Annotated in this window: 58 protein-coding genes and 1 tRNA gene; 18 read left to right on the forward strand and 41 right to left on the reverse strand. The window is 65.6% G+C overall.

Annotation, left to right across the window (positions count from 1 at the left end):
• On the forward strand, window positions 1-408 hold a 408-nt coding region (locus tag GU920_RS19625), incomplete at its 5' end, for a hypothetical protein (RefSeq protein WP_235933406.1).
• A 195-nt stretch (window positions 409-603) separates the two neighbouring features.
• On the opposite strand, the gene GU920_RS18185 is transcribed toward GU920_RS19625, so the two are convergent.
• Together GU920_RS18185 and GU920_RS18190 are read right to left on the reverse strand one after the other, a co-directional pair.
• Window positions 604-2265 (reverse strand): amidohydrolase, encoded by a 1662-nt coding sequence (locus GU920_RS18185; RefSeq protein WP_161768532.1) that lies wholly within the window; start codon window positions 2263-2265, stop codon window positions 604-606.
• A gap of 110 nt (window positions 2266-2375) precedes the next feature.
• Complete coding sequence (locus tag GU920_RS18190) at window positions 2376-3347, reverse strand: agmatinase (RefSeq protein WP_161768581.1); 972 nt, start codon at window positions 3345-3347, stop codon at window positions 2376-2378.
• A 209-nt stretch (window positions 3348-3556) separates the two neighbouring features.
• On the opposite strand from GU920_RS18190, the gene GU920_RS18195 reads away from it, so the two are divergent.
• Window positions 3557-3931: a bactofilin family protein gene (locus GU920_RS18195; RefSeq protein ID WP_161768533.1), complete on the forward strand. Its 375-nt coding sequence runs from the start codon at window positions 3557-3559 to the stop codon at window positions 3929-3931.
• An 87-nt stretch (window positions 3932-4018) separates the two neighbouring features.
• On the opposite strand, the gene GU920_RS18200 is transcribed toward GU920_RS18195, so the two are convergent.
• Both GU920_RS18200 and GU920_RS18205 read right to left on the reverse strand, forming a co-directional pair.
• Window positions 4019-4624, reverse strand: coding sequence for a DUF1349 domain-containing protein (locus tag GU920_RS18200; RefSeq protein WP_161768534.1), 606 nt, complete (start codon window positions 4622-4624; stop codon window positions 4019-4021).
• A 39-nt stretch (window positions 4625-4663) separates the two neighbouring features.
• Complete coding sequence (locus GU920_RS18205; protein WP_161768535.1) at window positions 4664-5098, reverse strand: PaaI family thioesterase; 435 nt, start codon at window positions 5096-5098, stop codon at window positions 4664-4666.
• A 58-nt stretch (window positions 5099-5156) separates the two neighbouring features.
• Between GU920_RS18205 and GU920_RS18210 the strand changes: the two genes are divergently transcribed.
• On the forward strand, window positions 5157-5945 hold the full coding sequence (locus tag GU920_RS18210) for an enoyl-CoA hydratase (protein ID WP_161768536.1): 789 nt from the start codon (window positions 5157-5159) through the stop codon (window positions 5943-5945).
• A gap of 195 nt (window positions 5946-6140) precedes the next feature.
• On the opposite strand, the gene GU920_RS19770 is transcribed toward GU920_RS18210, so the two are convergent.
• From GU920_RS19770 to GU920_RS18230, 4 genes are all read right to left on the reverse strand, one after another.
• A complete protein-coding gene (locus tag GU920_RS19770; protein WP_161768537.1) occupies window positions 6141-7313 on the reverse strand; it encodes an MFS transporter in 1173 nt (390 codons plus the stop codon).
• Complete coding sequence (locus GU920_RS18220) at window positions 7303-8775, reverse strand: carboxypeptidase M32 (RefSeq protein ID WP_161768538.1); 1473 nt, start codon at window positions 8773-8775, stop codon at window positions 7303-7305. Before GU920_RS18220 ends, GU920_RS19770 begins: the two co-directional genes overlap by 11 nt.
• On the reverse strand, window positions 8772-9941 hold the full coding sequence (gene ctaA / locus GU920_RS18225) for a heme A synthase (protein ID WP_161768539.1): 1170 nt from the start codon (window positions 9939-9941) through the stop codon (window positions 8772-8774). The genes GU920_RS18220 and ctaA overlap by 4 nt, the downstream gene beginning before the upstream one ends.
• A gap of 198 nt (window positions 9942-10139) precedes the next feature.
• Window positions 10140-10886 (reverse strand): RNA methyltransferase, encoded by a 747-nt coding sequence (locus tag GU920_RS18230; RefSeq protein WP_328799319.1) that lies wholly within the window; start codon window positions 10884-10886, stop codon window positions 10140-10142.
• A gap of 126 nt (window positions 10887-11012) precedes the next feature.
• Here GU920_RS18230 and GU920_RS18235 point away from each other — a divergent pair, with 126 nt between their 5' ends.
• Entirely contained in the window at window positions 11013-11630 is a 618-nt protein-coding gene (locus tag GU920_RS18235; RefSeq protein WP_161768540.1) for a thiamine phosphate synthase, read from the forward strand.
• A gap of 38 nt (window positions 11631-11668) precedes the next feature.
• On the opposite strand, the gene GU920_RS18240 is transcribed toward GU920_RS18235, so the two are convergent.
• The 3 genes from GU920_RS18240 to GU920_RS18250 all read right to left on the reverse strand — a co-directional run bounded on the left by GU920_RS18240 (window position 11669) and on the right by GU920_RS18250 (window position 13603).
• Window positions 11669-12463 (reverse strand): lysophospholipid acyltransferase family protein, encoded by a 795-nt coding sequence (locus GU920_RS18240; protein WP_161768583.1) that lies wholly within the window; start codon window positions 12461-12463, stop codon window positions 11669-11671.
• 32 nt (window positions 12464-12495) lie between these two features.
• Complete coding sequence (locus tag GU920_RS18245) at window positions 12496-13272, reverse strand: GNAT family N-acetyltransferase (RefSeq protein ID WP_161768541.1); 777 nt, start codon at window positions 13270-13272, stop codon at window positions 12496-12498.
• Between the two features lie 142 nt (window positions 13273-13414).
• A complete protein-coding gene (locus GU920_RS18250) occupies window positions 13415-13603 on the reverse strand; it encodes a DUF3553 domain-containing protein (RefSeq protein ID WP_161768542.1) in 189 nt (62 codons plus the stop codon).
• A 32-nt stretch (window positions 13604-13635) separates the two neighbouring features.
• Here GU920_RS18250 and GU920_RS18255 point away from each other — a divergent pair, with 32 nt between their 5' ends.
• Window positions 13636-14238 carry a histidine phosphotransferase family protein gene (locus GU920_RS18255; RefSeq protein WP_161768543.1) on the forward strand — a complete coding sequence of 201 codons (603 nt, stop codon included), beginning with the start codon at window positions 13636-13638 and terminating at the stop codon, window positions 14236-14238.
• On the opposite strand, the gene GU920_RS18260 is transcribed toward GU920_RS18255, so the two are convergent.
• The 8 genes from GU920_RS18260 to GU920_RS18295 all read right to left on the reverse strand — a co-directional run bounded on the left by GU920_RS18260 (window position 14228) and on the right by GU920_RS18295 (window position 21150).
• On the reverse strand, window positions 14228-15532 hold the full coding sequence (locus GU920_RS18260) for a glutamate-5-semialdehyde dehydrogenase (protein WP_161768584.1): 1305 nt from the start codon (window positions 15530-15532) through the stop codon (window positions 14228-14230). The genes GU920_RS18255 and GU920_RS18260 overlap by 11 nt on opposite strands.
• A gap of 31 nt (window positions 15533-15563) precedes the next feature.
• Window positions 15564-16088 (reverse strand): antibiotic biosynthesis monooxygenase family protein, encoded by a 525-nt coding sequence (locus tag GU920_RS18265; protein WP_161768544.1) that lies wholly within the window; start codon window positions 16086-16088, stop codon window positions 15564-15566.
• A 1-nt stretch (window position 16089) separates the two neighbouring features.
• Window positions 16090-17193, reverse strand: a complete 1104-nt coding sequence (proB, locus tag GU920_RS18270; RefSeq protein WP_328799320.1) for a glutamate 5-kinase — start codon at window positions 17191-17193, stop codon at window positions 16090-16092.
• A gap of 17 nt (window positions 17194-17210) precedes the next feature.
• Window positions 17211-18233, reverse strand: coding sequence for a GTPase ObgE (gene obgE / locus GU920_RS18275; RefSeq protein ID WP_161768545.1), 1023 nt, complete (start codon window positions 18231-18233; stop codon window positions 17211-17213).
• A 196-nt stretch (window positions 18234-18429) separates the two neighbouring features.
• The gene (locus tag GU920_RS18280) at window positions 18430-18990 is read right to left on the reverse strand and encodes a GNAT family N-acetyltransferase (protein WP_161768546.1); all 561 of its coding nucleotides are present in this window, start codon (window positions 18988-18990) and stop codon (window positions 18430-18432) included.
• A gap of 243 nt (window positions 18991-19233) precedes the next feature.
• Window positions 19234-19503: a 50S ribosomal protein L27 gene (rpmA, locus tag GU920_RS18285; protein WP_161768547.1), complete on the reverse strand. Its 270-nt coding sequence runs from the start codon at window positions 19501-19503 to the stop codon at window positions 19234-19236.
• Window positions 19504-19516: 13 nt separating this feature from the next.
• Entirely contained in the window at window positions 19517-19972 is a 456-nt protein-coding gene (rplU, locus tag GU920_RS18290; protein WP_161768548.1) for a 50S ribosomal protein L21, read from the reverse strand.
• A gap of 200 nt (window positions 19973-20172) precedes the next feature.
• The gene (locus GU920_RS18295; protein ID WP_161768549.1) at window positions 20173-21150 is read right to left on the reverse strand and encodes a DUF2059 domain-containing protein; all 978 of its coding nucleotides are present in this window, start codon (window positions 21148-21150) and stop codon (window positions 20173-20175) included.
• Between the two features lie 250 nt (window positions 21151-21400).
• Between GU920_RS18295 and GU920_RS18300 the strand changes: the two genes are divergently transcribed.
• A tRNA-Ser gene (locus GU920_RS18300) sits at window positions 21401-21490 on the forward strand.
• A gap of 514 nt (window positions 21491-22004) precedes the next feature.
• On the opposite strand, the gene GU920_RS18305 is transcribed toward GU920_RS18300, so the two are convergent.
• The 11 genes from GU920_RS18305 to GU920_RS18355 form a co-directional block, all read right to left on the reverse strand.
• Window positions 22005-22808, reverse strand: a complete 804-nt coding sequence (locus tag GU920_RS18305) for a 3-methyl-2-oxobutanoate hydroxymethyltransferase (protein ID WP_161768550.1) — start codon at window positions 22806-22808, stop codon at window positions 22005-22007.
• Entirely contained in the window at window positions 22805-23128 is a 324-nt protein-coding gene (locus GU920_RS18310; RefSeq protein ID WP_161768551.1) for a MocE family 2Fe-2S type ferredoxin, read from the reverse strand. The genes GU920_RS18305 and GU920_RS18310 overlap by 4 nt, the downstream gene beginning before the upstream one ends.
• 3 nt (window positions 23129-23131) lie before the next feature.
• Window positions 23132-24232: a fatty acid desaturase family protein gene (locus GU920_RS18315; protein WP_161768552.1), complete on the reverse strand. Its 1101-nt coding sequence runs from the start codon at window positions 24230-24232 to the stop codon at window positions 23132-23134.
• On the reverse strand, window positions 24229-25431 hold the full coding sequence (locus tag GU920_RS18320) for an aldose 1-epimerase family protein (protein WP_161768553.1): 1203 nt from the start codon (window positions 25429-25431) through the stop codon (window positions 24229-24231). The genes GU920_RS18315 and GU920_RS18320 overlap by 4 nt, the downstream gene beginning before the upstream one ends.
• A 61-nt stretch (window positions 25432-25492) precedes the next feature.
• Complete coding sequence (locus GU920_RS18325; RefSeq protein ID WP_161768554.1) at window positions 25493-26407, reverse strand: sugar phosphate isomerase/epimerase family protein; 915 nt, start codon at window positions 26405-26407, stop codon at window positions 25493-25495.
• 20 nt (window positions 26408-26427) lie between these two features.
• The gene (locus tag GU920_RS18330) at window positions 26428-27516 is read right to left on the reverse strand and encodes a Gfo/Idh/MocA family protein (protein WP_161768555.1); all 1089 of its coding nucleotides are present in this window, start codon (window positions 27514-27516) and stop codon (window positions 26428-26430) included.
• 21 nt (window positions 27517-27537) lie between these two features.
• Window positions 27538-28581, reverse strand: coding sequence for an ABC transporter ATP-binding protein (locus GU920_RS18335; RefSeq protein ID WP_161768556.1), 1044 nt, complete (start codon window positions 28579-28581; stop codon window positions 27538-27540).
• A 1-nt stretch (window position 28582) separates the two neighbouring features.
• Complete coding sequence (locus GU920_RS18340; RefSeq protein WP_161768557.1) at window positions 28583-29674, reverse strand: ABC transporter ATP-binding protein; 1092 nt, start codon at window positions 29672-29674, stop codon at window positions 28583-28585.
• Window positions 29671-30615, reverse strand: a complete 945-nt coding sequence (locus GU920_RS18345; RefSeq protein WP_161768558.1) for a carbohydrate ABC transporter permease — start codon at window positions 30613-30615, stop codon at window positions 29671-29673. The genes GU920_RS18340 and GU920_RS18345 overlap by 4 nt, the downstream gene beginning before the upstream one ends.
• Entirely contained in the window at window positions 30612-31472 is an 861-nt protein-coding gene (locus GU920_RS18350; RefSeq protein WP_161768559.1) for a carbohydrate ABC transporter permease, read from the reverse strand. Before GU920_RS18350 ends, GU920_RS18345 begins: the two co-directional genes overlap by 4 nt.
• Before the next feature lie 62 nt (window positions 31473-31534).
• Window positions 31535-33145: an extracellular solute-binding protein gene (locus tag GU920_RS18355; RefSeq protein WP_161768560.1), complete on the reverse strand. Its 1611-nt coding sequence runs from the start codon at window positions 33143-33145 to the stop codon at window positions 31535-31537.
• Window positions 33146-33459: 314 nt separating this feature from the next.
• On the opposite strand from GU920_RS18355, the gene GU920_RS18360 reads away from it, so the two are divergent.
• The 5 genes from GU920_RS18360 (at window position 33460) to GU920_RS18380 (ending at window position 38669) form a co-directional block, all read left to right on the forward strand.
• A complete protein-coding gene (locus GU920_RS18360; RefSeq protein ID WP_161768561.1) occupies window positions 33460-34491 on the forward strand; it encodes a LacI family DNA-binding transcriptional regulator in 1032 nt (343 codons plus the stop codon).
• A 714-nt stretch (window positions 34492-35205) separates the two neighbouring features.
• Window positions 35206-35532, forward strand: a complete 327-nt coding sequence (locus GU920_RS18365) for a hypothetical protein (RefSeq protein WP_161768562.1) — start codon at window positions 35206-35208, stop codon at window positions 35530-35532.
• A complete protein-coding gene (locus GU920_RS18370; protein WP_161768563.1) occupies window positions 35532-36422 on the forward strand; it encodes a 3-hydroxyacyl-CoA dehydrogenase NAD-binding domain-containing protein in 891 nt (296 codons plus the stop codon). Before GU920_RS18365 ends, GU920_RS18370 begins: the two co-directional genes overlap by 1 nt.
• Before the next feature lie 11 nt (window positions 36423-36433).
• Window positions 36434-37375 (forward strand): BKACE family enzyme, encoded by a 942-nt coding sequence (locus GU920_RS18375; RefSeq protein ID WP_161768564.1) that lies wholly within the window; start codon window positions 36434-36436, stop codon window positions 37373-37375.
• A gap of 523 nt (window positions 37376-37898) precedes the next feature.
• A complete protein-coding gene (locus tag GU920_RS18380; RefSeq protein WP_161768565.1) occupies window positions 37899-38669 on the forward strand; it encodes a GntR family transcriptional regulator in 771 nt (256 codons plus the stop codon).
• Window positions 38670-38749: 80 nt separating this feature from the next.
• Here the strand turns inward: GU920_RS18380 and GU920_RS19775 are convergent, their stop codons facing one another.
• Entirely contained in the window at window positions 38750-38881 is a 132-nt protein-coding gene (locus GU920_RS19775; RefSeq protein WP_268894696.1) for a hypothetical protein, read from the reverse strand.
• 115 nt (window positions 38882-38996) lie between these two features.
• Between GU920_RS19775 and GU920_RS18385 the strand changes: the two genes are divergently transcribed.
• On the forward strand, window positions 38997-39986 hold the full coding sequence (locus tag GU920_RS18385) for a LacI family DNA-binding transcriptional regulator (RefSeq protein ID WP_161768566.1): 990 nt from the start codon (window positions 38997-38999) through the stop codon (window positions 39984-39986).
• Here the strand turns inward: GU920_RS18385 and GU920_RS18390 are convergent.
• From GU920_RS18390 to GU920_RS18400, 3 genes are read right to left on the reverse strand one after another with little or no spacing between them, the layout of a single operon-like run.
• Entirely contained in the window at window positions 39983-41116 is a 1134-nt protein-coding gene (locus tag GU920_RS18390; protein ID WP_161768567.1) for a Gfo/Idh/MocA family protein, read from the reverse strand. The genes GU920_RS18385 and GU920_RS18390 overlap by 4 nt on opposite strands.
• A gap of 12 nt (window positions 41117-41128) precedes the next feature.
• On the reverse strand, window positions 41129-42019 hold the full coding sequence (locus GU920_RS18395) for a sugar phosphate isomerase/epimerase family protein (protein WP_161768568.1): 891 nt from the start codon (window positions 42017-42019) through the stop codon (window positions 41129-41131).
• 7 nt (window positions 42020-42026) lie between these two features.
• The gene (locus tag GU920_RS18400) at window positions 42027-43142 is read right to left on the reverse strand and encodes a Gfo/Idh/MocA family protein (RefSeq protein ID WP_161768569.1); all 1116 of its coding nucleotides are present in this window, start codon (window positions 43140-43142) and stop codon (window positions 42027-42029) included.
• A gap of 212 nt (window positions 43143-43354) precedes the next feature.
• Here GU920_RS18400 and iolC point away from each other — a divergent pair, with 212 nt between their 5' ends.
• Genes iolC through GU920_RS18415 form a run of 3 tightly spaced genes read left to right on the forward strand, consistent with a single transcriptional unit; the run spans window position 43355 to window position 46069 of the window.
• Window positions 43355-44365, forward strand: a complete 1011-nt coding sequence (gene iolC, locus GU920_RS18405) for a 5-dehydro-2-deoxygluconokinase (protein WP_161768586.1) — start codon at window positions 43355-43357, stop codon at window positions 44363-44365.
• The gene (locus GU920_RS18410) at window positions 44346-45203 is read left to right on the forward strand and encodes a 5-deoxy-glucuronate isomerase (RefSeq protein ID WP_161768570.1); all 858 of its coding nucleotides are present in this window, start codon (window positions 44346-44348) and stop codon (window positions 45201-45203) included. Before iolC ends, GU920_RS18410 begins: the two co-directional genes overlap by 20 nt.
• Window positions 45200-46069 (forward strand): class II fructose-bisphosphate aldolase, encoded by an 870-nt coding sequence (locus tag GU920_RS18415; protein ID WP_161768571.1) that lies wholly within the window; start codon window positions 45200-45202, stop codon window positions 46067-46069. Before GU920_RS18410 ends, GU920_RS18415 begins: the two co-directional genes overlap by 4 nt.
• Window positions 46070-46462: 393 nt before the next feature.
• Here GU920_RS18415 and GU920_RS18420 read toward each other — a convergent pair whose 3' ends face one another.
• From GU920_RS18420 to GU920_RS18450, 7 genes are all read right to left on the reverse strand, one after another.
• Window positions 46463-46981: a hypothetical protein gene (locus tag GU920_RS18420; RefSeq protein WP_235933408.1), complete on the reverse strand. Its 519-nt coding sequence runs from the start codon at window positions 46979-46981 to the stop codon at window positions 46463-46465.
• Window positions 46981-47367 carry a response regulator gene (locus GU920_RS18425; protein ID WP_161768573.1) on the reverse strand — a complete coding sequence of 129 codons (387 nt, stop codon included), beginning with the start codon at window positions 47365-47367 and terminating at the stop codon, window positions 46981-46983. Before GU920_RS18425 ends, GU920_RS18420 begins: the two co-directional genes overlap by 1 nt.
• Before the next feature lie 12 nt (window positions 47368-47379).
• The gene (locus tag GU920_RS18430) at window positions 47380-48231 is read right to left on the reverse strand and encodes a CheR family methyltransferase (protein WP_201744249.1); all 852 of its coding nucleotides are present in this window, start codon (window positions 48229-48231) and stop codon (window positions 47380-47382) included.
• 103 nt (window positions 48232-48334) lie between these two features.
• Window positions 48335-48805, reverse strand: coding sequence for a chemotaxis protein CheW (locus GU920_RS18435; protein WP_161768575.1), 471 nt, complete (start codon window positions 48803-48805; stop codon window positions 48335-48337).
• A 3-nt stretch (window positions 48806-48808) separates the two neighbouring features.
• The gene (locus GU920_RS18440) at window positions 48809-50938 is read right to left on the reverse strand and encodes a chemotaxis protein CheA (protein ID WP_161768576.1); all 2130 of its coding nucleotides are present in this window, start codon (window positions 50936-50938) and stop codon (window positions 48809-48811) included.
• 1 nt (window position 50939) lies between these two features.
• Window positions 50940-51308 carry a response regulator gene (locus GU920_RS18445; protein WP_161768577.1) on the reverse strand — a complete coding sequence of 123 codons (369 nt, stop codon included), beginning with the start codon at window positions 51306-51308 and terminating at the stop codon, window positions 50940-50942.
• Window positions 51305-51601: an STAS domain-containing protein gene (locus GU920_RS18450; RefSeq protein ID WP_161768578.1), complete on the reverse strand. Its 297-nt coding sequence runs from the start codon at window positions 51599-51601 to the stop codon at window positions 51305-51307. The genes GU920_RS18445 and GU920_RS18450 overlap by 4 nt, the downstream gene beginning before the upstream one ends.
• Window positions 51602-51828: 227 nt before the next feature.
• Between GU920_RS18450 and GU920_RS18455 the strand changes: the two genes are divergently transcribed.
• The 3 genes from GU920_RS18455 (at window position 51829) to GU920_RS18465 (ending at window position 55349) form a co-directional block, all read left to right on the forward strand.
• Window positions 51829-52833 (forward strand): CheB methylesterase domain-containing protein, encoded by a 1005-nt coding sequence (locus tag GU920_RS18455; protein WP_328799322.1) that lies wholly within the window; start codon window positions 51829-51831, stop codon window positions 52831-52833.
• A gap of 146 nt (window positions 52834-52979) precedes the next feature.
• On the forward strand, window positions 52980-53357 hold the full coding sequence (locus tag GU920_RS19635) for a chemotaxis protein CheD (RefSeq protein WP_268894697.1): 378 nt from the start codon (window positions 52980-52982) through the stop codon (window positions 53355-53357).
• 33 nt (window positions 53358-53390) lie between these two features.
• The gene (locus GU920_RS18465) at window positions 53391-55349 is read left to right on the forward strand and encodes a methyl-accepting chemotaxis protein (protein WP_161768580.1); all 1959 of its coding nucleotides are present in this window, start codon (window positions 53391-53393) and stop codon (window positions 55347-55349) included.
• The last annotated feature ends 554 nt before the right edge of the window (window positions 55350-55903 follow it).

A 55903-nucleotide genomic window follows, 5' to 3' on the forward strand; every position in this document is an offset into this window, starting at 1 on the left:
GACAGTGAAGCTGACACTCACATCATCGGATGTTACCACCCTAGTGAGCCGATATGCAAACAATCCAAACGCCGATGCGCCCAAACCGCCCGCATATCCCTTCATAAATCCATCAATGTCAAAGAGCGTTCCAGACACAAAACAAGCCGCACGCCGATACCAGCGTCGCTTCCCGCCTTGCCTCCAGAGTTTTTTCGCTACGGCTTCTGCCGCAACTTCCGTCGTCTTCGTTTCGCCGTTCAGCGTCGCGTCGTCTTCGGTGAGCGGTTATCTACGGTTCTCGTCCCGGGGCCGCAAGAGGAAAATGACGGGAAGATGACGATTTTTTCGGCGGCCCAAGAAAACTTGGGGTTTGCAAGGGCCGGATCGCAAGATTTCGCTTGGCCCCCCTGCCGCCAGCCCCGATGATCGCGCCTTCCGGACCGCCAGACCGCCGATTCCGGGCCGAGTCATCCCCGAGTCACCCCCGATTCACCCCGGTTCATCTCCTGTCGCGAGGTGAATCACCCCCCTCTCCCCGCCCCGCGCCTGACCCCGCACCTCCTCCGCCGCCAAACGCAGGCCCCGGCGCATGGCCGGGGCCGGGCACCTTTTGGCCGACCCTCAGGCGAACCCCTCTGCCGCATAGGTCACCCTGCCCCCCGCAACCGTCAGCGCGATTCCCATCGCGCCAATGGTCAGGGGATCGGCCGCCTCGATATCCCCATCGAGCAGCACCATATCCGCGGCCATCCCCACCCGCAGCGTGCCGGTGATGTCGTCCCAATGTCCCGCCCAGGCGCCCCCCGCCGTATAGGCGTGCAGCGTCTCCATCAGGCTCAGCCGCTCATCCCCTGCCCCGTCATAGGGCACGCGGGTCATCGCCGCCTGTATCCCCCGGAGGACCGACACATCCGTCACCGGCCAGTCGCTGGCATAGGCCACCGCGGCGCCGTGATCCTTCAGCGTCTTCCACAGATAGGCGTCGCGCCACCGCGCGCGGTGAAAGACGTGGTCCATGGTGGACATGGGGAAATCCATCACCCCCGGCGGATGCGGCGGCTGCACGCTTGCCGTGATCCCGAGGGATCCCAGACGCGGCACATCGGCCCGGTCGATCAGCTCGATATGTTCGATCCGGTGGCGCATGTCGCGCAGGCCATTGGCCCGCCCCGCCGCCTCATAGCCATCGATCGTCTGGCGCACCGCCGCATCGCCGATGGCATGGACCGCGATCTGCAGACCGCGCCGGTCGATCTCGGTGCAGATCGCGTTGAACCGCTCCGGCGGGAACAGCGGATCGGCCCGATGCCCCGGCGCCCCGGGATAATCGTGCAGCATATAGGCCGTGCGGCTGTCCACCACCCCGTCCATGAACATCTTCACAAAGCCCGACCGCACCCAATCGCCGTCGAATTCCGCCGCCATGGCGCTGGCGCGGTCCAGTTCCGACAGCTCCATGTGGGGCTTCATGTGGAAGGGCACGCGCACCCGCGCCGTCAGCCGCCCCTGTTCCTCCAGCGCGGCCAGCAGCGCGCAGGTGTAGCGGTTGCCATCCATGTTCACCATCGTGGTGATCCCATGCGCCGCACAATGGGCAAGCCCCGCCACCACCTTCTCAAGGTCCGCGGCAAAGGTCGCCGCATCCGGCCAGGGGTCCGGCTCCCCCCCGGTCGCGATGCCCAGCTGCAGATGCGCCTCGCCCCCCAGCGCCAGCACGGGACCAAAGGCCTCGAACTCCCGCAGCTCGCCCGTGGCCGTGCCATCCGGCCCCATCACCACCTCATGCCCATGCGGCATCTGGGCCCCGTGCAACAGCCCCGCCTTCTCCAGCGCCATCGTATTGGCCCAGACGGTGTGATGATCCGGCGCCATCATCGCGATGGGCCGGTCCGCGATCACCCGGTCCAGATCGGCCCGCGTGACCGGTTCCCCCAGAATCTCGTACGCCGCCCCCTGCGCCATCAACAGCGCGCGGTCGGGGTTCTTTGCCGCATAGTCCAGAAACGCCGCACGCAGCGCCTCGAACCCCATCACCCCGCCGATCTGCAACTGCACCAGTTCCGACCCGCCCAGCACCAGATGCAGATGGCTTTCCACGAAACCGGGCAGCAGCGTCCGCCCCCCCGCATCCACCACCCGCGTCCGGGGCCCCGCCAGCGCCGCCACCTCGGCGCCGCCCACCACAGCGATCCGGCCCGCCCGCACCGCCACGGCTTGCGCGAAAGGCCGCCCCGCATCCATCGTGATGACCCGTGCATTCTTCACGATCAGATCAACATCCATCCCTGCCCCCGTCCCTGTCTGGCTGGCTTCATCTTGGTCAAAATACCCTGGGGGAGCGTGGCCGAAGGCGGCGCGGGGGGCAAGGCCCCCCTCACCTCCGCCAGACGCGATCAGCCCCGCGCCGCCACCCGCTCGGCCATCACGCAAAGAAGTTCGAACATCAGCGATATCCCCAGCCAGGCCGTCCCGCCCGACGGATCGAAAGGCGGGCTCACCTCCACCAGATCGGCCCCCACCAGATCCAGCCCCCGCAGACCCCGCACCACCTCCAGCGCCTGCCAGCTGTTCGGTCCGCCCACCTCGGGCGTTCCCGTCCCCGGCGCGAAGGTCGGATCGACGAAATCAATGTCATAGGTCACATAAACCGGCCCCGCCCCCACGATCGCGCGCGCCTCGGCCATCACATCCTCCACCCCGCGGCGGTGGAACTCGCCGATGGGGATGATGCGGATGCCGTTTGCTTCCGCGAAATCCCAATCCTCCCGCCCATAGGCCGTGCCGCGGATGCCGATCAGGACGTATCGCTTGGGGTCGATCAGCCCCTCCTCCACCGCGCGGCGGAAGGGCGTGCCATGGGTATAGCGCCCGGTCCCGAAATAGACGTCGTTCAGGTCGGTATGGCTGTCGAACTGGATCATCCCCACTGGACGCGCCTTCGCCACCGCCCGCAGGATCGGCAGGCTGCACAGATGATCCCCACCCCCGGTCAGCGGCAGCACCCCCGCCGCCACCACGCGGGCGTAGAACGCCTCCATCCGCGCGAGGCTGTCCATCAGATCGCCCGGATTGGGCGGCACATCCCCCAGATCGGCACAGCGCGCCAGCTCAAAAGGCGCCACCCATGTCGCCCCGTTCTGCGCCCGGATCATGGTGGACAGATCGCGCAACTGGCGCGGCCCATGGCGCGGCCCGGGGCGGTTCGTCGTCCCGCCATCCCAAGGCGCGCCGATCAGCCCGATCTGCACCTGCGCCAGTCGCGGATCCTCCAGCCCCACATGCGGCAGCCGCATGAAGGTGGGGATGCCTGCGAATCGCGGCAGGTCAAACCCCGACACCGGCCTGAAAAACGCCTCATCCACCATCGCCCGCATGTCCCCTTGCTGATTCCCGCCGCCATTTCAGCCGCCCCTCCCCCGCTTGTCAGGCCCACAACCGACATCCCCGCCTACAACCAGCGGATAGGATCGCCCGAAATCCCCCTCTCCCCGCCGATCCGCCCCCCTCCCGCCCGCCTGCACTCTTGACCCCTGCGCCCGCTTCCCCCCTTATCGGCCTACATCCGGAGGACCCCATGTTCAGCAAGACCGATCCCCTCGCCCCGACGGCCCCGCCGCAGCGCGCCCCGAACCCAAATGCCGGGAAATCGGTGCTGGCGTCCGATCTGCGCATCACCGGCGAAATCTCCTCCACCGGCGCGGTCGAGGTCTTTGGCGAAGTCGATGGCAACCTCGCCGCCCGCAGCCTGATGATCGGCAGCGAAGGCAGCGTCAAAGGCACCGTCTCGGCCGAAACGATCGAGGTGAAGGGCACGCTCGACGGCCGCGTCAGCACCGAAAGCTTCACCCTGCGCGCCACGGCCCGGGTGCAGGCCGATGTCACCTATGCCGGCCTCATCATCGAAAGCGGCGCCCAGATCGAAGGCCGCTTCACCCGCCCGAAAGGCTGACAGGACAGCGCCGATCCGCCGCCCCGGCGCTCTGGCAACGGCCCCCTCGGGGGCCGTTTTGCTGCGCCACGGTCGCGCCTTTTGGGGTCAACTGCCGTCCCGCAGGTCCTCCGGGGCGCCCGCCGTCAGCGTCACCCGGTCCACCCAGACCTCGCACCCTGCCCCGGTCGGCGACTGCGCGACGATATCCACGGCGACAACACGGCCCGGCAGCGCGAAAAAGCGCAGCAAATCCCACCGCGCCCCATCGACCGAGATGTGAAAGGCATAGGCCGCCCCGGTCCAGCAGGCCCGCAGGAACAGCGCCTCACCTTCGCAATCCGGCCCGTTGGCATCATCTGACACGCCGCGCGTGACCACACTCACCGCCATCGTCCGCCCGTCAGGCGATCGCTCGAAGGCGAGCTTCGCCCAGTCGCCTGCCCCGCCAATCCCTGAATCCGTGCGCAGCATCAACGCCCCCGCATCGAAAGCCGCCGCAAAGCGCGGCGCCACCCGCGCGGTGAGCATCCACGGCCCCTCCGGGCAGGTCAGCCGCAACCCCGGCAACCGATCCACCGCCGCTCCGCCATCGGGGGGCGAAAAGGCATCCGTCCCGCCCCCCGCCGCGATCACCGCCCCGCCAGTCAGATGCCGGACGCTCCCATACTCAGCGCCCACCACCGCCAAGGTGCCAAGGTCAATCTCGGCCATGAAACGCCCCCTCTCGCCTCTCCACGCAACCGCCCGCCATCAGCGCCCTTCCACCGCCCCCGGCGGGATCGAATAGGTCATCGACGCCCGCGCCACCGGCTCGGTCACGCCTTCGGAATACAAAAGCGCATCCCCCACCGCCAGCACCCGGCCCAGCTTCAACAGCCGCGCCTCCGCCCGCACATCCTGCCCCGCCGCAGGCTTGCGCATGAAATCCATGCTCGCATTGGTCGTCACCGCCAGCGCGACAGGCCCCAACCGGCTCAGGATCGCCAGGTACAGCGCCACATCCGCCAGCGCGAACATCGACGGCCCCGACACCGTGCCGCCGGGCCGCAGATGCCGCTCGGCCACCCGCAGCCGCAGCGTCACCCCATCCGCATCGGCCCGCTCCACCGCGAAATCCGCCGCCACCTGCCCGAAATCCCGCAAAAGGAACGCCGTCAGCGCCTCGCGGTCCATCTTCAATTCCATCCGCTTCCCTCTCCCCGCTTCTCCCCCTATCGTCTGGCAAAGCCGATGGGGGGATGCAATGACCGATGACCTGATCCAGCGCGAAGATGCGGGTGGCATCGCCACGCTCACCCTCAATGCGCCCCACAGCCTCAACGCGCTGTCCACCGCCATGATCGCCCGGCTGACGGCAGAGCTTGACCGCCTCGCCGCCGACCGCGCCACCCGCGTGGTCATCCTGCGCGGCGCAGGACGGGCCTTCTGCGCGGGCCACGACCTGAAAGAGATGCAGGCCGCCCGGGCCGGGGCCGACAAGGGCGCCGCCTTCTTCCGCCAGCTCTTCGATGCCTGCGCCGCCATGATGCAGCGCCTGCCCGCCCTGCCCCAGCCCGTCATCGCGCAGGTCCACGGCATCGCCACCGCCGCAGGCTGCCAGCTGGCCGCCTCCTGCGATATGGTCGTGGCCGCCGAGGATGCCCGCTTCGGCGTGAACGGGGTGAATATCGGCCTCTTCTGCTCCACCCCGATGGTGGCCCTCACCCGCAAGGTCCCTCCCGCCGTCGCGTTCGAGATGCTGACCACGGGCGAATTCCTGCCCGCCCCCCGCGCCCGCGAGGTGGGCCTTGTGAACCGCATTGCCGCGCCCGCCGACCTCGATACCGCCACCCGGGCGCTTGCCGAAACGCTGGCCGCCAAGCTCACCGCCGCCGTCCGCATCGGCAAGCGCAGCTTCTATGATCAGATGGGTCTGCCGCTCGATCAGGCCTATGCCCTGACGGGCGACCGCATGACCGAAAACATGCTTTGGCGCGACACCGAAGAGGGCATCAGTGCCTTCCTCGAGAAGCGCGCGCCCGATTGGGCCTGACCGCGCTTCCGCATCCATCCAGAAGTGACCGGCGCTTAGGTCCAGATGCCCCGCAGCGGGCCGACTCACCCCCGCCGACCTTATGGTTAACGCCGTCAAAAGCCACCGCGCGTGCATACACCTGTCTGCACACGGACCTGCACGCGTTACGGCACCGGCCAAAACACGGGCGCCGCCCCAATTAACCCTGCGTTCTCAACGTCTTGCCGCCAGCGCCCCCGCCGCCGCCAGCGCCAGCCCGAACGCCACCCCGATCATCAGCCACACCCCACCCAGCGCCATCAGCCCCGTCCCGATCAACGGCGCCACCGCCAGCGCCGCCAGGCCCGGAATGGCCATCATCCCCGCCACCGCGCCATAGCGCCCCTCGCCGAATGTCTCGGCCACCAGCACGGGCCGCAGGATGGTGATGATCCCCATCGCCGCCCCCTGACAGGCCGCAAACCCCACCGCCGCCACCGGCCAAACCACGGCCAACCCAAGGAAAACCGGCGCCACCACCAACGCGCCCACGGTGATCCCGGCCGCCGCCCCGGTTCCCACCCGCGCCCCCGCCCCCGCCAGCGCCAACCGCCCCAGCACCTGCGCCGGCCCCACCACCGCCGCCGCCAGCACCGCCAGATCCGGCGCCACCGCCAGCGCCTCCAGCATCGGGCGGATCAGGTTCACCAGCATCCAGTGGTTCAGGTTCACCAGCGAAAACAGCACCGCCAGCCCGATGAACCCCGGCATCCGCAGCATGGCCCCCCAGCCCAGCCGCGGCACATCCCGCGCCGCCACCGCCGCCTGCGTCCCGCGCTGCAACACCCGCGCCGCCCAGACCTGCAAGGGCAGCATCACCCCCAGCGCCACGCCCACCGCAACCCAGACCGCGCCCCGCCAGCCCCAGCCCGCCGCCATCCACGCCCCCGCCGGAAAGGCCAGCGTCGAGGCCAGCCCCGCCACCAGCGTCACCCGCGTGATCGCCCCCCGCGCCTCTGGCCCGAAACGCCGGATCATCATCCCGAAACACACGTCATACAGGCACAGCGCCTGCGCCAGCCCCAGCCCGATCCAGCCCGCAAACCAGCCGATCTCGCCCCCGGCCAGCGCCAGACAGGCCAGCGCCGCCGCACCAATCACCGGCCCGGCCGCCATCATGGCCACCGCCTGCCCCCGATCCAGCGCCCGCCCCACCGCTGGCGCCACCGTGGCCGCGACCAGCGTCGCCACCAGCGGCCCCGCCGCGATCACCCCGTCAGACAGCCAGCTTTCCCGCTGCCAATACAGAAGCAGCGCCGCGAAAACATAGAAAAAACAGGCATATCCCAGCGCCTGCGTCAGGGCGAGCGTCCAGACCGCCCGCCCCTCACCCCGTTCAAAGGTCATAGATCACAGCAAACTTCGCCTCGATGTAATCCAGAAGCGGCCCCTCATCCGGGGCAAAGCCGCAGGCATGGGCGATGGTGTCGCGCGGCGACCGCAGCCCGCCATGCCGCTGCACCCGCGCGCGCAGCCATTCCGTCGCAGGCCGGGCATCGCCACGCGCCAGATGGTCGTCCAGATCGGGGATATCGGCCCGCAGCGCACGGTGCAGGCAGCCTGCGTAAACATTCCCCAAGGTATAGGTCGGGAAATAGCCAAACAGGCCCACCGACCAATGCACATCCTGCAACATGCCATGCGACGGCCGATCCACCGCCACCCCGAAATCGGCGGCGAACCGGTCGTTCCACGCCGCTTCCAGATCGCCCACCGCCAGATCGCCCCGGATCAGCGCGCGCTCCAGATCAAAGCGCATCATCACATGCAGGTTGTAATGCACCTCATCGGCCTCGGTGCGGATATATCCCGCCTGCACGCGGTTCACCGCCGCGTGGAAGGCGTCCGCATCCCTTACGCCAAAATCGCCAAAGCGGTCACGCATTTGCCCGAACATCCAGCCGGTGAAGGCGCGGCTGCGGCCAAGCTGGTTTTCGTAGATGCGGCTCTGGCTTTCATGCACACCCATAGACACGCCCGATCCAAGCGGCGTCAGGCGATAATCCGGGTCTATGCCCAGCTCATAGCAGGCATGACCCACCTCATGGATGGTGGAATAGAAACAGTTGAACGGATCCGCCTCCGCCACCCGCGTGGTGATCCGCGCATCATCGCCCGAACCTGACGAAAAGGGATGCACCGCGATATCCAGCCGCCCCCGGTTCCAGTCATAGCCAAAGGCCGTCGCCAGATCGCGGGCCATGCGCAACTGCGCCTCTTCACCGAATTTCCCTGCGATACCAGCAGGTTGCCGCGCAGCACCCAGAATGCGCGCGCGCAAATCCACCAGCCGGGGCCGCATCCGGGCGAACATCGCACCGATGCTTTCCGCCGTCGCACCCGGCTCGTAATCGTCGATCAAGGCGTCGTAAGGGTCGCCCCCCTGAGCCAGCGCGGCCCCCTCTTCCTGCCGCAGGCGGATCACCTCGGCCAGCACCGGCAGGAAGCCCGGCACATCCTCGCGCGCCCGCGCCTCGGCCCAGATGCCCTGCGCCATGGATGTCACCCGCGCGATCTCCTGCGCCAGCCGCGCCGGCACCTTGGTCGCCCGCGCGTAACTCCGCGAAATCAAACGGATTTGCGCCGCCGCCACCGCATCGGCAGGCACCGCCGACGCCAGCCAGTCCGCAATCCGCGGATCGGTGCGCCGCGCATGCAGCACCCCCTCCATCGCGGCCAATTCCTCTGACCGCTGCTCCGCCGCGCCCCGCGGCATCACCGTCTCCTGATCCCAGCCCAGCCGCCCCGCCACCTGCGCCAGCGCCTCGGTCTCGCGCTGGAACGCCATCAGATCGTCATAGGCCGTCATGCCGTCCCCTCCCGGATCGAACCCGCCACCGGATAGCCCGCCAGATGACGCGCCCGGATGATCAGCACCCAAAGGATGACCGCGCCCACCTGATGGGTGATCGCCACATGCACATGCGCCGCCGTCAGCACCGCCGCGATCCCCAGCACCATCTGCGCCACCATCATCGCCATCACGCCATGGAAGGCAGCCCGCGTCGCCGCATGGGCCGACTTGCGCCCCCGCAGCCAGACGACAATGGCAAAGGCGAACAGAAGATAGCCGCTCATCCGGTGCATGAACTGCACAAGCCCCGGATTTTCAAAGAAGGCATGCCAGATGGGCAGGCTGCCCCCCTGCCCGTCCGGCACATAGAAGGCATCCGCCGGGAAGAACTGCCCGTTCATCAGGGGCCAGGTCGGAAAGCCCCGCCCGGCATCAATCCCGGCCACCAGCGCCCCCAGCAGGATCTGCAGAAAGGCGAAATGCATCAGGCCCGTGGACAGCGAAAACAGCTTCGCCTCCCGCCCCCGCCGCGCCTGCATCAACGCGGCCTCTGACCGCCCCAGCAGAAAGACATACCACGCGATCAGCCCAAGGATCACGAAAGCCAGCCCCAGATGCGTGGCCAGGCGGTACGAGGCCACATCCAGCATCGTCCCCGTCAGGCCCGATGACACCATCCACCAACCGATGGCCCCCTGCAGCCCGCCCAGCGCCCCAAGGCCAAGCAGCCGCCCGGTCCAGCCTGCCGGGATCTGCCGCGCCACCAGAAACCACAGGAACCCCACCGCCCAGACCAGCCCGATCACCCGGCCAAGCTGCCGATGCCCCCATTCCCACCAATAGATGACCTTGAATTCCTCAAGGCTCATCCCCTTGTTCTGCAACTGATATTCCGGGATGACGCGGTATTTCTCGAACTCCGCCTCCCAGGTCGCCTGATCCAGCGGCGGGATCGCCCCCGTCACCGGCCGCCATTCGGTGATCGACAGACCCGCATCCGTCAGCCGCGTCATGCCGCCCACGGCGATCATCGTGGCGACCAGCAGGAACAGCGCCACCAGCCACAGCCGGATTCCCCGCCGCGCCCCTTGCGCCCGGGCCGCGATCATGCCCCCCTGCGGCGGCGGGGCGGATGCCACCCCCTGCCCCACCTCTTCAAAGATGCTGCGCTTGCCTGCCATGTCGCCGTCTCCCTCATTCGGCGCGGAGGGTATGCCCACCCCCCGCCCCCTTCAAGGGGCTGCGGCGAAGAGCGCCGGGCAGCACCCCCGCCTGCCCGCCGGATCCGCAGAAAGATTAGGTCCCTGCCGCTTCATCTTGGCGGAAATACCCCGGGGGTCCGGGGGCTGGCCCCCGGTCCGACGCCCGCCAGAGGCGCCTCACTCCCCCTGCTGGCGCAGCTTATAGGCAATCTGCCGCAGCATCCCGTGAAAGGTCTGCACCTCGGCCCGCGTCAGCCCCAGCCGCGCGAACATGTTGCGCAGGTTCAGCTTCATATGCGCCACCTTGTCGGGCGGAAAGAAAAAGCCCGCCGCCTCCAGCCGTTCCTCGAAATGATCCGACAGCCGCTCCACCTCGGCCCGTGTGGCGAAATCGGTCCGCGCCAGCCCCATCACCTCCGGCGCGACCGTCTCGGTCTGCCGCCGCCATTCATACCCCAGAAGCAGCGCGCATTGCGCAAGGTTGAGCGAGGGGAAATCAGGGTTCACCGGCACAGTCACGATGGCATTGGCCGGCGCGATATCCTCATTCTCCAGCCCTGCGCGTTCGGGGCCGAACAGCACGCCCACACGCTTGCCTTGCGCAACCATGGCCCGCGTCATCTCCATCGCGCGCTCGGGCGTGACCACGGGCTTGACCAGTTCCCGCCCCCGCGCGGTGGTCGCAAAGACAAAATCGCAATCCGCAATCGCCGTGGGGATGTCGGGGAATATCCCCGCGTGATCCAGCACCCGCCCCGCGCCCGACGCCATCGCCACCGCCTTGGGATTGGGCCAGCCGTCGCGCGGGTCCACGATCCGCATCCGCTCCAGCCCGAAATTCAGCATGGCCCGCGCCGCCGCCCCGATATTCTCGCCCATCTGCGGGCGGACAAGGATGAAACAGGGCGGGATCGTCTCGGTCACGGGCGCACTCCTTCCGGGTTGTCCCGCGCCAGATACGCGCCCCTGCCCCACCGGACAAGCCCACCCCACCCTCGCCTTCCCCACAAAACTGCGCTATTGCCGCCCAAACCCCTGCCGGAGCGCCCGATGGCCGACCAAGACCGCCCGCAAATCTACCTGATCACGCCCCCCGAACTGGACCTCGACACCTTCCCCGACCAGCTCGCCGCCGTGCTGGACAGCGCCGAGATCGCCTGCCTGCGCCTGTCCCTCGCAACGCGGGACGAAGACCGCATCCTGCGCGCCGCCGATGCCATCCGCCACACCGCGCACCAGCGCGACGTCGCCGTGGTGATCGAACGCCATGTGCTCATGGTCGAGCGGCTGGGTCTCGACGGCGTGCACCTCACCGATGGCGCGCGCTCCGTCCGCAAGGTCCGGAAGGACCTGCCCGATGCCATCATAGGCGCCCATTGCGGCACCACCCGGCACGAAGGGATGACGGCAGGCGAAAACGGGGCCGATTACATCTGCTTCGGCCCCATCGGGGCCACCCCCTTGGGCGACGGGTCCCGCGCCGACTGGGACCTGTTCGAATGGTGGTCCGAGGTGATCGAGGTGCCCGTCGTCGCCGAAGGCGCGCTGACGGCGGAACTCGTTGAAAAATTCGGCCCCGTCACCGATTTCTTCGCCCTGGGTGAAGAAATCTGGTCCAAGCCCGACCCCGCCACAGCCCTCAAGGCGCTGCTTGCCCCCTTGGGTTGACGCCCCCGTAGGATGGGCAATATTGCCCATCCTACCCGCTACAGCCGCCCCTCCAGCCCCTTGCGCACCTCCGCCTCGCAATGCGCAGCCAGCGCCTTGCGATCCGGGAAGGCATCCACCGGCACTGGCTCATGGAAGACCACCTCCACCCAGCCCTGCCGCTTCTCGGCCAGCACCATGATCAGGTGTTCGGCAAATTCCATATCGCCCCACCAGCCGTAGAAACGCGCATCCCGCCCCTCGGGCGCACGGTAGGCGATGGTCACCGGCTGGATCCACATCACCTCCTCCAACCCATGCGACCAGAAGGCCGCAAAGAGCGTGGATTTGAACGGCAGCACACGGATCGCATCCGTGCTGGTGCCTTCGGGAAAGAACATCAGGTGATGCCCCGCCCGCAGCCGTGCCTCGAACACCTGCTGCTGCCGCTTCGCCTCGCTCCCCTTGCGGGCGATGAACACCGTGCCCGTCGCCCGCGCCAGCCAGCCGATGGCGGCCCAGCGCTCCACCTCCGACTTGGCCACGAAATACCCCCGCTGCGCCGCATTCAGCGCAAAGATATCCAGCCATGACGCATGGTTGGCCACCACAGCGCCCCGCTGCCGCATCACCTGCCCCCGCACGACCAGCGGCATCCGCAGGATGACAAAGGCCATCCGGCACACGAATTGCGTGATCCACGGCGTCCATGGCCGTTGCATCCCGAACAGGGGCCGCTCCACCACCCGCAGCAGCAGCAGCAGGACAAGACAGCCATAGGTCACACCGCCCAGGATCATCCCGCGCCAGACCACCCGCAACCATCCCGCCACCGTGATCCGCGGCATCGCCATCCGGCTGTCGCGCCAGTCCTGCGGCCCCTCGGTCAAGCCCGGCCCCGCGTGTAATAGCCGCGATGCCGCTCGCTCATGCGGGCGGTGTCCATCACCAGACAGACATCCGTCGTGTTGAAGGCCCGGTCGATGAAGGCCCCCTCGCCCACGAACCCGCCCAGCCGCAGATAGGCCTTGATCAGCGCGGGCGTCGCCGCCATCGCGGCCCTGCGATCCAGCGCCTCGGGCGGTTGCAGGTCCATCCGTTGAAACCCCGGCGCCCGCGCCCGCACCCGCAGCGCGGGCGGCGCCAGATGGTGATGATGCAAGTAGGCCAGCGACGGCGTCAGCCGCCCCACATCCGTGCCGTGAAAGCTGGCCACCCCGAACAGGATCTCGATCCCCCGCTCCAGCACATAATCGGCCAGCGCGTTCCACAGATGGAACATCGCCGTCCCCCCGCGGTGATCACGATGCACGCAGGACCGGCCCAGTTCCAGAAGCTTGCGCCCGCTGGCCCGCAGCGGACCAAGGTCATACTCCCCTTCGGAATAAAACCGCCCCTCCGGCCCCAGCCGATCTGACGGCAGCAGGCGATAGACCCCCACCACATCCTCCAGCAGGGCCGGATCGCGCCGCGTGTCGATCAGCAGCAGATGATCGAAGATGTCGTCGAACCCGTCCCGCTCCAGCCGCGCCGCATGGTCCACCAGCGGCCCGTCCGCGCCCAGTTCTTCGACAAAGACCGAATAGCGCAGCCGCTGCGCCGCCCGCAGGTCCCGCGCATCCCGCGCCAGACGCAAAGTGAAGACGGTCTCCTCGGCGATCATGTGGCCCGTCCGCCCCTCCGGCACAACACCTGCCCCCCGGCCCATCTATGCTGCGCCCGGCCCTTATGCAACAGCGGCACAGGCCGGCCCCAAATCATCAACCAAGGGTTGCAATCCATGCGCAACGCCCCATCATCCCCGATCAAGCCCCTCCGTCAGAGGCATCAAAGACCAGACGCAGGTCAACCTGCCTGCCATCAATCACCACCTTGCCCCGATGTTCGAAATTCACCGTGATCCGCCCCCCGATGTTCGACTGCACCTGTCCCAGTCCCCAGTCCGGCTCCTGGGGGTGTCGCACCAGCATGCCCGGCTCCAGCAATGAGTTCATCCGTCTCTCCTTACCCAGTATCGGAGCATTCCATGCCCGCCCAGCCCGACCTTTCCGCCCTGCTCGGCTCGCGCCTCTGCCATGATCTTATCGGCCCGATCGGGGCCATCGGCAACGGGGTGGAACTGCTTCTGCTGTCCGGCACCGGGCGCAGCGACGAGGTGGCGCTGATTTCCGAAAGCGTGGCGGCGCTGAATGCGCGCATCCGTTTCTTCCGCGTGGCCTATGGGATCGCGCGCCCCGATCAGACCCTGCCCCGGGGCGAGGTGCTGGATATCCTGTCCAATCTCTTTCCTTCGGGGCGCATCACGGTGCTGTGGGACAGCGCGGCCGATCTGCCGCGGGGCGAGGTGAAGGCGGCCTTTCTGCTGCTGCTGTGCGCCGAACAGGCCCTGCGCAGCGGCGGCCGCATCGTGGTGGCGCAGAACAAGGCCGGATGGTCCATCGACCTTGCCTCGCCGCGCCTGCGCCATGACCCGCGCCTCTGGGCACAGATCGACGCCACGGCCCACCCCGCCGATGCGGCGATCGATCCCTCGGAAGTGCAGTTTCCCCTTGCCGGTCAGGCCTTGGCCCGGATCGCACGGCGGCCACGGATCACGGTGACGCCCGAAACGATCTGCATCAGCTTCTGATCGTGCCGTCACCGGTGACCAGATACTTGAAGCTCGTCAACTGCTCTGCCCCCACCGGCCCGCGCGCGTGCATCTTGCCTGTGGCGATGCCGATCTCGGCCCCCATCCCGAACTCGCCCCCGTCGGCAAATTGCGTGCTGGCATTGCGCATCAGGATCGCGCTGTCCAGCCGCTGAAAGAACCGCGCGGCGGTGGCATCGTTCTCCGTCAGGATGCATTCGGTATGCTGGCTGCCATAACGGCGGATGTGGTCGATCGCGCCGTCCACGCCCTCCACGATCCGCGCCGCGATGATCATGTCGAGGAATTCGCAGCCGAAATCCTCAGGGCGCGCCGGAACCGTGCCGGGGATCGTCAGCAGATCGCCCTCGGCCCGTACCTCGACCCCGCGCGCCACGAGGTCCGCCACCAGCACGCCCCCGTGCCGGTCCCAGAAAGCCCGGTCGATCAGCAGACATTCCGCCGCCCCGCAGATCCCCGTGCGCCGCGTCTTGGCGTTGATGACCACGCGCCGCGCCTTTTCCAGATCCGCGTCGCCATCGGCATAGACGTGGCAGATCCCTTCCAGATGGGCAAAGACCGGCACCCGCGCCTCGCGCTGGACCAGCCCCACCAGCCCCTTGCCCCCGCGCGGCACGATCACGTCAATCCACTCTACCGCCCGCAGCATGGCCTCCACCATGTCCCGGTCCCGCGTCGGCACCAGCTGGATCGCCGCCTCGGGCAACCCCGCCGCGCGCAACCCCTCGACCAGACAGGCATGGATCGCGGCCGAGGAATGAAAGCTTTCCGATCCCCCCCGCAGGATCACTGCATTCCCCGCCTTCAGGCACAGGGCGCCCGCATCCGCCGTCACATTGGGACGGCTTTCATAGATCACGCCCACCACGCCCAACGGCGTGCGCACCCGCTGGATATGCAGCCCCGTGGGCCGATCCCATTCGGCCATCACCTCGCCCACCGGATCCTTCTGCGCGGCTACGGCCCGCAAGCCTGCGACGATCCCGCCGATCCGCCCCTCGTCCAGCCGCAGACGATCCATCATCGCGGGCGACAGTCCCTTCGCCTCGCCAAAGGCCATGTCCTGCGCGTTGGCGGCAAGGATCGCCTCCCGCCGCGCCCATACCGCATCCGCCGCCTCCTCCAGCGCCGCATGTTTGCGTTCGGCCGGCGCATAGGCCAGTTCCGCCGCCGCCGCCCGCGCGGCCGCCCCGATCCGGCCCATCATGCCGACCGCGTCTTCCTGTGCCCCGTCTGCCATCTGCCCAACCTTCCGTTCGTTCCCACCCCGCATCGCGGGGTTGTCCGGCATCCAAATGAACCGTCTACAGCGCGGGCGCTTCGGCCCGATCCGTCATGGAATAATCGCGCGTCACCGAAAAGATGCGCACCTCTTCGGCCCCATCCGCCCGCGCCGCCGCCGCCATCTCCAGCGCGGCGGACCCGTCCGCGACCTCGCCCAGGGTCAGGAACCAACCCGGCCGGGTCACGCTTTCATGGGCCCGCCCCGGCCCGGCCGCCGCCGCGCCATAGGCCGCCACGACAAACCGCCCCACCCCATCAGGCTGCACCTCCGGCCCCACACGGATGCGGTAGCGTTCGAAATGCACCGTCCGCCCCGCCGCCTGGCTGGCGCGATGCGCACCCTCGCAGCGCCAGGCCCGGATCGCATCCTCACCCTGCCAATGCTGATGCGACAGGATGGCGTCCGGCTGATCGAGCGGCCGGAACCGCTCCAGATACAAAAGCCCCGGATGCGCGCCGAGCAAGGGGCGCAAACGATCCACATGGGCAAAGTACTGCGGCATGTGACCCGGCTTCGGCTGCATGTCGAAGAACAGCGCATGCATCTCAGATCACCATGTCATCCCGATGGATCAGCGCCGCCCGCCCAGCATAGCCGAGGATCCCCTCGATCTCACCCGACTTGTGCCCGGCAATGGCCTTGGCCTCGACCGCCGTATAACGGATCAGCCCCTTGCCCAGCACGGCCCCATCCGGCCCGAGGATCGCCACCGGCTCGCCCCGCCCGAAAGCCCCCTTCACCGACCGCACCCCGGCAGGCAACAGCGACTTGCCCGCCCGCAGCGCCGTGACGGCCCCCGCATCCACAAGGATTTCCCCCTTGGGCTTCATCGCGTTGATCCAGCGCTTGCGCGCCACCTGCGGATCGGCCCCCGGCACGAACCACGTCCGATGCGCGCCTTCGGCCAGCGCCTTCAGGGGCCGCAGCACCGACCCTTCCATGATCGCCATGGCACAGCCCCCGGCCACCGCCGTCTTGGCCGCCATCAGCTTGGTCTTCATGCCCCCCTTGGACAGGCCCGAGATCGGATCGCCCGCCATCGCCTCGATCTCGGGCGTGATGGTCTCGACCACATCAAAGCGCACCGCCGACGGGTCCTCTTTCGGATTGGCCGAATAGAACCCGTCCACATCCGACAGAAGGATCAGCTGATCCGCCCCCGCCGTCACCGCGATCTGCGCCGCCAGCCGGTCATTGTCGCCAAAGCGGATCTCATCCGTCGCGACCGTGTCATTCTCGTTCACGATGGGCACCACGCCCAGCCCCAGCAGCGTCTCCATCGTCGCGCGAGAGTTCAGATAACGCCGCCGATCCGTCGTATCCTCCAGCGTTACCAAAACCTGCGCCGTGGTGATCCCATGCGGCGCCAGCACCTCTTCATAGGCCCGCGCGAGGCGGATCTGCCCCACCGCCGCGGCGGCCTGGCTCTGCTCCAGCGTCAATTCGCCCGAGGGCAGGCCCAGCACCTTGCGCCCCAGCGCGATGGACCCTGACGATACCAGCACCACATCCGCGCCACGCACCTTCGCCTCGGCCACATCCAGGGCCAGCGCCGAAAGCCATCCCTGCCGCAGCCCGGTCGCCCGGTCCACAAGCAGGGCCGATCCGATCTTGACCACCAGCCGCCGCGCCGCGCGCACATCCGGCACGGCCACCCGCGCCTCGTTCACGGCTGCCACGGCCCCGTCTCCTTCTCCGGCTCGGCCCCCTGAATCTCGGCATAGATGGCGCGCAGCACATCCTGCAGCCCCATCCCCGCCGCGCCCGAAATCACATGCACCCGCCCCCCCGACGCCTTCTCCAGCGCCTTGCGGCGCGTGGTGATGGTCTTTTGGTCCAGCGCATCGCATTTGTTCAGCGCAAGGATGCGCGGCTTGTCCCCCAGCACATCCGAATAGGCCTCAAGCTCGTGCACGATGGTGCGGTAATCCTTGGTGATGGTGGAGGACGTCCCATCCACCAGATGCAGCAGCACCTTGCAACGCTCCACATGGGCCAGGAACTGCATCCCCAACCCCCGCCCTTCCGACGCCCCTTCGATCAGCCCTGGAATATCGGCCATCACGAATTCCCGCCCGTCCACGCCCACCACCCCGAGGTTCGGGATCAGCGTGGTAAAGGGGTAATCCGCGATCTTCGGCCGGGCATTGGACACGGCGGCAAGGAAGGTGGATTTCCCCGCATTGGGCAGCCCCACCAGCCCCGCATCGGCAATCAGCTTCAGCCGCAGCCAGATGGTGCGCTCCACCCCCTCCTGCCCCGGATTGGCCCGCCCCGGCGCGCGGTTCGTGGATGTCTTGAAATGCAGGTTCCCGAAACCGCCATTGCCCCCCTTGGCCAGCAGCACCCGCTGCCCCACGGTGACAAGATCCGCGATCACCGTCTCCTCGTCTTCGTCGATGACCTCGGTTCCCACGGGCACCTTCAGGATGATGTCCTCGCCCGACTTGCCCGTCCGCTGGCTGCCCATCCCCGGCTGGCCGTTCTTGGCAAAGAAATGCTGCTGATAGCGGAAGTCGATCAGCGTGTTCAGCCCTTCCACCGCCTCGGCCCAGACCGACCCGCCGTTTCCGCCATCCCCGCCATCGGGGCCGCCGAATTCCACGAACTTCTCGCGCCGGAACGACACGCAGCCCGCCCCGCCGCCGCCCGAGCGGATATAGACTTTGGCAAGGTCAAGGAACTTCATGGCATACGGCTTTCATCAGGGGCGCCCGTGGCGACATTGCCCCAAGGCGATAGTGGACAATGCCCAAAGGCTCAAGCCTTCCCTCGGCAGGCCCCTTCATCTTGGCCCAAATACCCAAACCCGCCCACCGCAAACGCAGCGGCCGCGTTTCGGGAACCGGGGGGTGCGGGGGGCCGGACGGCCCCCCGCCACGCCCTCAATCCAGCTTGCGGATATAAGTCCAGGTCGGCACGCGGGCATTGCGCGCCACCGAGAATGTCTCTGCATCGCCCAGATACTGGAAGCCCGCATTGGTCAGCACCCGCGCCGAACCGGGATTGTCCTGGAACACTTCGGCAAAGATCGTGCGGTTCTTCTGCGGATTGGCCGCGATCAGCGCGCGCAGCGCCTCGGATGCGAAGCCCGTATTCCAGAAGGCAGGCGCCACCCAATAGCCGATTTCCGACTGGCCGCGATCCCATTTCGTCTCGTCCATCCGCTTCAGGCTGATCACGCCCAGCACCTCGGCCAGACCGGAGGCCGCGCCATCCATCACCCAGACATCCTCATCCCCGCCCACCTGCATGGCACGGGTGACAAAGGCCTCTGCCGCGCCCGGGGGCAGTGGATGCGGGATCGACCGCGTCGCCTCGGCCACGCGCCGATCGCCGGCATAGAGCGCGAACAGCCCGGCATCCGACCGGCGCACCGGGCGCAGGATGAACCGTCCGGCCGCGATGGCACCCTCGGGCAGAGCGGCAATCTTGTCGAGCATCATGGCTTCCCTCCTGCTGAAGCGCATGTCGGGGGTACAATAGCCCCCTTCAAGTGGTTACGGCACGAAGCGCGGTGAAATGAGCCCGCACTCCGGCTTTTTTGCGACCGGCCCCACGGGATCCTCTCCCCTAGGCCGCGGCGCAGGCTCCTCTCCCGCGCCACCCCGGCGCCGGGCCGGAAAATGACTTGGGGGACCGGCCTGTCAGCCGATCCCCCGTTTACAATCCGATTGTAAAGGTTCGGCTTACTCGGCTGCCTCCGCGACCGGGAGAACCGAAATGAAGGTGCGGCCTTTCAGGCCCTTCTTGAAGGTCACCTTGCCCTCAGTCACAGCAAAGATCGTGTGATCGGTGCCCATGCCGACGCCCTGACCCGGGAAGTAGGTCGTGCCGCGCTGGCGCACGATGATGTTGCCCGGGATGGCGGTCTGGCCGCCATAGAGCTTCACGCCGAGACGGCGACCGGCGCTGTCGCGACCGTTGCGGGACGAACCGCCTGCCTTTTTATGTGCCATGGGGTTTTACTCCTTATTCCGCAGCGGCTTCGGCGGCCTTTTTGGCGCGCTTCGGTTTCGCAGGTGCTTCCGCAGCCGGGGCGGCGGCAGCGTTGTGGGCGGCGCGGCGCGCATCGGCCGTGCCGGTCGCAGCAGCGACGCCCGACTTATCGGCACCCGTGGCCAGCACTTCGGTCACGCGGACCAGCGTCAGTTGCTGACGGTGGCCTTTGGTGCGCTGCGAGCTGTGCTTGCGGCGGCGCTTGACGTAGTGGATGGTCTTTTCGCCCTTGATCTGGTCGATCACCTCGGCCACGACCGCCGCACCCTTCACGGTGGGCACGCCGACGGTGACGGTCTCGCCACCGACCATCAGGATTTCATTGAACTGGATCTTGTCACCAGCGGTGGCAGCAAGCTTTTCCACGCGCAGAACGTCACCCGCCTGCACCTTGTACTGCTTGCCACCGGTCTTCAGGACCGCGAACATGGGTCTTCCTCTTCCTAGCTCCGCGCCCTGTGGCCCCCAGTTACGGGCGTTCCGGGGTATCCCCGCCTCGGGCAGCGCGCCCTGTCGGGCGTCATCAAAAACGATACCCGCCAAGACTCGCGCCTTGCCGGGATGGCGGCTTATCGGGGCAACGTCCCGCGAAGTCAAGCCCGATCGCAACCACCCGACGGATTGTCGGATCAGATATCCTGCCCCTGCAGCTGCCGCGCGACAGCCACGCCCAAGGCGCGGGAGATCGGAGTGAACACGTCGTCAAAAGCCGCGAAAAGGGCCGCGTTCAGCGCCCGCCCGGCATCGCTTTCGGAGAAAGCCAGATACTGTTCCAACTCCTCATCCGTCAGCGGCCCATAGGCCAGCGTCAGATAGGAATACAGCCATTCCGTCGTCTGCTGCCGCACATCGGCTTCCTGCGCCCAGACATCGGTCAGCATCTGCTCTTCCGTCATCTCGCCGCCGAAAGCGCCGCCTTCCTGCATCCCGCTGTAGAAGGCAAGATTTGCGTTCAACGCCCCCATCACGTTTGATTCGATCAGATCATTGGCCGCCGCGAAGCGTTCCAGAAGATCCACCCGCGCTGTCCCGCCCGCTGCCAGATCCTCCCACGCGATCCGGGCCGCTTCCTCGGCAGCGTCGTCCAGAAGGGTGCGCCGCGCCTCTACCTCAAGGCTCAGCACCTTCTGCCCAAGATCGGATCCGAAAAACGCCTGCATCTCGGCAATCGCCTGCGGCGCCTGCGCCAGTTCGCGCGTCACCGTCGCGACCAGCGCCTCTTGCATGCGGGCGGTGTCATAGATCATCGACACCGAAGCCTCCCACCCCTGCCCCCCGGCATCGGGGAACATGTCGGCCTGCAGCGTGCGCCCGTATTCCACCCCCTCTTCACGCAGGATGGCAACGATGTCGGCGATCTTCATCGTCTCCACCAGCGCAGCGACCTGCGCCACCACCGCCGGATCGACGGTCTCAACCCCGGCCGTCGCCGCCTCTGCCGTGTCCGGCGTGGCCTCTTGCGCCCAGGCGGCAGACGGCGGCAGGATGCCTGTGGGGACAGCCCCCACCAGCGCCATGGCCAACAGCCCCGCGCGCGCCACGCGGCACAACGCCGTGCCTGTCCCCGCCGCACCCGGCCGGCCGCGTTCCATCATCCCGGTTTCCATGCTCGCCACCCTTCCCATGCCGCCTCGCCGTCGCAGCACGCCGCACCACCAATAACCGCGGCACCGCTGCCCGACCTTTCCAGAAGAGCTAGAGACTGTCACCTCAAATGCCAACCCGCCCCACCCACATCTGCGCGATCACCCGCCCGGCCCGCGCGAAGTAAGGCTTTCCCGAAAATCCCGGAGAATCGGTCTTGCAACCCCCCACCGGTCCAGCTAGACACCCGTCCCTGACGACCCCCAACGGCACGGAGAGGTGGCGGAGTGGTCGATCGCGCCGGTCTCGAAAACCGGAGTAGGTGCAAGCCTACCGTGGGTTCGAATCCCACCCTCTCCGCCATTGATTCCCTTGAAGACGTGTGCAGGGTTCTGCGCCTGTCGAGTTGATTGTTTTCCGTGGTTTGTTCGGAATGGGATCGGCCACCGGTCTTTCATCCAGCCGTGACCAGGGCCGGTTTAGATTTCCTGCGCTTTGGCGAGGGATGGGCAATCGCCCGGCGCGCGGCACCATGATCGCGTGCGGAGGGACGGGCGATTGCGGTGGTCAGGTGCGGGCCGTGCGCTCATGCAGTCTTGTGCACAAGGCCCGTGACAGATGTGTCAAGGATCGCCGCAATCCGTGCGCGCGTCACATCTTCCACCGCGTTCAGCACATGCAAGCAACCACCCACAGGGCGGACTTCGCCTGCACGAGATCGCGCGCCCAGCGGGCATTGCCCGGTGCTTCGATCAGAACAGGCCCCCCTTGCCCTTGGCCGTGAAACGCGTCTTGCGTCTGCGCGGCGTCCGGGCCGCGTCGCCACTGCGCGAAGGGCCCTCATCCCTGATCTGGGGGATGTCCGCACAGACGACGGTCATCGTGCTGTCTCGATGCGTGCCAGGAAGGACGCGGCCTCCTCTGGGGCCATGCGGACGATATGGCGGTCTTCCGGATAGGCCCCCGATGCCACATCCGAGATGAACTCGCGGAACGCCGCGATGCGCTCTGACTGCAGGCGGTCGAACTCTGCCGCGAAGTTCCGATAGACCTTGGAATGGCGGGGCATATGGCCGCGATTTGTGCCAAGGATGTCCTCGGCAAACAGGTACTGCACATCGCAACCCGGACCCGATCCCATCGACCACAGCAGGATTCCCACCCGCGCGCTGATCGCGCTCGCGACCTCGACAGGCACCACCTCGATCTCCACGGCAAAGGCCCCGGCCTCTTCGTAGGCGCGCACCTCCTCGAACAGGACCATCGCCGCATCCGCCGTCTTGCCCACCGCCTTGAAGCCGCCCGTCCAGGTCGCGCGCGACGGCACCAGCCCGACATGCCCCACCACGGGGATATGCTCTTCGGCCAGATAGCGCACCGTCCCCAGACCGGCCGAGCAGTAGAGCGCATCCGCCCCCGCCATCAGCATCCGGCCCGCAAAGCGCAGATAATCCTCGCGCGTTCCAGCCTCGCGGTGATCCACACCCGTCATGGAAAACAGCGTGGGGGCCACCTGCCGATACTCCGGGTCGGTCGCCAGCGCGGGTGGGATCGACACCACGTCGATCCCTGCCGCCTCGGCGGCTGCCGCCTCTTCCAGGGTGAAGATGCGCAGCATCGTCAGCTGCCCCTTTCCCTTGCGGGCCCGCAGGTCGGCAACGGTCGGTTTCCGGCGGGTCATTGCGTTTCCTCCAGCCCGATTTCCACCCGGTCCCCGGCCACGCGCACGGGGTAGATGCGCAGGTTGACGCAGACCGGCGCCCGCAGCGCCGCCCCCGTCTTGTAGTTGAAGCGCCCGTTATGCTTGGGACATTCGATCTGGTCCCCCATCACAAGCCCGTCGGCCAGATGCACCCGCTCATGCGTGCAAAGCCCGTCCGTGGCAAAGAAGGCCCCTGCAGGATCGCGGTAGATGGCAAAGCTCGCCCCGCCATGATCGAAGCGCAGAACATCCTCAGGTTCAATATCGTCCAGCCCGCAGGCCTCTATCCATTTGGTCATGTCTTACCCCATGCTTGCCCGTTCGGGCACGGTTGTGTGGAATTCCTCGCGATAGGGCCGCGCCGTCGGGGGCAGCTCCCTGCGCAGGTAATAGCCCGGCTCGCGCCGCTGCCGCAGGATCGCCGGCACCATCTCGCGGAAGGCCGACCAGATCGACGGGTTCGCAGGCGGCAGGTCGTGCTTGATCAAGGCATGCAGCCGCGGCAGGGCGTGATAGGGCACCATCGGGAACATGTGATGCTCCACGTGGTAGTTCATGTTCCAATAGATCCAGCGACTGATCGGGTTCATCAGAACCGTCCGGCTGTTCAGGCGGTGATCCACGACATCCTCTGCCAGACCGCCATGCTGGATCAATCCGGTCATGAACATATGCCAGCACCCATAGATCCGCGGCCCCCCGATCAGCATCAGGGGCAGGATTGACCCCATCCAGATCGCCGCAACCACGGCCGCCCCCTGAATGGCCACATGGATGCGCGCCGCCAGGATTGCCTTGGGGATCTCGCGCTCCGGGATATAGTCGCGCTCATCCGCCGTCAGTATCCCCGCCGCGTTCCGCAACAGCACCTTGAAGGATGCCCAGATGTCCAGAATTCCAATGAAATGCAGCAGGTTGGGCAAGATCCCGGTCGGATGCATGAAGGCGATCTCGGGGTCGCGCCCCACGATGATCGTGTCCGTATGATGGCGCGCATGGCTCCAGCGCCAGCTTACCGGGTTGCGCATCACCATGAAGCTGGCGATGTGATAGACGACATCGTTCATCCATTGCGTGCGGAACGCCGTGCCGTGCCCGCATTCGTGCCAGCGGCTGTCGCAGGCCGATCCGTACAGCACGCCATAGACCATGAAGAAGGGCACCGCCGTCCAGCTTCCCCAAAAGGCGATGCCCCCCGCCGCCGACAGGACGAGCAGCCCGATCCAGATCGCCGTATCGCGCAAGGCAGGCCCGTCCCTGCGCTGCATCAGCTCTTTCATCACCTTGCGCGGCACCTCGGAATGATACCACTCCGCCGATGCAAGGCCGAGTTCGACCGCCCGCCGCGCACTTGGCCCGGTCAGGCTATAATCGCGCTTCTGGACAAACGGCAACGTCGTCATGTCGTGATCTCCTTGGTCTTCTGAGCCCGCGTCAGGGGCCGGAAATTGCCCGAAGGTTCGGGAAAATCATCCTCGGGCTGTGGCGCTATGGCGCGGATTTCCGCCTCGGCCTGCGCGATGGCCGCTGCCCCGTCGAGAACCTCGAAGGACAGCGCATAGTCGCAGCCCTCGCCCGGTCCGAGCCAGATCATCTCGCCCCTGTCGCGGGCCGCCTGATCGCCCAATACGTGATGCGTCGAAGGTTCGATCGCCATCGCGTAATTGCCCGATTGAAGATACTGCCACTGAAAGTGGCAGGGCAATTCCGCCTTGCGTGTCACCACCTGCAGGCCAAGCGCGAGGCGGTCATTCACGATTGCGACCGGGACGCGGCCCGCTGCATCGGCGCGCATCTCATGCTGCCAGACCTGTTCGGAAAACTCGTCAACCGGGCCACCCATACGCCTGTATCCGACGCCCTGCGCCCGGTAACCCGCGCCGCCATGCGCCGCCCAGACCACGTCCTCCACCGGCGCGACGAAGCGCGCCCCCTCATCCAGCACCGGATAGCCAAGATTGACGTGGTAAAAGATCATGTGCGGCGTCGGCCTGAAACCTGCATTCTCGACCCGGTCAGTCAGGCGGATCGTGTCCCCGCCCAGATCGGCCTCGATCCTGCGGCGCAGCACCAGATGCTCGCCAAAGACCGCGGCCTGCACCACATCGGCCTCGGCCCAAAGGATGCAGCGCTCCCCCTGCCAGCTTTCGCCATATCCGCGCAGCCGTGCTGGCACCCCTGTCACGCGTCCATGCAGGACATGCGTGATGGTCCTGCGGTGCGGATAGCCATAGTTGGACGCGTCAACCGTTTCGGGACCCAGCGTGTGATCCAGGCCGCAAGTCACCAGAAACCCCGAAAAGGAACGCGCCCAGCCAAGCCCGCCTTCGCCTTCGGCATCATGCAGCGCGGGGTTGCGGAAACCGGTGGGCGAATGCCAGCCGATGGCGCGCCCCTTGTGCTCTACCTCCGCCAGATCCATCGCGCGATCGACCATCACGGTGAAGCGCAGGCCCGTCCCGGTGCGGAATTCCAGCATGCGCTGCCCACGCTCCACCCCGTCGCACAGCGTGACGAGGCGCACCCCTCCAAATTGCGAAAGGCTTCCTGTCCGCCGGGACAGATCAAGGCGTGAGTTTTCCCGACCGTAGAGATGAACCACGGCAACCGCTCCTGCTGCTTTCAGGGACCAGGGGGTGGCGGCTTCCCGCCACCCGATGTGATCACAGACCGTTCGCCTTGAACTTGCCGTCAAGGAAGGCCTTCGCCCGAGGAATGTCGTCCTCGGACAGATGTTCGATGATGACGGGGATGTTCGGATGCTTCTCGGCCAGCCGCTTCAGATACAGATCATAGTTAAGTGAGCCGAGCCCCGGCGCCGGAAGTTCGATCTCTCCCACGCCCCGGAAGGTGTGCGATTCCAGCGCATCCTCGTCGCCGATATCGGCATGCTTTTCCGATTTGTCGTCGCCAGACCGCTTCACGTCCTTGGCATGGGCGATGCGGATATGCTGGGTCAGCGTGTCAAAGACCTGATTCAGGATCTGATCCATGCGGTCGATGTTGTGCGTCTCGAAATAGTTCGTCGGGTCCATCAAGAGGCCAAGCCCGGGATGATCGACCTGTGCAAACATCTTCACCGTCTCCTCGACGCTGCCCACCACGTTGTTCACATAGGTCTCCAGCAGGAAGGTCGCGCCATGGTCATAGGCGGTCTGGGCGAGGTCGGCGATGACCTTGCGGCACTCCTCGAACCCCTCCTCGGTCTTGTTCTTCGGATGGTGGACCCAGTCGGATTCCGTGTTGTAGGTTCCCGTCTCGGAAATCACATAGGGCGTGCCAAAGCTGCGGGCATTGCGGATGATTTCCTTCAGATAGCCGACGCGCCGCGCCCGCTCGTCCTTGTCGGGATGAATGATGTTCGTATAGCCCGAAATGCAGCAGATCGGCAGGTTGTGGTCGCGGAAGGTGTCGCGCACACGCTTTGCCTTGTCCGCGGTGATCTGCCCCGCCGACAGGTCGATATCCTTGAAATGCAGGTCAAGCTGCACGGTAGTAAACCCCTGCGACTGGATCCGTCGCGCAGTCTCCTCAAGGCCATAGGGGTAGTATCCGGTGAAGATGCCCGAATGAAGCATGGTGTAGTCCTCCCTTTGTTTTAGTCTGTCTTGATTTCGGAAAGGCGCACGGTGCGCCCCTCCGCGATCGATCGATATCCCGCCTCGATCAGCGCGACCGTCCGCACGTTGTCCGCCACCGACAGCGCAGGCGAAAGGCCGGTGGTCACGGCGTGCTGCAACTGCTCCATCACCCCGATGAAGGCATGCGGAAACCACATCGTTCCCCAGGTGGGCGTGACCCACTCACCCTTCGTCGTCTTCTGCGACGCATACGTCAGGGTCGATGCCGCCCCGGTGGGCCAGCCGATCGTTCCCTTGGCCACCCCGGCCGTCCCCTCCACCCGGAACGTGATGTGCTGATCATCGCGATACCCCTCGGCGCGCGGGCCGGACCAGACATCCTCGAGCGACAGGGCCAGCACACCCGACGGAAAGCGCAAGGTAGAGACGGTGATCCCGTCGCTATGGTCGAACTTGGTGCGCGGGTCCTTGCGCGTCAGCGTGGTGATTTCCTCCGGGTCACCGAACAGGAACCGCAGCACGTCGAGATGATGCACCGACATATTGGCCAGCGTCAGGCGGTCATATCCTTCAAGGAAGCCCTGCCAATGCGGGATGGCATGCATGTCGATCTGGGCAAAGACAATCTCGCCCAGTTCCCCCCGATCAAGGATCTGCTTGAGCACGCGCATCGACTGGTCATAGCGCATGTTCTGGTTCACGCTCAGGATCTTGCCCGCCGCCGCCGCCTCGTCCCTGAGCGCGATGGCCTCGGCCAATGTCAGCGCGAGCGGCTTCTGCGCGAGGATGCCCTTGATATGCGGCTGCTTCAGCGCAGCCCGGATCAGCGCGGGCTGCTGGTCCGGCGGATAGGCGATGTCGAGGATCGTGATGGATGGATCGGCGATCAGGGCCTCGGGCGTGTCATGCACCTTTCCGATGCCCCAGCGCTCTGCCACCGCCGCCGCCCTTGCCGGCGTGCGGCTGGCGATGGCCACCACGGGAAATCCCGCCTCCTTGTAGGCGGCCAGATGGCATTCTGCCATGATCATGCCTGCGCCGATGCAGCCGATGGGCTGCTCCTTGCTCCTGACCGATGGATCCGGCTGGAAGTCATGCATCGCCATGTTCGGTTTCCCCCCTCTGTCTCATGCGCGGCGCAGGGCCTGACCGCCCGCGCCAAAGAAATGTGCCCGTCCCAGATCGACCGACAAAGTCACCGCTGTCGCGACGCGGATATCGGGCTGACCGCGCATCAGGGCGCGCAGCATCCGGCCGCCCACATCCAGCGTCACCACGGTGGTTCCGCCCAGCGGCTCTACCTCCCAGACCTTCGCCACCGCGCCATGGCCATCATGCGCGCCCACGCGGATGTCCTCTGGCCTGATGCCGATCTCTGCGGTCCCTGCCGGGGCAAGTCCTTCAAGCCGGATCACGCCGCCGCCGCCCTGCACCATCGCGACCGGCAGGATGTTCATCGCCGGCGCCCCGAGGAGCTGCGCCACATAGGCCGAGGCCGGGTGATCATAGATATCCACCGGGCGGCCGATCTGGCGGATCGCGCCCCGTTCCAGAATGGCCATCCGATCCGCAACCGACATCGCCTCTTCCTGATCATGCGTCACATAGATCAGGGTTCGTCCCGCCTCGCGCTGGATGCGCTTCAACTCCACCCGCGTCTCTTCGCGTAGCCTTGCATCCAGGGCCGAGATCGGGTCATCCATCAGGAAGGCAACCGGGTCTCGCACCAGTGCGCGCGCGATGGCCACGCGTTGACGTTCGCCGCCTGAAAGCTGCGCAGGCATCTTGTGCAGCACATGCCCGATATGCAGCTTGGCCGCTGCATCCTTCAACCGCGCACCGATCACGGCTTCGGCCTCGCCCCGCTCCACCAGCGGAAAGCGCACATTCTGCTCGGCCGTCATATGCGGGAAAAGCGCGAGGTTCTGGAACACCATGGCGATGTTGCGCCGCGCGGGCGACACCTCATTCACGCGGCGGCCATCAATCAGGATCTCCCCCTCATCCGGCCGCTCCAACCCCAGGATCAGACGCAGCATCGTCGTCTTGCCAGAAAGCGGCGGCCCGAACAGGCAGAAGAACTCGTTATCGGCCACGGTAAAACTGGCATTGTCCACTGCCACCGTCTGGCCATAGCGTTTGGTGACGTTGTGAAAGCTGATCTCCGCCATCTCAAACCTCCCGCAAGGCTGCGCCAGTGGCGGCGTCAAACAGGCGCAGCGCCCCCGGATGGGGGGCGAGATGGACCAGATCACCCACCAAAACCCGGGTATCGTTGTCGAACACGGCCTTGGCCGTGATCCCGTCACGCTCGAGATGGACGATGGTCCGCGCCCCGATGCGTTCAACGAAACCCACCGTCATGCCAAGCCCCGCCCCCGCTGCGACGAGGTCCACCTGTTCCGGCCGGAAGCCGAACTGCACTCCCCCCTTTGCCCGCCGCGCCGCCGCCGCCAGCGGCGCGTCGAGCACCGCAGACCGGCCCAGCGCACCCAGATCAATGCGCAGCCCCTCCGCCCCCTCGACGGGCACGCCCGCCAGCAGGTTCATCCCCGGTGCGCCGATGAACCGGGCCACGAAGACATTGGCGGGGTTGTTGTACACCTCCAGCGGCGTGCCCACCTGCTGCAGCACGCCATGATCCATCACCGCGATGCGGTCCGCCATCGTCATCGCTTCAAGCTGGTCATGCGTGACATAGACCATGGTCTGGCGGAACTCGCGCTGGATGTGCTTCAGTTCGGTCCGCATCACCGCCCGAAAGGCGGCATCCACATTCGACAGAGGTTCATCCAGCAGGAAGATGGCAGGCTCCATCATGGCCGAACGACCGATGGCCACCCGTTGCAGGATGTTCACCGACAGCCCCGAGGCGGGACGGTCCAACAGATCCCCCAGTTGCAGAAGATCGGCTATGGCAGCAGTTCGGCGCGCGATCTCTGCCTTCGGCGACCGCGCCATGCGCAAACCGTAGTCAAGGTTCTGGCGCACGGTCATGTGGGTGAAGATCGCGTAATTCTGGAACACGAACCCCACGCCGCGCCTGCCCATGGCAACGCCCGCCATGTCACGGTCGCCGAACAATATGCGGCCCTCGCTCGGCTCTTCCATCCCCGCGATCATGTTCATCGTCGTGGACTTGCCGCAGCCCGACGGCCCCAGCAGCGCCATGAACTCCCCGTCGCCTATGCTCAGGTCCATGCTTTTCAGCGCGGTGAACCCGCCGAACCGCTTCACCAGATTCTCCAGACGGATCGCGGTCATGCTGCCCGCTCCTTCCGCGCCATCCGCTTGATCGCCCAGACGCAGGCCACCGACAGAACGAGCAGGATCACAAGGGCGATGGCCGCCACGTAACCCCAGATCAGATCCTGCGTGGTGATCTTGTAGATGTAGACGCTGATGGTTTCCGTCGCGACACCCGGCCCGCCGCCCGTCATGATGAACAGCGTGTCAAAGATCTTGAAACACTCGATCACCCTTATGGCCAAGGCGATGATGATGATCGTCTTCATCCGGGGCAGCACGATGGTCCGGAACTTCTGCCAAGGCGACGCACCAAGCAGCGTGGCGGCTTTCATCTGATCTTCCGGCACCCCGACCAGCCCCGCCAGCAGAATGAGGAACATCAGCGGCGTCCATTGCCAGATGTCCGCCACCATCACGGCCAGCATCGCCAGCATCGGATCGGAAAGCCACGCCACCGTCACCGGCATGCCGAGGAGCGACGACAGGATGTCATTCACCGGACCGCCCGACTGGAACAGCATGTAGAACATGTATCCGGCCACGGCGGGGACAACCATCATCGGCATGATGAGGATGGAATAGAAGACACGCTTTCCCGGAAAGCTGTCGGCAAACAGCGTCGCAAGGGCAAGGCCCAGCAGGAATTCCACAGGAACGCAGACCACCATCACCAGCGCCGTTCGCCCCAGTGCGGACCACAGCCTCCCATCCCCCGCCACATCGACGTAATTGGCAAAGCCGTTCCACAGTTCATATGCGCGCGGCCAGCCCAGCCCCGAGAGCGGCGACCAGTCCGTCAGCGAGATGTAAAGCTGCATCAGCAGCGGAAAGACCGAGATGAACAGCACGAGAAGCTGGGCAGGCAGCGTAAGCCGAAGCCCAAGGCGCGCGCCCTCATCAGCTTCGCGCGCGGCGGGACGGGCGGGCATGTCCTTGCTGATTTCTGCGCTGGTCATTGCTTCAACGCTCCGAAAGTCAGGCCACGGACAAGGTGACGCTGGATCATGATTCCCAGAAACACGGGCGGAACGGCGGCAATCAGTCCAAGCGCGGCCTTCGCCCCGTAAAGTTGCCCCGTCATCGAAGAGGAAAGCGATGCCATGTAGACCGGAATGGTCACCCATTCCCGCGTCGTCAGCAGCAGCGCGATCAGGTAATCGGACCAGTTCAGGATGAAGACGAACAGCGCAGCCGAAGCAAGCGGCGCCCGCATCATCGGCAGGGTGATCCGCCAGAACACCCGCCCCCGCGAACACCCCTCCACCAGGGCCGCCTCTTCGATTTCGCGTGGCATGTCATCGAAGAAGGTTTTCATCAACCAGAAGGCGAATGGCAGCGTGACGATCCCGTAGATCAGCGCCAATCCCCACCATGTGTCCATCAGGTTCAGAAAGGACCACATCATCATCACGGGGATCATCACCGCCATCGGCGGAAACAGCCGCAGCTGGATCAGCGCCAGCGGCAGGTTGCCCCCTGCCCCGAACCGCGACAGCCCATAAGCCGCCGAAGTGCCTGCCGCCATCGCGATCAGCGTGCCGAGGCTGGCCGATAGTAGCGATGACAGGATCGGCTTCGCCGCCGTCCGATCCAGCGCCACGATCAGGTTCGATCCGCTCTCACCAAAGATGTAGCGGAAATTGTCCAGCGTCGGCTCCTTGGGAAACCACGTCAGATCGGCCCCTGTCGCCTGCCATTCGGCAATGGGCTTGAAGGCCATGGACACCATCCACAGGATCGGCACCAGTGTGATCGCGCAGGCAAGCAGGATCGCCGCATATCGAAAGGCCTCGAAGGCCGGGGAACGTCTCATGGGAAGATCAACTTTCGGGATAGGTCGGCCGGGGCACGCTCGGGCGCCCCGGCCCGTCACGATCAAACCGGATCGAGAACCGTGGGCCATGCCGCCTTGTTGGCACGCACGGCCTCGATGATCTTCTCCTCACCTGTGCGGCGGGTGATCTTCTGCCATTCGTCGGCGGCATCGGCCATTGCCTGCTCGGCCGTCTTGGCGCCCGTAAGTGCCGCCATCAGGTTCTCGTCCAGCGCATTGTGGAACGCCGTCGCGCCCGGATAGTTGATCGACGGCACGGTCCGGGCCACGGTCTCGCGCACCACGTCCATGTGATAGCCGTGATAGGTCTCGCGCACCAAGGGATCGCTGAAATCCGACAGGCGGAAGGGATCGAAATACCCGCCCGGATTGGCCGTCATCCACGAATAGATCCGGCTCGATCCCAGCCACTGCAACAGCAGATACGCCACTTCCGGATATTGCGACTGCGCACTGACCATCCCGGTCAGCGAGAACCACAGCACCGAACGGCTGACGATGTTGCCGTCGATCTCACGCCCCGGCGGCAGCATCGACCCGACCTTGCCGGTCACAACCGACCCGCTGTTGCCCGCATTGTCTAGGAACTTTGGCAGGTTCGAGAAGGCGCAGGTGATGGCCGTATTCCCGCTTCCGAAGCTGCCATACTGCTCTGGCCAGCCCCAGCTCACCGCATCCGGCGAATGATAGGACAGTGAGGCGACATATTCCTGCGTCGCCGCAATCCCCTGCTCCCCCGCAATCAGCGGCACACCGTCATCGCCGAACAGGAACTGGTTGGGCGAGGCCATGCTCGCATAGCGCTGATACCAGTTGGTATAGCCCCAGCCCTGATTGCGCAGGTCGGTGCAGCCGAACATCCCCTTGTCAGGGCGATGGAAATGGGTGGCTACATCGTCCAGTTGCTTCCAGGTGCGCGGCGGCGCAAGGTCATAGCCATAGCTCTCCTTGAATGCCGCCTGCTCCGCCGCGTCTCCCAGTAGGTCGCTGCGATAGACCCAAGTCTGGAAATCGCCGTCGAGCGAAACGCCATAGGTCGATCCGCGATACTGATTGAGCAGCGCAACGCCCTGCGCCCCGCCGACATAACCGCGTTCGGCATCGTCCCATTCCGGCCGGTGTTGCGCGACATAGTCATCCAGCTTCGCGATGCCGCCCGACTCCGCCAGATCCCCCAGACGGTTCCAATCCGTCGAATAGATGTCAAATCCGCCCGCCTTGGTGGATATGTCCTGCATCGTCTTGGTGAATTCCTGCCCGTTCGGCAGACCCACGATCTCGATCGCGATGCCGGTTTCCTTCTCCCACAGGTCCTTGATGGAAGGCGCGCCCGCCGGGAATGGCTGGGTCAACTGGCCAATCGACCCGTCGGACAGGCCGACGACGATCTTGGCCGGGGCCTTGCCGGCCCCTTTCAACGCTTTCGCGGCCTCGATGGCACGCCCCTCTGGCGTGTCCGGCCCGTATTGGTAACGCTCGCATCCCGGAAAACCCGTCGGCCCGCCGATCATGCCCGGGGCCAGCGCATCCGCCCCTTCGGCGCGGCTCGGCCGGATATAGCGCGGCGCGATTCCGATGGCCGCGCCATAGATAGCCAGCTTGCCACCGGTCGCAAGCAGTCGGCGCCGCGAAACGCGGTTCTGATTGGTCATTGCATCCCTCCCTATCGGGTTCGCCCCTCCCGACGCCCCGGATCGGAAATATTGATGACATCAATCAGCAGGTCAACTCATTTTTAATCATTTAACCGCAGATATACCCACCCTGATGATGCAATCTCGCCCAAAACAGAAGATGAAGCGCGATTTTCTGATGCAATTTGCTGTTGATATGGTCAGAATCTCCAGGCTCACCGCTTCAAGAGCTTGCCCATCCAAGAGTTAACATCATTTCACATCAATTTTCATCATTTACACATTCCACATTCAGTGGCAGGTAGGGGGATGAACCTGATCGGAGCTTATGGATGAACAGTCGCGTCACCCTGCACGACATCGCCCGCGCGGCGGGCGTGTCCGCTGCGACGGTCGACCGCGTCCTGAACAACCGCGACGGTGTGCGGCGCCGCACGCGTGACGTGGTGATGTCTGTCGCCCATCGCCTTGGCTATGTCAGCGAGGCGGATCTGCCGCCGGACGTGCGCAGCGTCGTTCAGCGTGTCACGCTGGTCTTTCTTCTCCCCGCAGGCACCAACAGCTTTATCAAGCTTCTCGCCCAGCAACTGGAACAGCAGGCCGCCGAACGACCCGACATAGACCTGCGCATCGAAGAGCTTGAGGGGTTCAATCCCACGACCGTCGCCGCACGACTGGCCGAACTTCAGGGCGAGGCCCATGGCATCGGGCTCATCGCGCAGGACCACCCCGTCGTGCGCGAGGCCCTGCGCAGCCTCGACCGCGCCGGGGTTCCGGTGGTCACGCTCGCGTCTGACGTGCAAAGCGTGCCGCGTCTTGCCTATGTGGGCATCGACAACCGTCAGGCCGGGCGGCTGGCGGGGCAACTGATGGGCCGTCTGCTGCCCGCGCGCCAACACCTCAACATTGCCATGTTTGCCGGGTCTCTGTCCTATCGCGGCCACGAGGAACGCGAGATGGGCTTCCGCAGCATTCTGCGTGACGAGTTCCGCAACATTCATATCGTTGAGATGCGCGAAGTCCTCGACGATCGCGAACGCGCCTATCATGAGGCGAAGTCGCTCCTGAAAATGTATCCCGATCTGGCCGGCATCTACAACGTGGGCGGCGGCACGCAAGGCATCGCCCGTTGCCTGACCGAGGCAGGGCGCGCACAGGATGTGATCCTGATCGGCCACGACGCGACCGAAGGCAACAAGCGCCTGCTCCTCGAGGGCACGATGGATGCGGTGATTGACCAGAACGCCCGCGTCGAGGCGCGCGAGGCGCTGAACCTCCTCGTCGCCGCAACCCAGGGAAAGACCTACAACTTCATCCCGCCACGGCTGCATGTCATCTTTCGCGAAAACATCCCATACGATTGACGGCATGCAATCGCCGCAACCATAGCGCGTTCCGACGCTGCCCGTCGGCCGAGCAAGAACGCAGCTTGCACTACGGCATCCTTCAGACCGGCCGTGGATGCGGGTAACGGCCGGAAATCGGAAAGTCCCGCCTTGCAGCCACCGTTGCCGGTCATTTCCTGCGAGGGATGGATCCTTGCGCGGCAAGCCCGGGCATTTCCGGCACCATACAGGCCGCAGGACGGATCGGGGTCATATCCAACCGACGGCCAGGGCAAGGCAAATCAGCCCTCTGCGGCCCCACGCTCGCCACGGCAGACGAACCTCACGTTCAGTGACCAGCCTTTGAGCGTTTGTCTTTCTGTCGTGTCAGAAAATGACAGCACTGCCTCTTTGCAATGGCAATTATCGTATCGGCAGCACAAGTTCCAATCCTTTCAGCCACCAGAAGTCACCCGGCCGAACAGACGCGGCCCACGACTGGACCCTATTCTTAAACCTGATTGAAGCGATATGCTCCACGCGGGGGCCGATCAGAGTGGGATTGACAGGTCGCCGCCGTCTCTGCCATTATTCTGACATTTCAGAAATGGTTCTGCTGATCGAGCCCGGGCCAAGCCGGGCCGCCAAACCGACAGAGAGACCGCAAGGGGCACAGGCGCCCCAAGCCCATGCAATAGACAGCATGCTCCCCCCCCATGGGAAGCGCGCGGTCACCCCGCAATCGAGGACGAAATGACCGATGCCATCATCGTGGGGGGCGGCGCGCTGACCAGCGAACCTTGGGCCAATCCCGCCTGCACGGTGACACCGGGCGAAACCGGCGGACGGGACAGAAGCCCCCTCATGCTCACTTCGGCGGGCCACGCTGAACCGCTGAAGGCACTGAACGCCGACCCGGGCCATTTGACCCGCGCCGCACAGATGCCTGCGCAACCGTTGCGCCCCCTTCACCCTGCCCGCGATCTTGGCCGCACGGCCTATCGCGCCGCCGTCATGGCGCTGCGCGACGCCGCCGTCGGAACGCCGTGGCGCAAGACGATACATCAAGGAGACATGTGATGACGACAAAACCCAAGGTCGCGCTGATCGGCGCGGGCCAGATCGGCCGCAGCTGGGCGCTGCTTTTCGCCCGTGCGGGGCACCCGGTGGCGGTGCAGGACATCGACCCGGCGCAACTGGACGGTGCCGGGAATTGGCTGACCGAGAAAGGGGTCACGGTGACCCTGACAACCGACCTCGGGCGCGCGCTGGCGGGTGCCGCTTACGTTCAGGAAAACACGCCAGAGCGGCTGGAGATCAAGCAGGCGACGTTCGCCGCCCTCGCCCCGCATCTTGCCTCCGACGCGATCCTAGGCAGTTCGACCTCTGCGCTGGAGCCTGATGTGCTGTTCGCAGATGCCCCGTTCCGCGACCGGGCCCTCGTGGTGCATCCGACCAACCCGCCCCATGTGCTGCCCGCGGTCGAACTCGCCCGCTCGCAATGGACGACAGACGCGGCGCTGACCGAAACACGCCGCCTGATGCAATCCATCGGTCAGGATCCCCTTGTCCTGAAACGCGTCCTGCCGGGCTTTGTCGTCAACCGCCTGCAAGCCGCCCTCGTCAACGAAGCCATGGCGCTGGTCGCCCAAGGCGTTGCCGACCCGGATGAGATCGACATTGCCGTCCGCTCGGCCCTTGGCCTTCGCTGGGCCTTCATCGGCCCGTTCGAGACGATGGATCTGAACTCTGCAGGCGGCTTCGAGCTTTACGCCCAAACCTTTGGCGCCATGTTCAACACCCTGCGCAACGACCTTCGGGCCCGCGACCCCGAGGCCTGGTCCACCGACACCCCCGCGCGTATCGGCGCCGCCCGGCGCGCGATCCTTCCCTTGGACAGCCTTCCCGCCCGGCAGGCCTGGCGCGACGCGCAGGTCCTGCGCCTGCGCGCCCTCAAAGACACCCAATAAGGAGCCTTCCAATGCCGAAACCGAAAAGCCGCAAGGTCATCATCACCTGCGCCGTGACCGGCTCGATCCACACGCCCACCATGTCGCCCCACCTGCCGATCACGCCCGCGGAGATCGCCACCAGCGCCATCGCCGCCGCCGAAGCCGGGGCCTCGATCTTGCACCTCCACGCCCGCGATCCCAAGGACGGTCGCCCGACCCCCGATCCAGAGGTCTTCCGCGCCTTCCTGCCCCAGATCCACGCGGCCACCGACGCCGTCATCAACATCACCACTGGCGGCGGCCACAACATGACCGTGCAGGACCGCCTGGCCGCCCCCCTCGCCTTCAAGCCCGAGATGTGCTCGCTGAACATGGGCTCGATGAACTTTGGCCTCTTTCCCCTGAAAGACCGATACCCGTCCTGGAAACACGAATGGGAGCCCGCCTATCTGGAAAACTCGCGTGATTTCATTTTCCGGAACACTTTCAAGGACATCGAATACATCCTGAAGCATCTGGGCGAGGACTGCGGAACACGGTTCGAGTTCGAATGCTACGACGTCGGCCACCTTTACACGCTTGCGCATTTCCTCGATCGCGGGTTGGTCCAGGCGCCACTCTTCATCCAGACGATCTTTGGCATCCTTGGCGGAATTGGCGCCGATCCGCGCCACCTGATCCACATGCGCGAAACCGCCGATCGTCTGTTTGGCGATGCCTATGAATGGTCGATCCTTGCAGCCGGGCGCCACCAGATGGGGCTTGCGACCATGGGCGCCGTCATGGGCGGGAATGTGCGGGTGGGGTTGGAGGACAGCCTCTATCTGGGCAAAGGGACGCTGGCGGAAAGCAACGCGGCTCAGGTCAGCCGCATCCGCACCATCCTGACCGAACTGTCACTTGACATCGCGACCCCCTCCGAAGCGCGGGCGATGCTTGACCTCAAGGGCGCGGCGGCGACCGCGCTGTGACGGCGTGGCGCTGGTCATGCGGCAGACCGTCCGAAGCACCCGCCTGATCCGGCCGCCCAGCGTAGGCCAGCCAAGGCCATCCCTGGGCACCGGGCGGCAGCGGCGCGGGCACGCAGGACCGCCCATCTCGCGCGGGCCGCGCAGGGCGCGCGCGGGGGATACCCCCCGCGCGCCCTGCCAGACTGCCCCGCCAAACCCGGGTGCCTGCCATGGGCTTGATCGGGGTTTCTGCGCGTGCCCTGCACGGGAAAGGGGCAGCATCGGACAGCATCCGCACCGACACAGCGTCGGTCAAAGGCATGGATGCCAACGCCGATACTGTGGACTTCGGCGGCTTGCGGCGATCAGGGATTGCGCGCGACCCGTCGCTGCGTGCCTTTCAGGGAACCTTGCCATCGCCACGATCAAGGTCTGGCCAATCACGGTGCGGGCGCCCATCCTTGCTTGCGCCCGTCCGCGACTTGGCCGAAATTGCAGGGGGCGGCCAAATACTGCCCGTCCCGGCCCAGTTCGCGGTGATGACATGAACCATTCTCCTCCGCCCGACTCCGCGCCGCGCTCTCCCCAAGGCCGTCGTCCGACCGCCGCGCCCGATCTGCAACTGCCCGAGGGTGACGCCCCGATCGAGCGCAAGGTCTATGACGCGCTACGCTATGCGCTGATGTCGGGGCGGATGATGCCGGGGCAGATGCTGACGTCGCGCTCGCTATCGGACATGCTGGGAGTAAGCCACACACCCATCATGGCCGCGCTGAAGCGGCTTGAGGCTGACAAGGTGCTTGCGGGCCGCAACCGCAGCGCCTTCTACGTCAGCGAACCCGACCGCGACGAGTTTCACGAAATCCTCGACATCCGCCTTGTGCTAGAGGTCATGGCGCTGCGCCGCGCTGTACGGAACATCACCCCCGAAACACTCGCCAGGCTGCGCATCATCAACCAGTCATGGCTTTCCGTCGGCACGATTGCAGAAGGCCCCGCCACCCTGACCGCCGATGTGCTGGTTGAGCGGAAGCGCGCCGCCCTCGCCGCCAACTTCCGCTTCCATTTCGAAATCTACCGGCATTGTGGCTCAGCCACGCTGGTCGATCTGATCGAACGCTTCTGGCTGCGGATTGGCCCGATGCTGCATCGGTATTTCGCCGCCGATACCGTCGCCTCGATGACCGACGCCCACGAAGATATCTTGCGGGCGCTTGAGAACCGCGATGCCGAAGGGGCCGAACTCGCGCTGCGCTATGACCTGAGCACCGCCTTCGCGGTGATCGTCCCGCAGTTGCGCCGAAGCGGCGGCTGACCACGCGCCGCGACCGTGCCAAGGGAACGCTGGTCGGGGTTCTGTTGACCTTTCGTCTTTCGCAGCCCGCCCCATTTCGATCAGTCAAGACCGGTCGCGCGATCATCCCCCGCGCTGGGATGCCCCGCATCCGCGTCCCGCTTTCGGTTTGGAAGCTGGCCGATATCCGTCACCAACGCGGTATCCAGACCGGCAACGAAACTGCGCTGCATCGTCGGACCACCCGTTCTGTCGGCCAAGCGGGCGGTTGCCCGCGATCGGCGGTTCTCACCCCTGCGCGTTGGCCCTATAGTGCCGTTCCCAAGGCGGGACGCGACAAGGCAGGGCATGGCAGTCACACTCAAGGACGTGGCAGAACGCGCGGGGGTCTCGCGCTCCGCGGTGTCGCGCGCCTTCACCGAAGGCGCCTCGGTTTCGGCCCGGACCCGCGCCAAGGTGGCGCGCGCGGCCGAAGAGCTGGGCTATGCGCCCAACGCCCTGGCCTCCAGCCTCACGACGGGGCGGACGAAACTCATCGGCCTGATCGCGAACAATTTCCACAATCCCCTGATCCTCGAGGTGTTCGATCTCTTTACCCGGGGGTTGCAGGATCGCGGCCTGCGCCCCCTTCTTGTCAACCTCAGCGGGGCGACCGACCCCGCCGCCTCGGTCCGCATGCTGCGGCAATATTCGGTGGATGGCGTCATCGTCGCCTCCTCCACCCTGCCCCCCAGCTTTGCCGCCGCCTTCCGGCAGGCAGGCCTGCCCGTCGTCCACGCCTTCGGTCGGCCTGTCCCCGCGCCCGAGGTGCCCGTGGTGGGCATCGACAACTTTGCCTGCGGGCAGTTGGCCGCAGAAACCCTCATCCGGCGGGGCTATGCGCGTGTTGCCTTTCTCGGCGGCCCGCAAAGCGCCACCTCGACCCAGGACCGCGCGGCGGGTTTCCTCGCCGTCCTGCGGGATCATCCGCAGATCACGGTCAGCGCAAGCTATGCCTGCGACTACACCTTTGATGCCGGGCGTGCCGAAATGCAGCGCCTGCTCGCCGCCTCGCCCGCCGAGGCGTATTTTTGCGGCGATGACCTGCTGGCTGTCGGCGCGCTCAGCGCCATCACGGGATCAGGCCGGTCGGTGCCCGGCGATATCGGCCTGATCGGCCTGAACGACATGGAGATGTCGCGCTGGCAGAACATCGCCCTGACGACCATCCGCCAGCCCGTCGCCGACATCATCGCCGCCGCGATCGACCTTGTGGTGGCCACGATCGAACAGCCCGACCGCCCCCCCGAAGTCCGCCTCTTTCCCTGCACGCTGGTCGAACGCGCCAGCTTGCGCTAGCGGAACATAGGGGGGCGCGCGTCCAACCATGCCCCGCCCGCCTTGGCCGATGCTACGGCACCATGCACCGCCGCCATCGACCGAACACCGCTTGCCGCCAAGGGCAATCCGTCGCGCAGCTGCCCCCGGATCGCATCCGCCAGATCGCAATAGATGTTCGCCACCGCCATGGGAAAGCCCTCGGGATGGGCAATCGCCACCCGGCTCAATCGCTTGGCGTCCGCATAAAGCCCCGCCTCACCCTTTTCCATGATCTGGGTCCGTCCGCCCACCGGGGTATAGATCAACTGGTTGGGCTGCTCGGACGCCCATCGCAGCCCCCCCGTCTCGCCAAACACCTGAATATCGAACCCATGCTGGCGCCCGATGGCGACCGAGGATGTCCACAGCCGCCCGACCGTCCCGCGCGACAGCCGAAAGTTCACCATCGCATCATCCTCCAGCACGCGGCTGGGAATGGTCGATGCGAAGTCCGCCGAAAGCGTCTCCACTTCATCATCGCAGATGAAACTTGCCATATGCAACGCGTGGATGCCGCAATCGGCAAACTGCCCCGAAACCCCCGCCATCGCCGGATCATAACGCCAGCGGACGCGCGGATTGTCGGCATCCGTCGCATCGCCATGATGCCCGTGGCTGAAATTCGTCACCACCAGCCGCACGCGCCCGATATCCCCTGTCCGCACCATGGCGCGCGCCTGCCGCACCATCGGATAGGCAGAATAGCAATAGTTCACCGCGCAGAGGCGCCCCGTGCGCGCGGCCACCCGGACGATCTCTTCGCCCTCTTCCACCGTCATGGTCATGGGCTTTTCGCATAGAACGTGAAACCCCGCCTCAAGGAAGGCCTTGGTGATCTCGAAATGCGTGGCATTGGGCGTGGCGACCGTCACCAGATCCACCCGATCCTCGCGCCCCCGCTCGCCCGCCAGCATCTCGGCCCAGTCGCCATAGGCCCGGTCCGCCGCGATGCCCAAGCGCTGCGCGTAGTCCCGGCCCACCTCTGGCCGGTGATCCAGCGCCCCGGCGACAAAGGCGAAATGCCCATCCGCCTGCGCCCCCAAGCGATGCGCCGGTCCGATCTGGCTGCCCTCACCGCCGCCGATCATGCCCCAGTTCAGCTTTTTCATGTCCACCCCCCCTCAGAACCCGATCGAGGAAAGATAGCCCCGGTTCCTGCGCGCATCTTCCGCGGGGCGCACATCCAGCGTCGGGTCGCAATCCTGCTCTACCGTGCACCACCCCTGAAATCCTGCCTCCAACAGGATCTGCCGCACCGCGGGAAAATCCACATCCCCCGTGCCAAGATTGCAGAAGATCCCCTGCCCGCAGGCATCATAGAACCCCGTGCTGTTGGCAATCGCACGGGCCTTCACGACCGGGTCGATATCCTTGAAATGCATATAGGAAATCCGCCCGATATGCCGCCGCATGAAGGCCACGGGATCGAACCCCGCATAGGAATGATGCCCGGTGTCGAAACAGATCTTCAGGATGCCTTCATCCACCTCATCCAGCAGCCGCTCCAACTCGGGCTCAAAGTCGATGAACCCCGCCGCATGGGCGTGGATGCCCACGATCAGGCCGTAATCCTCGGCCCCCATCCGCGCCACCGTGGCGATGCGGTCGCGGAACGCGGCCCATTCCGCCGCATCCATCTGCTCGGCCGCCGCCGCCCGGCCCGCCGTCGGCGCCCGGCGCGGCGAGATGGAATCGATCAGCACAAGATGCCGCGCCCCATGCGCCAAAAGCGCCCGGCACGTCCGCCGCGCGGCATCCATCACCTCATCCCATTTCGCCGGGTCGTGAAAGGGCCGGAACACCACCCCCCCGATCAGTTCCATCCCGTGATCATCCAGCGCCGCACCCAAGACATCCGGATCTTCCGGCATGAACCCGACAGGACCCAGCTCGATGCCCCGATATCCCGCCGCCGCGCATTCTGCCAGCACCTGCCGCCACGGCGGGTTGCGCGGATCCCCTGCAAACTCCACACCCCAGGAACAGGGCGCATTTCCGATGCGAATGGTCATGTTATCCTCACCCTTGCGCGACAGCGTGCCATTGCCCGTCTTCCGCCGCCTTGAACGCCGTCTCGATGATCGCCGATACGGCAAGCCCGTCACGGAAGGTGGGCCAGACCGGGCGCCCCGTGGCGATCGCCTGCAGAAAATCCCGCGCCTCGATGATGATCTGGTCCTGATAGCCGGTGCCATGACCGGGACCCTGGCAGAAGGCGAGGTAATCGGGATGCCGGGGGCCGGTCAGGATACGCGTGAACCCCCGCGTCGCCTCGGGCCCGTCAGCGCGGTACAGCCAGACCGCGTTCTGATCTTCCTGATCGAAGCGGATCGCGCCCTTCGTGCCGTGAATTTCATAGGCATAGCCCATCTTCCGCCCCGTCGCCACGCGGCTGACAAACAGATGCCCCATCACACCGGACGCAAAGCGCAACATCATCTGCGCCTGATCGTCGTTGTCCACAGCAACCGGCCCCGCCGGCCCGGGCCGCACCGCGTGCACCGTCTCGATCCGCGCCGAAAGCGCCTCCACCGGCCCCATCAGCGCCAGCAGGCAATTGATCGGATGCGGCGCCAGATCGCCCATCGTGCCATTCGCCCGCCCTGTCGTGCGCCAGGTCGCAGGCAATGCGGGATCGGCCAGAAAATCCTCTGTATGCTCGCCGCGAAACCATGTCACGCGGCCGATCGCGCCCTCGGCCAACAGCTGCCGCACGAATTGCGTGGCAGGCGTGCGCACATAGTTGAACCCGATCATGTTGGGCAACCCGGAGGTCTCTGCCGCCGCCACCATCGCCCGGGCATCCGCCAGCGACGCCCCGAGCGGCTTTTCGCAGAACACCGGCTTTCCCGCCGCAAACGCCGCCTCGGCGATCGCGCGGTGCGTCTCTTGCGGCGATGCGATCACCACCGCCCCCACGCGCGGATCACCCACCACATCACGCCAGCTTTCGGCGGCCCGGGCAAAGCCATAGGAACGCGCGTGGCGCTCTGCCGAGGCAAGGCTTGTGGCCGCGATCACCTCGAGCCGGGGCCGCAGGGCGGTGTCGAACACCGCCCCCACAGCAGAATAGGCCACGGCATGGGCCTTGCCCATATATCCGCCGCCGATCAGTCCGATGCCGATCTCTGCCACAGAAAGCCTCCCCGCTTTCAGCACCGACCGCGACGCTTGTTGCAACCGGTTGCAAAAGCTGTATCCTCAGGTCCCAGCACAGGCAAGCCCCGTTTCACGACGCACAGGCAAAAGGGGGAAACCATGACCCACCCGAAAGGCCACGTCCCCCTGCCCGCCCACCCGGGCCGCGCGCGCGGCCTTTGGCCTGTATCGGCGCGGTACGTTCCATGATGCCCATCCTCGACCGCCTGTCAGGGCGCAACTTCCTTGTCATCGGGCGGGCGGGCCTTGATCTTTATGCCGATCCGCCCGGAACCCGCACCGAAGATGCCACCCGCTTTACCGCGGCCCTCGGCGGATCATCGGCCAACATCGCCGTGGGTCTGGTCAAGCTGGGCTGCCGCGCCGCCCTTGTGACCTGCGTCTCTGACGATGCCATCGGCCGCTTCTGCCGCAACGCGCTGTCGCGCTACGGCGTCGATCAAGGCCATGTCCGCAGCGTGGCGGGCGAGGCGCGCAATTCGCTGGCCGTCGTCGAAACCCGGCTCGAGGATTGCCAATCCGTCATCTACCGCAACAACGCCGCCGATTTCGCGATGACCTCGGCAGATGTCCAAGGGATCGACTTCACCGCCTATTCCGCCCTGATCACCACCGGCACCGTCCTCGCGGCCGAGCCGTCGCGCAGCGCGGCCTTTCACGCCTTCACCCGCGCCCGCGCCGCAGGACTGCCCCTCATCTTCGATCTGGACTACCGCCCCTACTCGTGGCGCTCCCGCACGGAGGCGGCCGATGTCTATTCGAAAGCCGCAGCAAACTGCGACGTGATCATCGGCAATGAAGAAGAGTTCGCCGTCATGGCGGGCGATCCCGACCAGGGCCTTGCCGCAGCCCGCAGCCTCGCCCGGCAGACCGCCCAGATCGTCATCTTCAAGATGGGCGAAGCGGGCGCGATCACCCTCACCCCCGATAGTGAATTCGGCACCGGCATCTACCGCACCGCTGCCCTCAAGCCCACCGGAGCGGGCGACAGCTTCCTCGCCGGTCTTATCGCCAGCCTCGCCAGCGGCCACCCCCTTCGCTCGGCCGTTTTGCGCGGGTCCGCCGCGGCCGCCATGGTCGTCGCCCGTGTCGGCTGCGCCCCCGCCCTGCCCGACACGGCAGAGCTTGATGCCTTCCTCGCAACCCACCCCGGCCCGACCGCAGGCAGACAGGACCCCCATGCACATCGCCCCGCATGACAACGCCAACCGCCCCATCGTGGACTGCAACGATCCGCGGGTGCCGTTGGTCTATTTCAACATCCTCAACCTGAAAGCGGGCGAAACCTTTCACTACCGCACGCCCGGCTATGAAACCTGCATCGTCCCCGCCACCGGCACCGTGACGGTCGAAACACTGGGTGAAACCTATGCCGACATCGGTCAGCGCGGCGTCGATGTCTGGGATGGCGAACCCGAAGCGGTCTATATCCCCGCTGATGCGCCCGCCCGCATCACCGCCCGGACGGACACGGAAACCTTCATCGCGGGCGCGCGCTTTTCCGAAACCCTCCGCCCCTTCGCCATCCGTGCCGCCGATATCGACCCGGTCCAATACGGCTCGGACGACACGAAAACCCACCGCAAGATCAAGCACATCCTCGGGACCAAATACCATGACCGCGTCGGTCGCCTGCTGGTGTCGGAACTCTATACCGTCGGCGCGGGGGGCTGGTCCGGCTTTCCCAGCCACAAGCACGACACCGACCGCCACGATCCAGCCACGGGCGAGCTGATCGAAACCCGCCATGATGAATGTTACAACTTCCGCTTCCGCCCCGATGTCGGATCTGGCCTGCAGATGATGCAACGCAGCGAAGATGAACCCGGCGATGCCTACCACATCATGAACCGATCCACCGTCCTCATCGACAAGGGCTATCATCCCTGCTGCGTCCTGCCGGGTTATGAGATGTATTACTTCACCATCCTCGGCGGGCAGAGCCAGCGCAGCCTGAAACAGTATTTCCAACCCACCCACGCGGGTCAGCTGCACACGATCCCAGGCATCATGGACATGGTGGCCAAGTTCAAATGACCCTTGCCACGCTCGCGCAGGTTCTGCAGCCCGCGCTTCGACACGGATATGCCGTCCCCGGCCTGGTCTGTCTGGGGTGGGAGGATATGCGCGCCTACACCGACGCCGCGCAGGCCGAACAGGCCCCCCTGATCCTGCAGGCTGGCCCCGGCTGCCGCGCCCATACGCCGCTGCCCATCCTTGCCGCGATGTTCCGCCACCTCGCCGCCAGTGTGGATGTTCCGATCGTGGCCCATCTCGATCACGCCGAAAGCCTCGACGAATGCAAAGCCGCCCTTGATGCGGGTTTCACCTCCGTCATGTTCGATGGCTCTCGCCTGCCGCTGGAGGACAACATCGCCCGCACCGCCGATGTCGCCGCCCTCGCCCATGCGGCGGCCGCGTCCTGTGAAGGGGAGATCGGCTTCGTGGGCTATGCCGCAGGGGCCGCGTCCCTCGGCACCGATGCGGCAGAGGCCGCCCGTTTCGCCCGTGAAACCCGGATCGACGCGATGGCCGTCTCCATCGGCAATGTCCATCTTCAGACACAGCCCGGCACCGGGCTTGACCTTGACCGCCTTGCCGCGATCGAAAGGCGAACCGCCACCCCGCTCGTCATACATGGCGGCTCTGGCGTACCGCCCGACCAGCGCGCCCACCTCGCCGCCCGCAGCCATATCTGCAAGTTCAACATCGGCACAGAGCTTCGGCAGGTCTTCGGCCGGTCCCTGCGCGACATCCTCGCCGCCCATCCCGATCGCTTCGACCGGATCGAGATCTTGCGCGAAACCGAACCGCCCCTCACCTCTGCCGCCCGCGCCGTGATCCAAAGCTTGGGCGCCTCGCATCGCGCCGCCCTCTCGGCTGGCCCGACGCGCCCAGCGTGATCGCAGCATCGTCAGGCGCGTACGATGCTTTGACTGGCGGCCCGCAAAAGGCAATCGTTTCCGGCGCCTGTAAGCCACATCGCAACATCGGGCCACCCATCCGCCGAGGGCATTCTGCCCAATCGCCCCTCCGCCCTGTCACGCCAGCGCCCAATTGCGCCTTCGCCCTCTTTCGCATGGACGGCCAATTTACGCCCTTCCCCAACCCGCCCAATCATGCCTCCGCCCGGCCATGACTGCGCGCAGTCGCCCCCCCGCCCAGTTTCACCGCCATTACTCCGCCGCCCCATCACTCCGCCGCCCCAATACACAGCCACCCGATCACGCCGCCACCCAGCTAGGCCTCTGGCCAGATTGGCCGTCGTGGTCAGCGCGCGCCGCCACGTTGCAGCATCAAGAAATGATCGCGGCCCCGTCCCTCCTTTGCGGGGGACAGGTTCCCACCGGGGCCAGCAGCCGCCGCTGCAGCGCAGAAACCGGGGTACAAGCACGCACCTGCGCCGCCGATAGACAGCCATCGCTATCCCCCCGCCCGGCGAGCAGGGCCAACACCTTGGCTAAACCTTCGGCCTCCTGCCGGATCTGATCCGCCAACTGCAAGTCTGCCACAAGCGCCGGCACCAGCGCCGCCGCCTCCGGCGCCCCCCCATCCGTGGCGCGCCCTGACGACTTCGCCCCCTCTTCGCCGCCTGGTTCGTCGGCGGTCCAATCCGGCGGCCATTTTCCGCCCCCTGCCCCGGATTGACGCCGCGCCGCGATCAAGGCCGCACCCAGCGCGGCGTCGAGCTTGCGCAGATCGGCGGCCTGCCGTTCCGCCTCTGCCGCACAAGCCGCCAGCAGGACCGCAGGCGCAATCTCCTGCGGCGCGTCGAACGGCTCTTCCGTCGGGCCGGCGCCATCCTCCACAAACATCACAGCGCCCCGACAACCTTTTCGATACAGGACTTCAACCCAAGCGTCGTGAACGGCTTCGAGATGAAGTTGTTCATCCCCAGCTTGTGACCGCGCGAGATGATCTCGCGGTCGGGTCGGCCCGTCATCAGGATGAAACCGATCCGCTGCGTCGATGTGTTAAGCCGCAGCGCCTCAAGCAGCGACAGCCCGTCCATGCCGGGCATGTTGTAATCAGACAGCACCAGATGCACCGGATTCGCCACCAGACGGCGCAATGCGGTTGCCCCGTCCTTCTCAAAGGCGATCTTCTGGATTCCCATCTCTTCCAGCGCCTGTTCGACAAGGCCGCGGCTGACGGTCATGTCATCCACCACCATGAGTGTCAGGGTGTTTCTTAACGGCATCGGGGTTCCTCTCTAGGTTTCACCGACAGGAAATGAGGGGCCGTCCTCGGCAAGGTTACGGTCCGTTCGGCGATAGCGCGTGATCCCGCAAGGTTCGAAGTAAGGATCAAGCCGGGGATCCATCCGCTCGGAATGGCCAAGGAAAAGCTGCCCCTGCGGCAGGATCCGGCTGGAAAATCGCCGCCAAAGGCTGTGGCGTGTTTCGGCGTCGAAATAGATCACCACGTTGCGGCAGAAGACGATGTCGAACTGGCCGGTGAAGGGCCAGATGCCCAACAGATTCAACGGCTCAAACCGAATTAGGCTCCGCAAGTCGGACGATACGGCAAGCCGACCGTCAGGTGTTTCTTGCAGATGTCGCCGCAGCGACACGGGCACATCCTGACCAAGGCTCGCCTGGTCGTAGATGCCCCGTCGCGCCGTCTCGATCACCTTCGCGTCGATATCCGTGGCGAGAATGCGCAGGTCCAGCTGCGTGATTTCGGGCGCACGGTCAACCAGCGTTGCCGCGATGCTATAGGGTTCTTGCCCTGTAGAGCATCCGGCCGACCATATCCGCACCCGCCCGCCCGCCCGCGCCCGCGCGACCAGCGCAAGTGCCATCTCCGAAAGCGCATCAAAATGATGCGGCTCGCGGAAAAAGCGCGTGACATTTGTCGTGATGGCCGAGATCAGCGCATGCCGCTCCTCCTCGCCTTCCACGCTGTCAAGCACACGGATATAGGCCGCAAAATCCGTTAGCCCCAGATGACGCAACCGATGCGCCAGTCGCGAGATCAGCATGCTGCGTTTCGCCGCGCCGATCACAATCCCCGTTTCACGGTGGATGCGCTGGGTGATCGCCGCAAACTGTGCATCCGTCAAATCAGGGGGCGCGTCCACGCCCCGCAAAGGCCTGTCAGGAAGCGCGATCGTCATGGGGCGGAACACTGGGCACTCATCCATGGTGGAGAAACGAAACGCGGCATCACGGCCTCTCTCCGGCGCGGGGGGGCAAGACCGCGGAAAGTTCCAGTTTGCGCAGCATGCGGCCATCTTCCAATGTGATGACATTGCTGATGAAGGCCCGGGTCGTATCGCAGCCGATATCCGGAACCGGCTTCAGCTCGGCCTCGCCGACCCCGAGGATGTCAGACACAACATCAGCCATAAGCCCGACGGTCTGATGGCCGAAGGTCACAATCACCACAACGTGGCGCGGGGTTGGCTGGGTGTTTCCGAGGCCCAATCGCGCGGCAAGGTCGATCACAGCAACAACGTTGCCGCGCAGATTGATCACCCCCATCACATAAGGGGGCGCATGGGGCAGAACGGTGGTGGGCGTCCAGCCGCGAATTTCGCGGACCACGTTGATATCAATACAATAGTCCTGTTCGCCGATCCGAAAGGCTACGACGTCACTTTGGTCAGCGGTGGCTTGCAGAATGGTTTGGCGCATATGTCATCCATGTGCAGAGAGGGGGCGGGCAGTCGGATCGCAGGAGGCGCTTTCAACAATCTCGCGCGGATCGATGATCAGCGCGATGCGCCCATCACCCAGGATCGTTGCCGCCGAAATGCCATGAACGGCGCCATAATTGTTCTCGAGGCTCTTTATCACGACCTGCCTCTGGTCATGGATTGCATGAGCGGCCAGAGCAGCGTGCCGACCCTCATCCGTTTCCACCATGATCAGGACCGCGGCCTCAAGATCCGTGATCGGCGGATACCCAAAGCTTTCCGCCAGATCGACGATCGGCACCAAAGTGCCACGATTGGCGACCACGCGACCGGTGCGACCCAGGGCATGGAGCTGCGAAGGGGTCGGCCGGATCGTTTCGGTGATGGAAGCGAGCGGCAGCACCATGATCTCATGCCCGACGCTGATCAACATCCCCTCCAGCACGGCAAGTGTCAGGGGCAAGGCAATCGTGAATGTTGTGCCTTCGCCCGGCGCCGACTGAATGGTGACACGCCCCCCGAGAGACTGGATTTCGCGCCGCACGACATCGAGACCGACGCCGCGCCCCGACAAGGCCGAGACTTCCTGTTTGGACGAAAAGCCCGGAAGAAAGAGCAGGTTGTCGATATCGGCAGGGGCAAGTTGCGTTCCCGCCGGGATCAGGCCACGCTCCTCTGCCACGTCGCGCACGCGTGCGCGGTCAATCCCGCCCCCGTCATCAGAAACCTCGATCACCACCCGGCCCGATCGATGCGCGGCCGAAAGTGTGATCACGCCTTGCGGCGCTTTTCCCGCAGCCGCGCGAACCGAAGGCGCTTCGATCCCGTGATCCACAGAGTTGCGCAGCATATGCGTCAGCGGATCAACCAGCCGCTCGATCACCGTTTTGTCGACTTCGGTCGCCTCGCCCAGCATGATGAGACGCACTTGCTTTCCCGTTGCGTCACCGGCCTCGCGGACGATCCGCTCCATGCGCTGGAAAACCGGCCGCAAAGGCTGGGCGCGGATCGACATGACGCTTTCCTGAATACTGGCGGCAAGCTGCTTTATCCCGTCTAGGCTTGTGGACACATCGCTATGGTCGCGCAGCCCCGCACTGGCAACGGCCTGCGCCAACATCGCCTCCATGATCACCAGTTCTCCGATCTGATTGATCAGCCGATCCACCCGGTCGAGGTTGACGCGAATCGTCGTCGTCATCGGAAGCGCAGTCGCGCCGTTTTCGCCGGGTGGCGCTGGGACGGCGGCAGGTGCGGCAAACGGTTTGGGTTGAACGGAAGACGCAGCCTTTGGCGCAGAAACCTCGACCGCACGCAACGAAACCGCTTGGTCGGCGGGACCGGCAATCGTGACATCCCCTTCCGCCTTGGCCGGTGACGGGTTCGCCGCGATCTTCACCTCTGCCAGATTTCCGACAAATTCGAAGATCGCCCCGATTTCCTCATGCGAGGCAAACGTCGAAAGCGTCACAGTCCATCGCAACCGCGGCCGCCCAAGATCCATGTCTGACAGAAGAGGCACCCCGGCAAGATCGGCCATGACCTGCACCTCACCCAGTTCCGCCAGCGCCCGCAGCAGGGCCGCAGGTTCATGACCGCAGGCGAAAAGATCTGCCGTAGGCACAAGCGTAACAGAATAAACAGCGGGGCTCGAGCTTCCGCCACCCTCCGGCGCAGCCACGTCCGGCAATTCCAGCGGCAAGGGCTGGAAGTCAAATACGTCGTCTTCCGTGCCACCGCCCGGTCCGGCTTCGGCCATGAGGTCGAGTTCCATCAGAACGGCTGCCATCTGCGGTGGCTCGGCCCCGCCGTCGCGCGCAACGTCGATGAGATCTGACAACACGTCGTAGGCGCGCAGCAACGCCTGGACTGCCACAACCTCCATCGCCAGCTTGCCCGACCGCATCAAGTCGAGCACTGTTTCGAAAACATGGGCGAATTCGACCAGTGACGTCAGTCCGAAAGCCCCGCTCCCGCCCTTGATCGAATGAACCGCCCGAAAAACCTCGTGCACCGTTTCCATGTCCGGCGGCGCATCGGGACGCGCCATCCTTCCCAGCCCCTCACCCATTTTGGACAGAAGGTCCTCGCACTCTTCAAAGAACGTCGCGCGCAACGAAGCGATGCTCATGTCACAGGCCCAGCACGCGATTGATGGTGGAGACGAGGCGCGCATCTTCAAAGGGTTTTACGATCCACCCTGTCGCGCCGGCCGAGCGCGCGCGCTCCTTCAAGTCAGAGCCGCTTTCCGTCGTCAGAACGAGGATCGGGACATGCGGATGCGTCGCGCTGGCGCGGACGCCTTCGATCACCCCAAACCCATCCAGCCGCGGCATGTTGATATCGGTGATCACAAGATGCGGATCGGCATCAGCCAGGCGCGCAAGGCCCTCCAAACCGTCTGCCGCCAGATGGATCTGGAAACCCTCCCCCGCGAGGGCGGAAGCCACCAGTCCCCGCATCGTCGGGCTGTCGTCGATGGCAAGGATGCGGATCGTCATGCCGCATCTCCCGTCTTTGCCGCCACACCAATCCACGGCGCATCCGGCGCAAGGCCCATCGCCTCACAGGCAGCGGCGTACCGCAACGAGGGGGCCTGAATTGCCAGCGTTTGCCCATCAGCTGACCACTGCCGCCCTGCCGCAATAAGCACTTCCATGGCGAGTGCGCCCATGACCTCAACTTCCGACGCGTCCAGATCCAGCCCATGACCACGACGTTCAAGCAGCGCCGCGGCCAAGGCAGCTGCAGCCGAACTGTCGAGCCTGTTTGGCAAAATGAAGCGTTCCGTCATTCGCACCTCCCGCTGGCCAGCACATCAAGGCAATCAGGATCACAGCGACCGGTCCCGACACTGCTGATCCGATCCGTAAGGTGCACCGCCGTCCCTTAACGGTTGGTTTCCGGCCATCGGCGCGACAGAGAAAATTTTCCGGATCAGGGCAAAGGACGGAAACCTTTCATTCATCGGGGCATGTGATCGTCTGCGGCAAATTCGGTCATGGGCGGTGTAACTTGGCGGTGAAGCGAAACGATCTTCAGAATGTGCAAACGGTGCTGGTGGCAGACCCCGTCGCCAACCGACGCAGGAAGCTCGCCCAAACGAAGGGTCCCGTCAGGGCGATCGAAGCGGCCTCACTTCTCGAAGCCTATCCCATCGCAGAAGAGATGGTGCCCGCGATGATCGCCATATCCACGGATTTTCTGGCCGAGCCAGAGCTTGAAGGTTTCTTGCGCCTCGCCAAGATGCTGGAAAGCCGCGCTTTTCTGTTCGGCACGGATGGACGCGGCCCTGCGACAGGGCTTGTCGGCGCAAACTTGCCCTGCCTCGCCGTACGTTCCGGGGACACCATCCACGATCTGATCGTCCGAATGGCGGATCCACGCCTGCATCTGTCGGCGGCGGAGGGCGATCTGCGGATCCCGGAACTGATCCTCATCGGCGCGTCCACTGGGGGTGTGGCCGCGATCGAGACGGTTCTGAAGTCGTTCCCCGCGGATTGTCCGCCCACGCTCGTCGTCCAGCATATCCGAGATGGTTTCGTGCCCGGCCTCGTGCGACGGCTCGACAATGCCTGCCGACCGCACGTCGTCGCGGCCGTCGATGGCGCGCGGCTGACGCGCGGCACGGTCTACTTTGCGGCTGAGCCGACACATCACCTGACCGTCGCCGGCCGACCCGGCGCGCTTCGCTGCGCGCTGGTTGCCGCCCCCCCCTGCCACGGCCATCGCCCGGCCGTCGATCCGCTGTTTGATTCAGCCGTCGCCTGCGGGGATCGCGTCGCAGCGGCGTTGCTGACCGGGATGGGAACGGACGGCGCACTCGGTTTGGGCAGCTTGCACCAGGCAGGGGCCCATACCATCGCGCAGGATCGCGACAGCAGCGTCGTCTGGGGCATGCCGCGCGCGGCAATCGAGTCGGGCGCCGCCGGGGACGTTCTTCCCATCGACAGGATCGGCGGCGCGCTTCTCGCCGCGCGGCCCCGCCGCACGGCGGATCTCCATCTTCGAAGGGTGGTCCAATGACATTTCCAGCCGCGGCTGACAGCCGTCTCGTTCACGTCATTCAGGGCGACCACCATGTTTCTGACGACGCGGCTGTCATTCAGACGACGGTGCTTGGCTCCTGCATCGCTGCCTGCCTCTTCGATCCTGTCCGCAGGATCGGCGGAATGAATCATTTTCTTCTGCCGGATCAAGCAGGGGCAGGCGATATCCGACATGCCGGCGCCGCGATGGAACGCCTGGTCAACAGCCTGATCAAGCAGGGCGCGCAGCGCGGCCGCATGGAGGCCAAGCTGTTCGGCGGGGCGCGGATGCTGGCCGGTCTGCCGGATATCGGCCATCGCAACGGCGAAGCCGCCCTCTCCTTTCTGGCCAGCGAAGGGATCGCCCTCCGCGCCCAAAGCATCGGCGGCACTCAGGCCCGCCGCATCCGCTATTGGCCCGCCTCGGGCAAGGCCCTGCAGCTGTTGCTCGACAGGGCAGACGACATCCCGCTTCCCCCGCGTCCGGCGATCGCGGCGCATGGGTCTATCGAATTGTTCTGACAGCGGCCTCGCCCCTGTCCATGGAGGATCAACATGCCCACCGTCTTTTCCCGTCTGTCCTTAGCGGCCCGTTTGTCCGTCTTTGTCGGATTGAGCCTTCTCGTGCTGGGAACGATCAGCGCGTCGATCGGCCTTTACCTGAAGGTCGGCACCAACCGCGACATCGCAGATCAGCAGGTCCACATGGCGCTTGAAATCTTTTCCGACGCGCTCGCATCCCAGACCGGCGCACTGGAAAGTGCAGCGCAGCCAAGCGGCGGCGAGGTGAATCTTCTGCACACGGGCGATCCCCTGCAGATCCCACCGGATTTGATCCGAAAAATTTCTGAACTGACGGACACCAAACTCACCTATTTCGAACGGGATGCCGCCACCGGCGCGTTCCGCCGCATCGCCTCCACCCTCACCGGGTCGGACGGCGAAAACGTCGTCGGCAGCGTGCTCGATCCGAACAGCCCGGCGCATGCCGCCCTGTCCCAAGGCGCCGATTTCGCGGGGGATATCGTCGTTCGCGACGTGCATTATTACGCGATCTATGAACCTGTCCGCAACGCGTCGGGCACGGTCGTCGGCGCCGTGGCTGCCGTGATCGACTGGAATGTCCTGCGCGATCAGATCATCGGTTTCGCCAGCGAGTTGATTCTGTTGACCCTGATTTGCGTCAGCCTCGGCTGTGCGGGAATCTATCTTGCGATCAAGCGTGAACTCGGCCCGCTGGCAAGCCTTGTGGTGGTGCTCAATCGTCTGGCAAGGCGGGACTATCTGGCAGAGGTCCCACCCACGACCGCAAAGAACGAGATCGGCGCACTGACCGATGCCTGCATCGCCTTGCGCACCGATCTGCTCGAGGGCGCACGCCTCGCGGAAGAGGCCGCATCGCAGCAGGCCGAGCGTGAAGGACTGCGCAAGGATCTGGCGCGCGTTGTCGATGACCTTCGCGCGGGCCTGTCGCGGCTGACGGAGGGTGACCTGACGACACCGATCCCCAGCACGGCCGACAACCCCTTCCCGGCCGAATACGATCCCCTGCGCCAGAGCTATAACAGCGTGATCGAGCGCATCAGTCTCGTCATCGAGCAGGTCAACGCGATGGCGCAGGGCGTGCGGGACAGCGCGGCGGAAATCGCCGAGGCCAGCCGGGAATTGTCCAGCCGCGCCGAAACGCAGGCCGCGACGCTGGAGGAGTCCGCGGCAGCCCTGACGGAGCTGACGCAATCGGTAGGCTCCACCGCCGAGCGCGCGAACATGGCGCAAGAGGCGAGTTTCGGCAATCGAACCGGCGCAGAACGCGGATCGGATATCGTGCGAGAGGCGGTCACGGCGATGCAGGGGATCGAGCGTGGATCAGAGCAGATCACGCGCATCATCGGCGTGATCGACGACATCGCCTTCCAAACCAACCTGCTTGCCCTGAATGCCGGCGTCGAGGCCGCCCGGGCAGGCGAGGCGGGGCGCGGCTTTGCCGTCGTCGCCTCGGAGGTGCGGCTTCTTGCCCAGCGCGCCTCGGAATCCGCGCGCGAAATCAAGGCCCTGATCACTGACAGCACCGAACAGGTGGATCGCGGGTCGGCGCTTGTGCGAAAGGCGGGGGATAGCCTTGCCGAAATCCTCGTCCGCGCGAATGAAGCCGCCAGCCTCGTGTCCGATATCGCGCTGGCTGCAGCCGAACAGGCCCGCGGTCTGACCGAAATCAACTCGGGCGTGAATCAGCTCGACACGGTGACACAGCAAAACAGCGCCGTGGCCGAAGAAACCTCGGCCGCCGCGGCAACGCTGAAGCTACGCTCTGAAGAGTTGATCACGGCCCTTTCCGGCTTCCGCTTCAACGCGACCCAGAAGTCGGACGATCAGGCCTCAGCGTCCGGGCGCGCGCGTGCCGCTGAACCGACGATCGAGGCGAAGGTGGTGGATTGGGCGCCCGCCGTCGCCGCATCGGCAAACCGCCCGCGAGCCAATCGCGCCAAGGCGACGGGAACATGGGCAGAGTTCTGACCGCGCCCCTGCCCCCTGCCTCTGCGCTGGGCGATGGGCACCGGGTTCATCCCCGTCGCATGGCCAGTTGCGCCACAGCCCAACGTCCGCGGCGGCCGTGATCCCCGGCCGTCAAGGGCGGCCGGGGACCCTTTGTTCGCGTCAACATCACCCCGCACGGAACCCTGCGGTCCCGGCGCGGGGGGGACGTTCCTTCCGCTAACCTGCGCAACCGGGCCCGTCTTGCTGGACGATGCAGTTTGTCCCTCATGCCGGACCTTCGGTCTGCAGGAGCCGCAAGCCGCCTCCGCCAGACAGCGCGCAACCTGAATTGAAACGCACCGCGCCGGGGCGCGGTCACGATCAAATCACCGCAGGCGCAAGGTCACCTAGCCCACGGACACGCGACCTATATGGACCCACGAAGGTAAGAGGATGATCGAAGAACCTGGTGCCCAGGGTCTGTTGTTATGTTCCCGTTACGGGCACCTCTGCCGTTGATGGCCTCAGTAAAACAAGGGGTAGCAAAGGGCTGGAGTCACGGTCAACAGGCACGTTTTGTCCTACGGGGCCTG

Origin of the sequence: Paragemmobacter ruber, from assembly GCF_009908315.1 — a bacterium.
Classification (GTDB): domain Bacteria; phylum Pseudomonadota; class Alphaproteobacteria; order Rhodobacterales; family Rhodobacteraceae; genus Paragemmobacter; species Paragemmobacter ruber.

Coding starts and splice junctions, on each gene's coding strand:
- iolC (WP_161768586.1), top strand. CDS start 43,355: ATGCCCATCCTCGACCGCCTGTCAGGGCGCAACTTCCTTGTCATCGGG.
- GU920_RS19770 (WP_161768537.1), bottom strand. CDS start 7,313: ATGACCTTTGAACGGGGTGAGGGGCGGGCGGTCTGGACGCTCGCCCTG.
- GU920_RS19635 (WP_268894697.1), top strand. CDS start 52,980: ATGAATCATTTTCTTCTGCCGGATCAAGCAGGGGCAGGCGATATCCGA.
- GU920_RS18340 (WP_161768557.1), bottom strand. CDS start 29,674: ATGACCGCGATCCGTCTGGAGAATCTGGTGAAGCGGTTCGGCGGGTTC.
- GU920_RS18395 (WP_161768568.1), bottom strand. CDS start 42,019: ATGACCATTCGCATCGGAAATGCGCCCTGTTCCTGGGGTGTGGAGTTT.
- GU920_RS18350 (WP_161768559.1), bottom strand. CDS start 31,472: ATGAGACGTTCCCCGGCCTTCGAGGCCTTTCGATATGCGGCGATCCTG.
- GU920_RS18370 (WP_161768563.1), top strand. CDS start 35,532: ATGACGACAAAACCCAAGGTCGCGCTGATCGGCGCGGGCCAGATCGGC.
- GU920_RS18345 (WP_161768558.1), bottom strand. CDS start 30,615: ATGACCAGCGCAGAAATCAGCAAGGACATGCCCGCCCGTCCCGCCGCG.
- rplU (WP_161768548.1), bottom strand. CDS start 19,972: ATGTTCGCGGTCCTGAAGACCGGTGGCAAGCAGTACAAGGTGCAGGCG.
- GU920_RS18380 (WP_161768565.1), top strand. CDS start 37,899: ATGAACCATTCTCCTCCGCCCGACTCCGCGCCGCGCTCTCCCCAAGGC.
- GU920_RS18410 (WP_161768570.1), top strand. CDS start 44,346: ATGCACATCGCCCCGCATGACAACGCCAACCGCCCCATCGTGGACTGC.
- GU920_RS18245 (WP_161768541.1), bottom strand. CDS start 13,272: ATGATCGCCGAGGAGACCGTCTTCACTTTGCGTCTGGCGCGGGATGCG.
- GU920_RS18195 (WP_161768533.1), top strand. CDS start 3,557: ATGTTCAGCAAGACCGATCCCCTCGCCCCGACGGCCCCGCCGCAGCGC.
- GU920_RS18235 (WP_161768540.1), top strand. CDS start 11,013: ATGGCCGACCAAGACCGCCCGCAAATCTACCTGATCACGCCCCCCGAA.
- obgE (WP_161768545.1), bottom strand. CDS start 18,233: ATGAAGTTCCTTGACCTTGCCAAAGTCTATATCCGCTCGGGCGGCGGC.
- GU920_RS18415 (WP_161768571.1), top strand. CDS start 45,200: ATGACCCTTGCCACGCTCGCGCAGGTTCTGCAGCCCGCGCTTCGACAC.
- GU920_RS18250 (WP_161768542.1), bottom strand. CDS start 13,603: ATGAACTCATTGCTGGAGCCGGGCATGCTGGTGCGACACCCCCAGGAG.
- GU920_RS18325 (WP_161768554.1), bottom strand. CDS start 26,407: ATGCTTCATTCGGGCATCTTCACCGGATACTACCCCTATGGCCTTGAG.
- GU920_RS18205 (WP_161768535.1), bottom strand. CDS start 5,098: ATGGAATTGAAGATGGACCGCGAGGCGCTGACGGCGTTCCTTTTGCGG.
- GU920_RS18425 (WP_161768573.1), bottom strand. CDS start 47,367: ATGCCGTTAAGAAACACCCTGACACTCATGGTGGTGGATGACATGACC.
- GU920_RS18200 (WP_161768534.1), bottom strand. CDS start 4,624: ATGGCCGAGATTGACCTTGGCACCTTGGCGGTGGTGGGCGCTGAGTAT.
- GU920_RS18310 (WP_161768551.1), bottom strand. CDS start 23,128: ATGACCAAATGGATAGAGGCCTGCGGGCTGGACGATATTGAACCTGAG.
- GU920_RS19775 (WP_268894696.1), bottom strand. CDS start 38,881: ATGCAGCGCAGTTTCGTTGCCGGTCTGGATACCGCGTTGGTGACGGAT.
- GU920_RS18315 (WP_161768552.1), bottom strand. CDS start 24,232: ATGACGACGTTGCCGTTTGTCCAGAAGCGCGATTATAGCCTGACCGGG.
- GU920_RS18385 (WP_161768566.1), top strand. CDS start 38,997: ATGGCAGTCACACTCAAGGACGTGGCAGAACGCGCGGGGGTCTCGCGC.
- GU920_RS18465 (WP_161768580.1), top strand. CDS start 53,391: ATGCCCACCGTCTTTTCCCGTCTGTCCTTAGCGGCCCGTTTGTCCGTC.
- GU920_RS18265 (WP_161768544.1), bottom strand. CDS start 16,088: ATGCATGCGCTGTTCTTCGACATGCAGCCGAAGCCGGGTCACATGCCG.
- GU920_RS18435 (WP_161768575.1), bottom strand. CDS start 48,805: ATGCGCCAAACCATTCTGCAAGCCACCGCTGACCAAAGTGACGTCGTA.
- GU920_RS18335 (WP_161768556.1), bottom strand. CDS start 28,581: ATGGCGGAGATCAGCTTTCACAACGTCACCAAACGCTATGGCCAGACG.
- GU920_RS18390 (WP_161768567.1), bottom strand. CDS start 41,116: ATGAAAAAGCTGAACTGGGGCATGATCGGCGGCGGTGAGGGCAGCCAG.
- GU920_RS18190 (WP_161768581.1), bottom strand. CDS start 3,347: ATGGTGGATGAGGCGTTTTTCAGGCCGGTGTCGGGGTTTGACCTGCCG.
- rpmA (WP_161768547.1), bottom strand. CDS start 19,503: ATGGCACATAAAAAGGCAGGCGGTTCGTCCCGCAACGGTCGCGACAGC.
- GU920_RS18220 (WP_161768538.1), bottom strand. CDS start 8,775: ATGACGGCCTATGACGATCTGATGGCGTTCCAGCGCGAGACCGAGGCG.
- GU920_RS18280 (WP_161768546.1), bottom strand. CDS start 18,990: ATGATGCTCGACAAGATTGCCGCTCTGCCCGAGGGTGCCATCGCGGCC.
- GU920_RS18445 (WP_161768577.1), bottom strand. CDS start 51,308: ATGACGATCCGCATCCTTGCCATCGACGACAGCCCGACGATGCGGGGA.
- GU920_RS18295 (WP_161768549.1), bottom strand. CDS start 21,150: ATGGAAACCGGGATGATGGAACGCGGCCGGCCGGGTGCGGCGGGGACA.
- GU920_RS18360 (WP_161768561.1), top strand. CDS start 33,460: ATGAACAGTCGCGTCACCCTGCACGACATCGCCCGCGCGGCGGGCGTG.
- GU920_RS18240 (WP_161768583.1), bottom strand. CDS start 12,463: ATGGCGATGCCGCGGATCACGGTGGCGGGATGGTTGCGGGTGGTCTGG.
- GU920_RS18305 (WP_161768550.1), bottom strand. CDS start 22,808: ATGACCCGCCGGAAACCGACCGTTGCCGACCTGCGGGCCCGCAAGGGA.
- GU920_RS18330 (WP_161768555.1), bottom strand. CDS start 27,516: ATGGCGATGCATGACTTCCAGCCGGATCCATCGGTCAGGAGCAAGGAG.
- GU920_RS18375 (WP_161768564.1), top strand. CDS start 36,434: ATGCCGAAACCGAAAAGCCGCAAGGTCATCATCACCTGCGCCGTGACC.
- ctaA (WP_161768539.1), bottom strand. CDS start 9,941: ATGGCAGGCAAGCGCAGCATCTTTGAAGAGGTGGGGCAGGGGGTGGCA.
- GU920_RS18420 (WP_235933408.1), bottom strand. CDS start 46,981: ATGTTTGTGGAGGATGGCGCCGGCCCGACGGAAGAGCCGTTCGACGCG.
- GU920_RS18440 (WP_161768576.1), bottom strand. CDS start 50,938: ATGAGCATCGCTTCGTTGCGCGCGACGTTCTTTGAAGAGTGCGAGGAC.
- GU920_RS18260 (WP_161768584.1), bottom strand. CDS start 15,532: ATGCGGGGTGGGAACGAACGGAAGGTTGGGCAGATGGCAGACGGGGCA.
- GU920_RS18185 (WP_161768532.1), bottom strand. CDS start 2,265: ATGGATGTTGATCTGATCGTGAAGAATGCACGGGTCATCACGATGGAT.
- GU920_RS18355 (WP_161768560.1), bottom strand. CDS start 33,145: ATGACCAATCAGAACCGCGTTTCGCGGCGCCGACTGCTTGCGACCGGT.
- GU920_RS18255 (WP_161768543.1), top strand. CDS start 13,636: ATGCCCGCCCAGCCCGACCTTTCCGCCCTGCTCGGCTCGCGCCTCTGC.
- GU920_RS18365 (WP_161768562.1), top strand. CDS start 35,206: ATGACCGATGCCATCATCGTGGGGGGCGGCGCGCTGACCAGCGAACCT.
- GU920_RS18210 (WP_161768536.1), top strand. CDS start 5,157: ATGACCGATGACCTGATCCAGCGCGAAGATGCGGGTGGCATCGCCACG.
- GU920_RS18450 (WP_161768578.1), bottom strand. CDS start 51,601: ATGACGGAACGCTTCATTTTGCCAAACAGGCTCGACAGTTCGGCTGCA.